Genomic DNA, 40,379 nt, shown 5'->3' on the forward strand with positions numbered 1-40,379 from the left:
CTTAATGCGCAACTCTGGATCAGCACTAACGCCTTTAGGTTTGGGAATTAAACCTTTTTCTCCATGTTTTTCATAGAGGGCAACCCACGTCCTGACCTGTGTTCGAGGCACACCAAAACGTGCAGAGATGATCCTGTAACCATCATCAGTTGTGAAGTAGTGATTCACGACTTCAAGGCGCTTTTCGAAGGGGTATTTTGGCTTTGACATATCAGGGACTATTCCATTTCATCGTCCAACAAAATGGGTGCAGTACAGTTAATTGAAAAATTACTCGGGGCTTTCTGCTTTTACCACAGTCAAACAGTGTTACCGCTGGCTGGGGCAAAAGCCTCCAGCACCAGCGTTATTATACCACCCTGCCCTGATCAGCCAAACACCCCGCCTACATAAATTACTGATTTTTCATTTATTTGACATGATTCACTTCCGGTTGTCGGCGAAAGTCATTTTATACTAAAGAAAAGGGTAACGGGCAGCTGCTGGGTCGGAACATACAGTGCAGTTCCTGCCCGTTTAATTTCCGGATGCAATGGTAGGATCAGGAGGCACTGCTTCCGTTGATTAGGGAAATCTTATGTGCCTGAATACGGCTGTATTCGAGATGGGATGCAATATTACAGATGCGCTCCAGTCGATCATGCAGCCTCGTGTAGGTCAGTCGATGAATACCGGACATTTCATCAAGTAGCCAGCGCTTGATGTAAGGGTTACAGGAAAGCCGGGCAAGATCGTCGTCATCCACTTCGTCAAAGAACCAGTACTGCTCCATCGGGACTACCTGAAATATCCACGGCCGGGGATAGTCCCCTGTGACAACCAAAAACCATGCAAGAAAGCATAGACACAGCTCAACGACCATAAGCATCGAAAATTGCGAATAACTTAGACCGGGCACATAGGGTGAACTATCCGCAACATACCCCCTGAGCAATTCCGCCACAAGGTAGCCCAATAGCGTCAAGGCCAGCATCAGGGTCAGGATTAATCCCCCATTAAACGCTACCGAAGCCTTTTGAACCCGATCAGGTGCTGTCCGGCTGCGATAGTTGGTCACTACTCTTTCTACAAGTGCCCTTATGGCAGCCTGTTCTTTACTGACATCAGCTCCGGAAAAACCGGACGGGCTTTTATTTAATTCAGTCATACCCCACTCCTGTTATGTGCTCTACTTAACAAACACGTAGATCATACAGAGCTCACGGACGCACTCCTGCCAGATAAAGGAGGGAATTTGGCTGTAAGACGGTTAGCCAACAGTTCAGGTTATGCGTGGGATCCGCCCAGTCAGAAAGGATTCCGTTAATAACAGGCAAGGTTAAAGGCAGATGGACGGTGAAATTGTGGGTGCTAAAAGGGGGTATTACTCTTTTTCCTGCATAGCGGTTTTTTCAGCCCGGGTGGCCAGACGAACATTTCCGAAAGGCTCACGGACAAGCAGTGGCTTCTCCTTCTTCCAGCCCCTGATAGCCGTTTCTCCAAACCGACGTGGTGCATTGCCGTTCCAGCGAGCAATCACATGGTTATCATGAATTTCAATAATGACAACGGGGTGGACAATGACCGTTGAAATGGTGGTATTTCCCATTTTGGTACGGGTTACAGACCAAACCTGCATCCCGGATTCCAGCTGGCTGATTTTCATATTATATCCTTAAGCCATCACGAACTGCGCCACAAACAATTAATGTGGCGCAATTTACCATAAACAATAAACATCAGATACCCGTGAAAAGATTTCCCTTTATTTTAAAATTCTTCTGGAGAAAAAATGATATTTCCAGAAGAGGTCAGCGAAATTCAGAAACGGCCATCACAATGGTGCTGCGCTGTCGCTGGCGTTCTGCCTTGCGCTGCCTGCGGCGATAGATCTGTTTTGCGCTGACGTAAGGGCAGTCCTCACGGGTATACCAGCAGCAGCCGCAAGGTTCGGGCCGGGGTTTTCCGGCAAGTCCAAATGGTTTCATCAAGTCACCTTTTTAATGTTTTTAATGGAAAGATACTTACCTAACCCATTGTTTTATAGGAAATAACGTTGTTGCATAAACAGATACAGATAACCCTCAGGAGAAAACATGCAAAGGTTATCAGTGATAACCGCGTCCAGATACCGAGTGTCAGTCTGTAAACGTTTTATCACCAGAAAATGTGCTGCCGCAGCCTTAATGCCAGAACTACCGTTTACAACATTATGTATACCCGCTTTGAATAACGAACGAGCATGAATTACCTTTTCCCGGGCCGCTTCGATCTCAGCATTAATAACGCATTGCCGCGCCTGGATGACTGCCTCTCCGGTTAAATCGCGGAAATTCATTAGAGATGTGATCATGATTGACTCTCCAGATTATGTGGAATCATTATAACAACTGGCACCACGCCACAAATAACCTGAGATAAATTCTTTGAAATATTCCTATATATAAGGAATTACAGTCGGAAAAGAAACAATGAAATAGCGCCGACCGCTTAAAATCGATAAATTAAAATGGACGGCACTGGAATGAAAAACTGAAAGTAGTAAGACCGTAATTATCCTTCACGGATGTAAGCTTTAAAAGAGGAGTACTGGCAAAGCTTTGCCAAGTACTTCGGCGGTTGTGTCTACGATTTTACGGATGTCATCGATCTGCGAAGGCTTATTCAACACCACCGTAAAAAGCTCTCCTTCGTTATCAGCCTGCTCGCAGTTTCCGTATCGGCTCCCGTCGTACAGCTGCACAATACGTGACATAGAAGACTTTGTTTGTTTCATGGCTTTGCACCTGCTTTTAGGCAGTTTGGTTACTGGTTATCAGAAGCTGGTTTCATGCGCTTCCGGCTGGGACACGAACTGGTATTTGACGCCGCCAGGCACACCTACTGCTTCGGCAATAGAGTCGCAAAGCCGCGATAAATCATTTAGTGTCATCGGATATTCAATATCTACTGAATATAAAGCACCTGCATTTTCAGCATCTTCGATGTTTTTATACTGGGCACTAAATATAGCAATGGTCTGAATTTCGTGGTTATGCATGAACCGGTCCTTATTAAATTATAAAAGCCACCCGAGAGTGGCCTGAGTGGAAACTTAAATCTGTGAAGTATATTTGAGAGATTTTTTGCGATCCAGATGCCGGGCAACAATGGTTCCGATAACAAGTAGCGTGATGACCGCACTGAAGAAGGTGCTGTCAGGGACGCCCTGGAAAAAATCACTGAAACTGTAAACAATAAAAATCAATGCGCAAAAATAGAAAACGATACGAACATAAGGGGTAAAAAACATTTTCATCGGTTGCCTTCCATTCAGGGAGAATTCTCAGTAATTACATCACACCTGAAGAGAAACTATTTTCGTATAAATGAGCATTTTCGACATATCAGAGGGGGGTTTTACTCATAAATGAGGTAGTAAGGGTCACACTTGAGATGAAAGTTACTTTCCTGGCTGCGAACGAACTATCTCAAATGTTAGAGGTGTGCGTTCGCCTTAAGAGCTTCATGCCCTGAGGAGCTCAACTTGAGCCGATAGTATAAACCTGGCTCCAGATGCCTTACTGGCTGGCATAACTCCACGAGGCCCAGCCGGAACAGGACCGGAGAGCTCCTGCACGTCACATCATCAGGATTCCCCATAAACGTACGCCGTTCTCTGGCCCGTCTGAAATTGCCAGAGATATCATAGATCGTGCCGGATGCCATCCGTCTTAACACGTAAATCTGCGCCCTTGTAAGCTTCTGGGCGGAACTGCTTAAACCTGACATACCTTCCCGGCCTTATATAAAACAATCCGCCAGCAGCTCGACTGGCGGACAATGTTTGACTGGATACAGCAAGGACATACTATTTGCTGACAAGTTTGATATTGGTTTCACTCATTCGAAGTCGAAACTCCTGAAAACCCTGCTCTACCGCTAACTCCAGCCACTCAACGGGAATGGTATAGCTACAATCAGACCCACCCAAAGCGGCATCACAAGCGTAATCCCAGTCCTCATCCAGTTTTGGATTCATCCCCTGGGCGTAAGCCACAGTATCGCGGGATGCGGGAGAGCCCTCAAGCTCAGCATTAGTGATCAGGTATACACCATGACTGTGCGCGAGAAGCACTTTTGGCACCAGATGTGTGCTGGCAATTTTTGAGGATGAGGGAAAGAAAACCCTACCAGCTTTACGCGCCTCTTCTTCAGTCTGTCCCTCAGCGTTAAGGAGGGCTCCCCCCGGATAGCATGCCGGGTCATAGATCTGATCTGGGGTGACCGAAAACGTTTTTGCGGTGCGAATTTCTTCGATCAGTTTATTGATATCTGCCATTTCAAATACGAGAGTGGTCACAGGCTTACTCTCCCTCTTCAGTGGACAACATCAGATACTTTGTTGCCAGCAGAAGCTCTCCCACATCCTTGAGGGACAATTCAGCTTTGCCTTCTACGGCAAGCTGCAAGCGCTGTCGAATTGCATGAACAGAATCTGAAGATAAAGATGCCATTTTGCGCAAAACGGCATTAGCCTTTTCTACAGCAGGATACAGAATTTCTGAGTTGGTATTATCTTCGTCATTATCAAAGATAATTTCAGAATCCATATTGATGTTATCTTCAAGCCAGCTTGAAAGCACTTCAAGTAATGACATCACCTTTTCAATTTGCATATCGCCTCCTCTGTTAACATGAAACAAATATAACAAAGTGGCTTACCCGGCTAATAACCTGAGCAGAAAGTTTTCGAACTTAGTTTGAAAACAAGTTTTCTGCTCAGGTTAATGTTAAAGTCGCTGGGTAAAAGATAAAAGGCACTGAAGATGATTTAAGCATCAAACAGACTAAATAGGATTCCGTCTTTTATAACGCTTTTAAAATAGAATGAATGAAATATAAATTTTGCGTTTAAGAATGAACGCTGTAGAGGATGATTTATCCAGTGATATGCAGTTTGTGGCCTTTAAAAAGGCTTTATTATGGACTTGAATTGCAAAGAGAGCACCGACATTTTTCTGGGGGCTCCCGCAGAGAAAAAGCTGTGAGGTTATGAAGACGTATAGGAGGTATTCGGCGAAATACTGTATGGCCACAGGAGAGCTTCAGCACCCATATCCTGCCGCCTCGCTCGCCTGTGGTGATTTCAATATGTTCTACGTCATACCACGTAGTTGTATTTCTCACTTTGTTTATGCTTCCTGACACCGCGTGAACGCAATCTTCGTCTGGATGCGTTCATAGATGGAAAACTGCCTTTCAATGGAATCGGCATTAGACAGTAATTCATGAAGCTCAGCAGAATCTGTATCAGGAACGATAGCGACAGAAACTCCATATTTACGCCCAGTTCTGATCAGGTGCGCAAGTTTTTCCTTCTCTGATTCTGTGAGCATTGCCAGATCCCTTCCGGATACCTGCTCGATAAATGGACCAAGGTTTTTCGGAAAAAAGGGTTCGGCATCAGAATTATGTACCGGGAGCGTTTGCGGCTTATCGAAGCTATTGGACATGAAAAGAACCTTTATAGTTAGAGAGGTGGAGACTGAATGCGTAGCCCATTAAAATTAGTAGTGCCACACTCGAATGCTAATCATACTTTATGATGGCTATGGTAGGAATGGCCGTCAACTTAAACCGCCAGAAGCGAGCCATTCACCGTTAAAGTAACTTTCCCGTATGATGTTCTTTTTATGGAATGAGTTGTTCACACTCCTCTTTAAGAGCCGCCCTGGAACGAGATCGACAGACTTTGCTTAATGAAGAGCGTAATTGATGTTCATCAACCCCATCAGCGACAAACTGACCAATTTTCTTTTCAAGACGCTGCATTGCCTCATAAAGCTTGGCATCAGTATTATTTTTAAGAAACCTCAGTATATAATCAGCAATAATTTGAACAGGAGTAAAGTTACACATCATGTATCCTTAATAAGTTGTGTAAAAATAAAACCATAAAAAACATAATCAGAAGTAGATTATTATACTTGAGTAAGCTTTTCAGCTAACAAGCTGGAGAAGCAGATTCCGGTAAATTACTACATATTTGATAAAAGTTACTGAATAAAAAAGCCCAGCGTACCGGGCTTTCATTCAATTTGATTCTAAGAATCTGACTCGCCGCCTGATTTTTATACCAAGAAGAGCGAACAAAACGCCAACGAATGCGACGGGACTACCTACTTTAAGACAATTAACCGACGCTTTTGAAAAGGTATGTGATTTAGACATACGTTTTTGCTCATAACGAATCGCAAGTGGTGAGACGGATTTATCTAAAGCTGTCTTTTCCAATGCATAACGAACTTTCACGGGAATATTTGACTGTAATACACCAGACATATACGCCCTAACAACATTCTGTGTTAACTTCACATCTGGCTTGCCGAGTTTTATATGTAGTTGCGCCTTTAAATAGTTTACAGATACCTCTTCGCCTGAGGGCCAATTACTATCATTTAAATATGCGACAAGTTTATCGTATTTTTCATGTTTTACATATTTCTTGATAACCTTTACAGTCGAAGCTGAAGTGGCATCAGTCTCTTCCGAACCTAAAGCAGATGTAAAAACTGACAAGCCGATAAGAAAAGCGCCAGCAATTAGAAGCATCGGGAATATCTCACCTATTTCCTCCCCCTTTAAAATTTTAAAGGCAGTTGAAGAAACTACTAATAGCCCCATAATCCCTAATAGCAACTTAGAATATGTAGTTAGGAAGCCTCCAAATGCATCGCCAAAATCCGAAACCACTAACTTATCTTCACCTTCAGATGAATTGAAGAATGACAAGGGCACATCAATATCAAAGTCCAGAACTGAAGGTGAGAGGTGTAATGACAGCAACCACAAGCAAAGACCAAAAATCATTATCAGCAGGCCCGCACCAAATATCGCGAAACCTGAATTTCTAATCTTTATAGACCGGTGAAAAAGAAATGACAGTTCACGGGAAAAATCGTCACTACTCTTAAGGTTACGCACCATGATCTACCCCTTTTTGTGTCAGTCGGGTGCGCAAATTCTCACGCATGGCAAGAACCTGTTTTTCTGTTTCCCTGAGCTTAATAGCCCCTTCTCTCTGGATTTTAACAACATCGCCAACCGTCTGGATAAGCGTATCCTGCACCTCTTTAAGGGTGCTTATATCAATAACCAGCCGTTGGTTTGCTTTCATAGTTTCTACTGCATTGCGATGCAGTAATTTTGCATTACTACGGAGTAACTCATTGTTGGCATTATCGATATCATTGGCAAGATTTACAGCGTTACGCTGTCCATTTAGAGAAATGGCTAACAGAAACTGACGCTTGAAATTAGGGACAGTAACCTCTTTGACGCTATGAAACTTGTCGATAAGACTTTGGTTATTTGCCTGTATAATCCGTACCATTGGCAATACTTGCATAGCAGACTGCTGAGAAACAACTAAATCGCCAATACGTTTTTCTAAATTAGCAATTAGCGTATCCAGATCAGATACTTCCTGGAACTTAGCAGGATTGTTACCAACATTAGCTCTGAGATTTTCTGCTTTTAATTGTAATTCTCCCAGCCTTAATTTACCGGCAGCAATATGTACACCTGTTAAGTGGTGTTCTTTAACGACTTCATCAAACATTTGCTGGAGCGAAATATTATTAGAACCGAGGCTATTCTGTGTAACTGAAACCTCTGAAACCAGAGCATCGATTTGTTCACGAGTTGATTCAAACTGTGCGGCGAAATTCTTCCCACGGGTGCGGATTTTATCCAACAAAGGGCCAATAACTGGCAGATTTGAACGACTTTCAGTTAAGTTCGAGATGTTTACATTTCTTGCAAGGTTGATAATTTCAGTTAATTTGCTCCCGGCTTCGTCTAAATCTTTATTGCGAATTTGCTCAAGCAGGCTATCCGCATAATTAGCAGTGTTTTCCCCCATTGCCCGGCCAAAACGATAAACTGTTCCTGGATCATCGGCATTAATGCATTCCGCGACGGCTTTAATCTCTTGTTCATCTTGCTCATTCAGCCCGAACTTTTCCAGTTCAGCGGAAGTCAAAGTAAAAGCAACAACCTCAGTTTTGGTGGTCAAATTATTAATCATTTTTGGAATCCCTCTAAATTTTGTCGCAGGCTTTTTAGAAGAGCCTCGTGGGCCTGATTAGCTTTTCTAACAATCGTAGGGTCAGTGTTATTTACTGATAACAGCGAAAGTGTGTGTTGCCGCCATACTGGAACCAGGACTTTTATAGTTTCGTTAAAGCGGTCAGCAATATCTATACAAGTCCCGCGAGTGATTTCCATCTGCATGGCGGCCATTTCATGAGACGCAAGCAGTGTTGCCAGGTTAGCTAAACGTCTGGCAAATCTTTCCCTCGGTTTATCGAAGACAAGGCTTAGATCGTCACTATTTTTTTCTTCGGTAGAATCCCTAAGGAACTCATGGCCTGCCTGGATAAAAATTTTAAGGCGTTTGATTTCTGACACATATGTTTCAAGCAGCTCTTCTAAAGCCAGTAGCGTCTCATTCACATGTGTCAGATATCCGTTCCCCTCATTAATAAGATTTTCCACCTTCTCACGTGCGTGTTGGTAACGAACGCGCTTTTCAAGGTGTTTGCCCGTAAAGCGGGAAAACCAGGATGGATTGCTACTGATAGAACGTGGATCTGCCTCCGCTAAGGCACTTACGATACGGTTCAAGGCTCCTGATAAAGCGGTAACTGCGTCTTTCTCCAGAAGATTTGAATACTTATCCATAGCCTTCGAAGATAAAGCCGAGTCGCCGTAATGGCTTATTGCCCCAGCATTAAGCAGAAGACCGGGTATAAATTCTTCTTTGAGTTCTGCTATCGATATGTTGCTGCTGTCAGTTGAAACGTTCATTTTTGCCTCAAAATGGTTATCCATGACAGCCTATCATTTACCGTTCTGCTGATTTTTCGGTTAAAGCGCCAAAACCTGGGTTTATCCGTTTTCGAGGCAAAAAAATAGAATCTGATCCTCACGTAACCCTTTGCCATTCTGATTAAAGGAGAAGTCCCCTACTGTCTGTGCACTGAATTCAGCACTGGATGAAGTTAGGACATGAAGTGCACATAGATCCCCTGCTTGACCTACCAATCACCGCCTTCAATGTTTAGATCTGGTGACCTTACAGCGACCATTTCTCTAACCGGATGGTCATTGTTGTCGTGGCTGCTCCCCAACAGCAGGCTTACCGTTCCGCTGGCAGAGTAATACATCGCGTCAGGAAAGTGCTCCCTGACCTCCTAAAGCAATTTGTTCATGCTGTTAGTTAAACGATAAAAGCGTCGGGCTGCGTTCGGCATAGCTTCTTCCAGGAGGTCAGAAGCATCAATCTCACGGCCGTTTATAACGCGGAGAATATCTTGCTCATCCATAGGTTACTCCCAGGCAATAAATCAAAGTGGCCAGGCAAAAGGAGACTCGCCTGGCATCAAAAAGAATAAAAGGTCGTTACGAACTGATAATGATGGCCTGGTCAGTTTGAGGAAGTCGGTTTCCTCTGATGAATGCTGGATGGCTTAAACGAGCAGATGACATGGTCATCGCCAGAAATGTCTCTTCACGCGAACGCAGCAATTCCCCCCATGAATAGGTTTCCCATACGTCGTGGGAAAGATCGGATTCCTTTATGTACCTTGACTGCATTGTTGGTTCAAAATCGACGGGAGCTAGACTGTCATAGGATGGATGTACACGGTACCCCAATTCTTCCTCCCTCTGATGGTATGCATGTGCCAAAAGGACATCATGGGAGACCAAGTCATAGTCTTTGTCCTGAACGAGCGTTTTTACGGTATGACTAATTTTTCCAAAGCCTTCAATTTCCCAGATTGTTATCATTGTGAACTCAGTTAAAGTCCGTGGGCTTTTTACCAGAAAGCCATTTAATGCACGTCGCCCCTTCAACATGACAACGTGGTAGGACTTGTTGGGATAAGGTTTCATTGCCACCAGCGAATCAGCTTTAAGCTCAAGTGACAATTCAGGTACAGAAACTGACACGAGAGTACACTTGTTTTTCATATGGTGAAGAATACGGGGCACAAGATGCAGATACATCATTTTCTCCTTTGAAGGATATACCAGGCAGCTCCTCAGCAGCATCAAAATATTTAAATCACTCTTTAATTAGTAAACCACTGCTGATTAACTTCTTTTATGTTTCACAGAAATTATTCGTTTTGTTTCTGTTCGTTATACTGCTCAAACCAGAAGACGACCGGTTTTTCTACAATATGAAGCAACCCAAAACGTTCTGCGGTACGGAAATTCACGCTATATGCGCGAGCCCGTTCAACCTGTTTGGTAATTTCTTTTCTCATTCCTTCAACACTAAAAGCTCCTTTAAAAAGGTTGCAGGGGGCGCATGATGGAAATAAGTTTTCTATAGCATGCAGTTCAGGGTGCATAACCTTACCCGTACTTCGGGCAACATGAGTTACGCCGCTGCCGACAGGGGCTCTCACCAGTTCAAAGTCGCGTCGAACAGGCTCAACATGATCGGCATGCCACCCTTTTTCAGGAAGCTTGCAACCACAATAGGCACAACGCCCCCCAAATTTCATTCGCAGCTCAGCTCGCTGTATTTTAGAGATCTTATTTTTAGGTTTTGAGAACCTACCATCAGGTGATTCAGCTTTGGATAACTTTGCTGAGGGCTCAGGTAATTCAACTAAATTCCCGTTGATATTTATCACCTTGACCATATCATTTTCCGCCTTTACTAAGCTCACGGGCACAGGAACTGGCTTAAGTAACCGCTAAAGATAACAGCCACTGACTGCATCTACCCAGACCTTCTGTTTATACTCAATAGGCCACCCCTCTTTATCTGCCCGGATGACGCAATCATTTACCGTGGTGCGTGACCGGATACGAACATCAAGCGGAAGCGAATCGTTATCCACACGAGCCTGTGCCTCATTTAAAATGCGTAAAAACATCTCTTTGGTCATTCAGATACCCCCTCAACTTTGCGAATTTTGATCAGATGAGGGCGACTCAGTTTACAAAGTTGTTCTGTCGCTTCATCAATCGAATTGAACCGATGAGCCTCTTCGATATTTAAAGTCCAGTATTTCGCTTTCCCTTCTCCCAGATCGGACTCAAAATAATTTCGCTTTACATCCATTTTTTTAGGCCTGCCATTTATCTTGACGACATTATGTCTGTCATCAAAAAGAAATTCGTCCCCCTCAAAAGTGATTAATACAAATGGCCCCTCAGGCTTGGAAGTCCGGGAACTTTCCATTTTCAAAGTCATACTTCAGCCTCTCGATAGAACTCATGAAACGTCAAATTAAAATGGACTCACACCACACTGATTCAGTATTCCTCCTGAACCCCATTAGGCTCTGTTGTGATTTCATATTTAATTCCGCCAGGTGCTCCCACAGCGTCCGCGACCGACTCACACAGCAGCGAGAGATCGTTGAGGGTCATTGGGTGTTCAATGTCCAGCGTGAAGAGTTTCCCGGCTTGCTTGGCGGCTGTCTTGTCAGCATGTTCGGCATTAAAAAGGTATACGGTGTGTTTTTCCTGAGCGGGTGTATTTTGATTTTGCATTGATGATCCTTTTGTTTAGTTCCCCGATTCCGGGGGTGAGTGAATTAATTTAAATTTATATTCGTCTGGTTTAATTAGAACGTTTCCACGCTATGCGTAAACAGGTAATGCAAGGGCTGTATCAACAGGATTAAAGTTACTTTTCTGGATGCAGCAACGCTTGGACATGATGTCCACATTACATCACGATCAAAGCTAAGTTTTTTTTGTATAACCCCTCCATTTTCGTGTGTTTCGCGTTTCAGACGCTTATACGACCTGCTTGACCATCCTCATCAGAAGGCGGTTTAACAGTCCTTTCGCTGTCGGGCGATTGCTATCGACATAGTAAAAACCTGTTTTGGTCGTACCGTGAGCACTGCTCAGCACCCTCAGTTCCCAGATAACGTCACGGATAACGCCGCCATTTTCTGGCTTAAGGCATTCAGATAAATGGCGCATGAAACGAGCTCTTACGGCACGGTAATAGCGGAACTCCTCTGGCTGGTTAGTATTTTCTTTCACCCGGAGTCGCTGGTTACACAGAGTTAGAACTGCATCCATCATTCCCGCCTTCAGCTTCGCCTGGATCGCACCTTGTTGCTGTTCCCTCTCACCTTCGAGTAACGTTAAAATTCTTTCTCCGAGTGCCGTCTTGTTGTGTACGTGCAACTGAACACAGGCAGCTACGCATGCCCAGAATCTGAACTTTTTTATCTGTCCACGCAATTTCCGGGCTACAACCTGACGGTATGCAGAATCACTGAGTATTTTAAAACGCCGACTGGCAACCAGCTCTGGAAGCGACACTCTGTCGCCTATCCCCAGGCGGGAAAAGGTTTGTCCCCGTTGTGCGAGACGATGATAGACAGCGCCCTTGCCTTTTGAAATTCGGACCGCGCCATAACGAAGAAGATACTGAGCAGCAGTCGTTGGAGTAAACTCACCGTCAGCGATGCGCTGGCGTAACCCGTCGTATTCATGCCAGATAATCCAGGACGCCGTATCTTCTTCAACAGTCAGCTCATCCTCTTCCTCGAATGCCACGACGACAGAACTGCTCTCTCCGGTCTTTAGGCTACGTGAAGCCCTGGGGTCAGCCTGCCCGTCAAAATAGGTCATCAGCGGCAACGTATCAGTCAGTCCATCATAAGCTGTACCGAACCGGCCTCCGGGCAGTTTCATCCAGAGTGGAGCTGGCATTGGTGTACGGGGCACAGGCTGCATGTCAGGCTCATCCTCAAGAAGGTCCAGATCGGCCTCTTCCCAGACCCTGCGATAGATCTCAATTGCCCGAAACGGGCGAGGGTTGAAACAGTGCAACGACCAGAGGAAATCAACGTGGATCACGTTTGCTTCCTGTACAAGCCGAAATTGTGGCTCAGCCATACGACGGTTATAAGCCGTATCGTCAACCTCGCCGGAAAGTAGCTTTCTGCGATGCTCTGCCGCACGTCTTGCTTCAACATAATCAAGGCTGCAACAGGCATGAAAAAGACGTTCAGTCAGGGACGAAGAAAAGATATTGGGTTGAAGACGCACATATCCGCCTTCGAACACTTTACGACCGATATAATCCCGCAGGCTCCAGTCGTACTGGATCTTAGAAAGAAATCGCTGAAGACGACTCAGGCCAGCCTGATAACCGTATTTCTCCGGGTCAGTTCGAAGGAGCGTTTCCATTGAATGGTCAACCCCTACTGCTGTGCAAAGCGAGCACCCATATCGAGCCCCACAAGCTGATGTTCGAGTGGGTTTCTCCGGCGACCAGATACACTCCCCGGTGGCGTCTTTATAAAGCGTTGCCAGGCTGAAGTTATCCGGCATAAAGCTTGGTAAAGGGAAGCGTGATTCGGAACCACAGGCCATCAGAAAAGACCAGATGTCCTGAGTGCGCCACTCCTTTACCGGATAGAGTTCACCACCGTGCTCAGTCAGGGTTACTTTCCTCGCCTGCCCTCCCATTTTGAGGATATTTCCGGCCCTTCGGGCACTTTCATCATCCCTGGAGCCCAGCATCAGGCATACCCTGCTTCGAACGGATGCCGGGGCGTTTTTCAGGTAACGAGCTTTGGCCTGGCGCAGGGGCGCGATTTTGTAGTCGGTTGAGCACTGTCGGGTAGAAGAATTAGTCCAGGTCGGAAGTCCGCGCCCAGTCAGAATGCGGCCGACCCAGCTCTGCGTAAGAGACGGTCGGGCGACAAGGACTGTGACCGGTAGCTGGTGTTCAGCAATGAACATTCTGAGCTGGTTGAGAACCTGTGAAGCCTGATAGTGCATCTCAGGGTTTTCGATCAGCGTATCGGACATCTGAATGAAATGATGTTCGCTGATATTTGTGCCGTTACGTACTGCCCTGATCAATGCCATCAGAAACAGGTGCAGAAGAGAATGGGAGTCTTTGCCGCCACTGTATCCCACGCACATTGTCCAGCCGTCCGTAATAGCCTGATAAATAGCAGATGTGGCTGACATGACCAGAGAAGAAAGACTCACAGTCTCCTTTTCATCGGTATAGTTCAGATCGGCATCGGTTGTCAGGGTCTCCCAAACATCCGCCCATTTATCATGTTTCAAAATGGCAGCATTAGCCGCCTCAGGAAAAATAACTTCTGAGGATAATTCAAGGAATGAGTCGCTTTTTTCAATAAACATATATTTTCCTGAACCACGGTATATGCTGCATCACTGATATTATTAGAACTTTAAAATAACTACAGCGCAACCATTTAGCGAAATTATATTAAATCAAAATCACGCGGATTTAATGTCAATATATATAAAAATAATCCATTGTAATTTAATCACCCGGCACAGCTATTAGTTATAGGTTGGCGGCGTAATAAATGCCGTATTATTTGTTTTCAACTCAGACAGCGGAATAAAAGGAGTGTTAAGAGTCATGTCATCACCACAATGGCGTGGTAGAGCTGAAAGCTGAAATGAATCTTTCATCACCCTAATAACCGGGCATTCCGTACGTGCTGATGGCATTACTTCCCGCAGCATCGCTTCCTGCTTTATGCTGTCGCTATGCTTATATTCATCCATGTCTTTTATTTCTTGAATTTCATCTTCACCACAAAATGACCAGTTAGCGTCATAGAAGTAAAACTCAGTTAAATGAAGATCGTTTTCTTTCACGTATGCCGCCAATTTGCGGATACGCTGTTCAAGCATTGTATCTATCCGTAAGGAAACACTCTGCGGAACGTCACTTGCAAATTCATTGATACAATCAACGGTAGAAACTATGAATTTATTGGTCATGGCAGGCTCCAGGCCACCGGGGAAACCGGTGGCTACGGTAATTGGCAGGCTTAAGCGCCGCAAAGGGTGTCAAGGGAAGGGAGAAGCTTGCTCAGCTTGTCGTAATCGAGCGGAGACAGTTCTGTAACGAGTTCGACCGAAAGACTAGTGTTGTCTTCTTCACACAGAATATAGATTCCGTCTTCTGGCTCTTTTCCGGCACATGCCTTCAGTCGTTTGTTAACGACCTCCTGGGCTGAATCCGCTACGTCGCAGCTCAGGACATAGCTTGCCACATAGCTGCTCTCACCGTGGTAATGCGTCACTTTACACAGAGCATACTGGATACCGGCTTTGTGAGCCTCATTCATGAGACGAGAAAACTGACAGCCATCCTGGTAATAGTGGGTATCCTTTGTGACCAGAATAGTCATACCCCCAAATTCATCTGTCCGGCTTTTACTGCATGTAAATGCAGCAGTAATTGTTACCATTTCCGAGAGGTCGAATACCGACAGCACGGCAGTTGTGAGGCAAATTGCATGGTCAAGATCAATGGTCTCTCCATGAAAAACTGCCAGCCCACTGCTGGTAACTTCTGTTGCGAACAACAGTTCATAATTGCAGTCTGGGCAGGATGGTTGCCCAAAGCTCGGCTCAGAAGGGTCATACTCAGGGTGGTTCTCGATAATACTGAGGATCAGCTTCTCAGTCAGAGAACAATCTGTCAGTGGCTTATCAAGCAAACGCTCACCTTCTGCAATTTCTGCTTCGGTAACGAATGTGATTGCTTCTTGTGCCATTTTTGCCTGCTCCTGAGTGCAGGGAATAATAAACGACGCCTGAGTATAATTATCTGCCACAGTTGACTCCTTGATTATTTAATTAATGTATTTGATGAGAAGATCATAACAAATACACTAATACCAACTAATAACCTGAAGGCGTTTTTTTAGAAAAAATATTAAGAAGAAGAATATGAACACTACCTCATCTTAAATTAATATCATTCAGGATTAATATTCATTTTTGCAAATAAAAACCGCCAGACGGCGGCTTTTATAAAGAGGGAAATATCATTGGAAGTTGAAATTACTTCACGGCAGGCCGACAAATTACGCGACTGCTGTGAGCTGAAGCGAAACTTGTAGAGGAAACTATAATCACCTTTTCTAAGTCGTCGGCACTGTCAGCAATATGATGCCGGAAAGCCTCCTCTGCATCACCAGGGGAGTCGGCTTCGACCAGGTAGGCCTGATCATCATCATCAAACATAATGCGCCCGGAAATGAGATAAAGTCGGCTCAAATCTGGCGTTGCTGCGCTCGTGCTTCGTTCGTTCAGATTCATTTTTTCTCCGTCTGTTGCTCGTAAAAAGAATGACGCCGGTTTAAAAGGCGTCGCCAGGGTTCGGGCTAAAACGCAGGGTTGCCATCGAGGAAGCTCATTGGCTGGCCAATAGCGGATGCCACCCTGAGAATTTCACCTGGTGTGGCATAACGCAGCATTTCAGAGCGTCCAAATTTCTGATACTCATCTACTGACATCTTTCTCCACTCTGGGTGAGGATCTTTTCCGCACAGTGACCAGTTGCTTTCAGAGGAATCACGACGGAGAACGTACACATCAAGCGAGGCTGTAAGCCCACTTCCATATCCCCGCTGCGCTACAATACGAACCTGAGAACCATCGTCGCGTTGCAACGTCTGGGTTAATTTCGTGATAGGATCCTGAGAATGCATGCCATTTACCTCGTTTTCAAAAGATTTACCGTAAGTAAATGATACCGAATCGAGAATTCTGGCTAATAGGTCAGAAGAAAAAATAATGAATATTTTTGAAGTGTAGGATAATGATTAGAATAAAATGGCCTGAATAAATCGCTAGCGGTTAAATCCGCTTATTTCAGAGAAGCTCTGATTTAGTAGTTAGGGAAAACGATGCGGTGAAAAGTAACTTTTACACCGCAATTCAGAAAAAAGTTTCAATTAGTCACATTACGAATAACCCGGCTTACTTTCGCATGTGCGTTCCCCTGGATGTTAAAGTAAAGCCCCTCAGGCAGACTCGTCGCCCACTTAACTCCTCGCTCAGCCATACGCTTCGGTGTTTCCAGCCAACCACGAGGAATATTGCCCGTAACGTCACCGATAACCCGTGAAATGCATGCTGCTACCCGGATGCCGCCGGGAATATCGCATTCGGATTCAACAATATGCATAACCTCAAATAAAGCACCATGCCGCTGGACATGATCGCCAATGTGCAACTCGATAGGAGAAACCATTTCTGTATCTGACTTCATATCTGTCCACCTTTAATTTAGAAACCGTCTAAATTACCAATATAGTTAATGTACCGGATGTTAATTCAACAAGTTCTGTATCACAACCATCAGTTTTTTTTGTTGGGTCTATATCGGAGAAACAAGTGAATATTGAATACACTCGTTAATACAGACAACCGGAAATGAATGGCACCCTAATTATCTCTGCGGCGTATGCTAAGCCGTTAATATTGTCATTTTATGGTAGAAACAATGCAAAATGAATAAACCGCTTGTCGCTTCAAACCACTTTATCAAAACCGTTAACTTGCATTAAGCCCGATACAGTTCGGCGAGCTCGTCCAGCATGGGGTTACTCTTATATCCCGGTGCGGCCGTAAAAAGGTTTCGGGAAATCGCCAGCCATTCCATGATTTTGTCCGTCGCCAGCCAACGTCTGCCAAGTCGCTCGGCTGCGATGGGAACTTTATGCAGGCCAGCGAAGGGATCTACAACAAGATCTCCCGGCTCTGTCAAAAACTCAATCAGAAACGCTGCAAGCCTGGTAGGAGACGTTGCACCATGCAGCGGAAAACCTAGCTCGCGGGCAATGGAATGGCAAAATCTCGTATCAGCGCAGCTATTGCCGTAAAACAAAGTATTTTTGGGGATCGTTCCTTCTGTTTTATTTCCAAAGGATCCGCTTTTAAGCTGGTACGCCCCATCACCATAAAAGGTCGTGCGATTTTCACCGCCTGCTGCCTGCAATTTAAGATGCTGCTCTGAATGCGGTTGCAGTACACGTAAGTTGTTTGAACGAACCTTACTCGCATCATTGGTAAACCACAGCACAGGCTCATACGATGAGCAGAGCTGCACTCGTTGCTTACATGCCCAGTGCGTTGGCGATGGGGGCTTACTGCGATTCACCCACTGAAGCCTGTCCATGAGCTCAAGCCCCAGCTTGTCACATAATGCCAGTGTCAGACGCTCCAGATACAGAGAACGTGAAGGCCTGCCCCTATTAAAGCTATCTTGAGTGATATTCAATGCCACACTTGCGCCGGGTACAAGCTGTTTCACGATCGGTTCGAGGATACGCAGAAGCCAGTCAATATAAACCTGCTCGCCACGCCCCCCGCCATGCCCGTAGTCTCTTGAATTTCGAAGGAGGTAAGGCGGCGAGGTCAGGCAAAGATGAATTTGCTCTGTGATATTGCTGAAGAAGGCATAGGCGTTTCCAAAAACCGATGCCCCAAGAGAAGTTGAGAAACCGACAACACAGAGCTTTTCCCATGACTCGTGTAGGTTTGTTTTCGTCTTAGAGGAGTATCTCCAGACGCCCCGTTTTTCTGGAACGCGTTCGATGACTCCGGCCTGCCGAAGAGTCTGCTGAAACCAGCGTACTTTGTGTTTGACGCCGCTGGTTCTGGTTTTATCTGACCCAAATTCTTTCAGTTCGTGCAATTCGGCATCCGACATGCCAGTTTCACGCTGCACTTCGCGATAAAGCTCGTCGTTGCTCAACGGCAATTCGGAGGCTGCGTAGATCCGTGCAATTAAATCCGTAGAAATCGTGCTCATCAGCCATCCTTAATGGAGATGCAGTTTAAATATCGGCCTGATGGTTGGAAGGGGGATTACTAAATCAAACCGATCTGTTTATTTATAGGCTTTGTCAGGTCATGCAGCACAGCTGGGCATGCGCAAAGAGACCCAGTCTTCTTTAGCGGAGACACCTTCAAAAGTTGTACTCAATCAGCCCCAAGATTTTGAAACTCAATGTGCTTTTGCTCACACTCCTCCCTGCCCCACGAGCCCTGCCATTCACAGATGTCCCGGTACTTAATTTCCAGCTTATCCATCTGTGAGAGGTTAGCTGTTGCGAAGTCTGGCCATATGTCGTGCCAGCATGCGTTGTACGTGACGCCTGCTGGTGGGCAATACATCATTGCATCAGCATGGATAATTTCAACGCGAGGATCGTTTGCAAACGAGGCCGCAACGAGGTTAATAACGTCCTGTTCTTTTTCAATTACTGTTACATGGGTTACATCTTCTTTTTGAAGAATGGCGTGAAGCACCATCCCCAGACCAAGACCATTAATGAGCACGCGCCCGGTGGCTCGCTCTAAAAAATCCTGGCAGGTTCTGATCTCCATCGGGGTATTGGACATCACCACATCCCAGCCGTTGGACAAACGCCGATATCTACCGGGCGGGATAAACTCGTCTGTATTACCTGTATACTCGGCACGAAGGGCGAGGCTCATCGCCTTATCTGCGGTAATTTCGAATGTGTCCAGTTTCCAGGTTCCGGACGTGCCGTCTTTAACGGGTAAATCAGAAAAGCAGCTCTTCATCAAGGCAACCAAAATTCCAGTAATGTTGTTACGCTGAACCTATCACAAACCTGCTCTTAATACAGTTATCAGGAGTGACAGCGATCTTTGAGGAATCGTTTAAATCACGGGCATCCTGTAGCGGACGCCCGATATTTAATCAAATGTCGCAGGTGTTAAAGGAAGCGTTGCAAAGTTGCAACGTCTTCTGGAGCAACCTCCACGCAGCTCCTGACACTGTAGTGATTTTCGCCGTTGTAGTCGTAAACCCCACCGTCTTCAAAACTCAGCTGTTCAAGCTCGCCATGGCACTCTGAAATGAGTGCCGTCTGGCAAGCATTTTTCTCACAATCGCTGACGAGTAACCGAACATAGCTATTCTCATGGTCGCCGTTTCGGTTCTGGATTTTAACGATAAAGTGTTTTTCAGACATTTGTGCCTCCAGCACAGTTTGAGGTTAATTTAGCGTTGCCCCGGCTCACCGGGGCAAGAATAAATCAACCCTTAATGAAACTGTGCCCCCAGGTGTTAGGCTTAAATGCCTGCTCTTTGATATATGTTTTCATTACCTTGCAGGTTTTTTTCAGGGCTTTGGTATTGGCATCGGTTACTGAGATAAAATGGCGAGAATAACGGTTTTCCCGGTATTGCTTATCAGCGTTTGGGTCAATTGCTTCGCTTTGCAGGAGTCCTTCGTGCCTGCCAATTACTATTACGTAGTTCATTTCACCTGAAACACGATCCGTGAGTAATTGAATGGAAATATCAGTCGCTCGCGTGGCCTGGCTAGCAGAAATTTTTGCATGTAAGAAAGCTCCCTTTCGAAAGTTGGCCGGAGTCAAACCTGTAATATCCTCGGTGCTAAAATTAAGTGAAGATAGAGTTGAAAATAAATCACAGCTAATGACTTCAGTATTATTAGACATAACCCGGCTCCGCTCATATTCATGTTAAGGTAATTATATCAGGTTGATAGCATTACCTAATAACTTGGTGGCAAAAAGTTGTGGTTTTTGATTAACTAAAATTGATGTTCTCAATACTGCTCAAGAATTCTTTCTTTACACCCGGAGTAAAAGGTATACGTTCAATGTATTTATAAAGCGTCGCAAAGGTTTTGGTTTCAATGTTTCGTGAAATAACATCATCAATCGGGTCTTCGAACATATTAATAAAAACATCAATATGCTGCTCTCCGCTTTCTGAAGCTAAAGAGAGAATACAGACCACTTCAATGTAGCGGTTATCCTGCTCTGCAATGAACAACCAGTGCCCTTCGTTAAAGGCTGGTGCAGCACTGAAGCGTTTTACAACAATTTCTGAAAGAGCATATCCTGCCTGATCCAACAGATTAATAAAGTTGAGTTGAGTTGAAACCACGTCTAACGCTTTCATAAAACCTCCTTTTCATCTGTACTTATTATACTGTTACCCATCCCCCCAGCTAATAACCTCCCAGCAAACTTTCAAAAAAAATACCACCTTTAATTAGAATTGAACACATCCTTTTTAAATAACAAAAAGGATTATGAAACCCACAATGTTTGTGATGTGCCACCAAGGAAAAGTAACTTTTATGTGCTCATAAATCTTATTTCGTATTCACTTTCCTTTGTCTTTCGGTCGTAGATTATCAGGGGAAGCATAAGAAGAATATGTGAGGTTTAAGCAAATGCGGTGATCGGGCATTATAATTTGGTGAGGCTATTATAAGTGGATAAAGATAGTCGTAGGTATAGGATCAGGTTAAATTGCATTTTCCCGGTTGCCTTCCCTGGCCTACCGGTTTCAGCTCAGATACTAAGACCAGCGGTAATACTTAAAATATTCCTCATTTGCAGCTATAAACTCCCTCAAACCGTTCATTAATCCCTTCTCAAACGCTGTCACGATAAACCGGTAACCGTCCAGTGTTTCAATGTAGTAAATACCGCCTGGTGTAATTCCAACATGCAACACCTCGGCTGTCATCATAAACTGGCCTTCCGGAAAATCATGCGAAAGGTAAATGAAACCAGTAGTGGCCGATGCGGGTGTGGCATTCACTAAGACCCCGTTAAACTGCTGCCCGTGCCTCGCCGGTACAAGCTCACTTCCCCTGGTTGACTTATCAAGCAGCCTCTTAACATCTTTTTCTTCTTTTAACGAGGTATAGACCCGCACATCACTGTCATCACCTGGGCGAGAGCCGGTGCCAACATGAGCAAGACGACGGTAAGCACTGCGCATATTAACGTGGCAGGATGCCCCTGCTCTACCCTGAAGCCTTACGCCAAAGTCTTCGCAAAGTAACAAAATCTGACGTAGCTGGTTTTCATGCACGGACGCTGAGAGTGAAAGATTGAAACAGGAAAAGGTCAGTTCTAAAACCTTTTCGCGTTTGTCATTGAAATGAGCTTCCAGCCTGATGACTGGCTTTTCCGACATTGCAAAAGCTTTGTCCGTTACTCTGTACCGGCATTCATCTCCGAAACATTCTTTAACAACGCTGGCTATGACCGTGTCGTGTTCTCCATCTTCCGGAGCTGGCACAAAGATTTCAAATTGTGCCGGTGTATCCGGCTCAAGCAGAACGGGATAGAGACGCGGAGAATTAAGCAAAGCGCATTCAGAATTAATGAGCTTAACCCAGGCGCTTTTGTCGTCCGGATCCTTAAGCTGCTGTCCAAGGTTATCGCAAAAGTCAACTATCTGACGGGTATGCTCATCCGTGACTGCACAGATCAGGTTAAGACCATGCGTGGCCATACGCAGTTCCCGGGTTCGGGACTGGGAATTGATCGACCAGGGGTTAAGTGAAAGCGAAATAGGGCTTATGGAAGGGACGACCGTCTCATTCTGCAAATCTGTAAGCTGGCAGTTCGCAGTAGGCTTCGGGGAAAGGGTACTAAATATGTAACTTGCCTGTTGTTTAGTACTGGCCTGGATATAAAACATCGCGTCCATGCTTGTATCCCGGGATGAAATTGAAAATAGCTTCATTTTTAACCTTAATGGATGAGCGATTTATAGTCATGTGCAGACAAATGAACATTATGTGCGCCATCATTCCATTCAAAGAATAATCGATACTTAGAGTTTACTCGAATGGAGGAATAACGGTTTGACGTCATTCTTAAGCGTTCATAACGCAAGCTGTTGGATAATAACTCCCGCTCACTCTGGACATTATCCAGCGTTTCAAGTCGACACAGAATTGCGTTAATAATTTCAGAAGGAATACCTGCCGTTGTTTTTCCATTACGGAAGAACTTTTCAAGCCGTCTGTCTTTAAATGAATGGATCATAGTTCCTCCGTAATAATTGACCTTAAAATTAAATTAAAAGGGCTTTGAATTAATGAATACCTAAAATGCGGGCGGCAACTGCCAGCTGCTTATCACTTAACTGACGCTGGTGGGTTAAAGAAGACTTAAGGCTTTCCAGAAAATTATTACTACTGGATTGTTGGGTGATTGCATCAACCATTTTTTGATGAGACCTGCACCATGCTGTGAACGCAGAACTGTGGGCGCTTTCAGTCCTTAAACGCTCGTCTTGCAGGGATGCTGACACTTTGCGGGCAGCTTGCGCATTAATGCGGTACAGCGCATTCAGCGTGTAAGCAGTACGGGTCGTTTCGAGGCTGTAACCCGTGGCTTTACAAGCCATACAGCGACTTCTATAAAAATGCTTACGCTCTCCCCGCCCATTGCATTTATCGCAAACAATACGAAAAGTATATTCCGCAGTACCTTTTACAGAATCAACACAGCGGATTTTTGCGCTGGAGATTTCAATTCCACTGCGATCATAATATTTGGTCATAATGTGATTCCTCCGGTTAGTTCTGGAGTAATCATGACAGAATGAATCTACTGGCTAATAACCTGAGAGTAAATATTTTAAAAAAACATTGAGAGAGGGTCTGCAAATTTATACACGAAGGATTCAAATATAATTTGTTTAAAAAATTAAGAGCATTCTGAAGTAAAATTGCATCAAAAAGCATTCATGGATAAATCATGTACTGGTGCCAGCGATTTAAACGAGGACATTGTTCCGGTGTAATTACACAGTTTAGCATCATAGATTATAACCAAAAGGAAGGAGTCCTTCCCGTCTCGGGAATATTACTTTCCCGTTTGCAGTTTAAGAGACACTTAATGAGAAAGTAATAATTAAGTCATGCTCAACTCTACATTTTACATTGAGGATGGCGTAACAGGGTACGGCATACTACCGTACCCTTGTGTAGGGTTTATGTTTGAGGGAATTCTATAGCAAATGTGGCCGTGCCAGATTGACCACTTACAGCGGGAGTAACGGGATATGTGCGCTCTTCACCATTACCAAGATCCAGTGACAGCGATTTAGTTTCACCAGGCTGGACCGTAACTCCGGCAACCGTAACGCCGAACTGGGCGTTTTTCTGAACAGTCAGGGTTCCGTTTAACTGTCCGGTAATGATAGAACCGTCCTGACGACGCAACACACTGGTTCGGATGATGGCCAGCGGCGTGTTGTCCGTTGCTTTCAGTGCTACGGCTGTGGCCAGCGTCTTGAGATTATCCAGCATAATCAGGTTAGCTGGCTGGTAGGTAAAATTAAGCGTTTTAGTGGTCCGGTTACCTGATTCGTCAATAGCCAGAGCCTCCAGATGATACATCTGTCCCGATTCGTCAGTATTGGGGAAGATTCTGGGGTATTCAGGAATAAAGACATCCTTGGATAGCGGCGTGAATGCAAGGGTGACCTTTTCAGAGTTAGGTCCACCAGCGAGCTGAAGCGATATCAGGGAAGCATCCCCAGAGGCATCAGTAACGCTTATGCGTAGGTTCTCAAGCCCTTTAACCAGTTTTCCTTCTGCGTCTGCGCCATTAAAGCTGAACGCAATAACCGGAAGCGTTGAGTCAATTTTCAGCGGTGCATTAAGCGTTTTGGTTCCTGTGTTTCCAACAAGATCCGTGGCAGACACGCTAACAACCGTATAATCCCCGTCCGGTAGACCAGCGTATGAGAAAGTGGCGTTTTTGGTTTTATAATCGCTTTCACTGACAGTCACAGGCTTCAGGGTGAAAGTTTCCCCCCGGGCATTTTTAAGGGTGGCTTCGAAAACTTTGGTATCCCAGTAGCTGATGTTCCAGGCGTTGACGCGATCATTATCGGTGGCCGTCATAGTGATTGTCTTGGAGGCCTTGTTTACCTGAGCGACATTAACCACCGGTGGGTTGTTATCCCAGATAACCGTAAAATTACCAGCAAGCGCATCGAATATGCTGTCACCATCTTTTCCCGAGTAAAGATGCAGATACTCAAATCCTTTGTCACTGGTGTAGTTGAAGTTAACCGTCATCTCGCATGAACTTTGTCCGACAGGAATAGTGCAGAACCAGGCTGCATTTTTTACCGTTCTGAACTTTTGCACGTATGGTCGGGGTTCTGCGGTTACCTTTATGCGGCTAATGGTGGCGGTTTTAACGCTGATTGAGGCCTGAGTTAACCACTCACTGGTATCACTCCGGTACATCTCTTTAGCCACTATCTTCGGGGCTATTTCCATCGCCGGGGCTGGAGTGAAGTTGAGGGAGTTATGATGAATTCGTCTTACTCCTCCCGCCAGAGTCTGAAATTCATGATAAGTATCCCCCACATTTGGATATATGTATTTGAAAGTATAGATATTATAAGTGCTATCGGACGTCTGGAAATTCGAGTCCGCCCAGCCATATTTGGAACCGTTAACAGCAGTAAAGTCACTTTTCTTCCTTAATACCCGTACGGAAATAGGGTTCTGGAAGACGGTCATGCCAGACTGATAGGAGACCCATGATCCGGTAGTGGCGTCCTGCACCTGGATGATATCGTCAGGCTTAACCCGATCAATTACGCTTCGGCGGCTTAGTTCGCTCCTGTTTCCCGCTTTGTCATAAAGGTAGATCCCCACTTTATATTCAGAGCGGTTTTCCGGTGCCAGGGCATTGCTGCTTGCGTCGGCGACTTGAACGGTTACGCTACCTTCCACTGTATTAATTTCCGCTGGCTTTTTACGCTCCACTCCAGCGGCATCGGTTATGAAATATTCAGCATTAGCAAGCCCGGAACCTTTATCACTCAGTCCATTAAAGACCAGTGCCTGGACGCTGGCGTACTGCATACCGGCTGGTACTGAAGTGAAGATCGCTTCGCTGCCAAAGTTCCACCCATTTCTCGTATAACTTATGGTACCCGTTGCCGGAGGCGTTCGGTCAATTGCAAGCGGGTAATCCTGCCGGGAGACCTCCTTCCCTTGCAAGTCGGTAATCACCTCTCTGAGGGTGAAGCTATCTTCTCCCATCGCTGGTACGGTCAGAGTCTTGCCGTAATAATCAAAGCCTGTCGAAGATGTGGTACGGTCATCAACGGTAACCAGGCTGCTTTTCGTGCTCCAGATGAGGCTCCCGTCACTTTTCAGCAGACTGAGCGTAATATAACGGTCCAGACCGGAAATAACGGCAACGTCAAAGCTCGTTACCGGATTAATCCATACGGATGCAGGCGATACGGTCTTTTTAACGTTCAGGGTATCTTTAAAGCTGAATTCTGCGATTTCAGCGGAAGCTCCTGCGCTGAAACCTGCAAATGCAATAAGCAGGGCTAGTTTGATTTTCATGGGTTGTCTCCTGATCAGGTTCCCCATGATACTTTTTCAGTGTTCGTGATCTTTTCGGGAAAATAGCTATTTTTGATGTTTTTCTTTTCTGCCCGGCGGGACTTTTTTTGTTTACGTGAATGCAACAAAACCAGAAAAGTTACTTTTTGATAGGGTAAAATTAGGTTTCCCTAATTTCCAGAAGCAAGCGAAAGCAGAACTAGCTTAATAGCCATTAAGAACGCCATACCTATTGATAAATAACGCTCCTTACATTTAATGATTTGAGCATTTAAAAATGAATTAGCGAAAGAATTTTGGTTTGCTTTTTATTGCATGAGTAAAACAGTATTAATAATCCGGAGCCATTAGAACGTACTCTAAAGACTCCGGTATACAGATATCTTGCCAGTAAAAATGGCCTTACTCCTCATCATCCCCCAGCGCTTTTTTGATGGCGCGGCGGCGGGCTGCATCACCTACACGATATCCGACTGAATATACGTCATTCAACCGGCGCAGAATAAGATTTATTTCCTCATCCTGAATGTAGGCAGGTAAACACAGAACCACGTCGCCATCTTCATCATAGACTCGAACAACTTCCTTCTGCCCATCTCGCTCGCGAATAATCTGGACATGCTGAACCCTGGTGTATTCTGGGTTTACGCTCATTTTAAGTATCTCTCTGTAATTGTTGTTACCAGTTAGCTATAAGCCGGATAATTCTGGTATTCAGTGTTCTGCACAGCAATCGCCTGCTCGTGGATCATTGACACTGCCAGGCGGGCTTTAACTCGCTTGCTGGTGAGAAAACGCTTCACTTCTTTAAGTTCGCTGCCAGCCGACAGCATATTGAAGACATGCTGTTTGAGACTGTTGTTATTTTTGGCCACTTGTTTCTCCATCATCTTTGTACATGGTTATTTCAGGCTGGCCTGCCAGATCACACACGTTATCCATATGCTTTTGGACCCAGTCTGTTAGACCCAGACCTTCGGCCTTTGCCTGATTGACGTAACGCAGTTTACGTTCAGGGGTAACCCGCATCTGTAGTTGTGCCGTCGCTGGAACCGCCTCTTTCAGGGCGTTAAGGCCCCTCTGATCACGGGCCTGAATTGATGGTTTACCGCTAGGCATCTGATGTATCGCTCTCCCGGCGAGCGGTGGACAGCTCTATTTCTTTTGCGATAGCTTTATCTATGGCATCCAGCTGCATGGCAAACTTGATTTCAAGCGAACAGCGTAATGCCTTCAGGGCGCGTTCTTTGGTGCTGTATTGTGGTATGCCGTTCTGGCTACCATTCATGCCTCGCATGCGGCGGGAGGTTGCATCGACAACCTCTCCCTCTTCCCGTGTGCCGTGAACCGTAGTTCCGCTCCATGTCGGATAAACAGTGCCAGTGGCGGTGTTGAAGCTCCAGCCGTTTTGGTATTCCCCCGAGACCTCTGGTACGGGCATATCGCGTTCAACGCCATAGTCAGACCAGCGTAAAGCGCGGTTTATTCTGGCCTGTGCCACCAGCTCATCATACGCGGCTTGTTCTTTTTTATTCATCGCCATTTAGGGCAATCTCCTTAGAGGGGAATTAGGTGTTATATCGGTACGTAAGTGCTTTTCAGGCCTAATCTCTGACAAGGCCTGATGTGCCAGACTGCCGTTGCATTCACCGTTTTATGGCGGTTGACAGAGCCTCATTAAGAGCCGCAATTAGCTCAGGCGAAGTCGGCTCCAGATTTTTGGAAGCGTTCAGCAGCTCCTGAAGTGAAGAGATTTCCTTTGGCTCCACCTGGTTTGTTTCAGGTGCCGTTTTTTGCACTTCATCCAGTGTACGCTGTGCACCGTTATCCAGCACCAGCACCCCCCCGGCACGAATTTCTGAAATGGTGCGCAACGTATACATCAATTTATCCCAGACACGGCTACCAACCTCGAACCCGGAATCAGCTACTTTTTCTTCATTATGCTTTTGAAAAATTTCTTCTAACCAAGTGGTGAAGCGCTTTCCAAAAGTATTGGCGGCTAAAGAAGTGCAGGAATAAACCTGTTCGACCTGTTTTGTTCCATTTTTATCAGTGAATGTAATGAGACCGATTCGGCCACTGTTAACAGTGTAAAAGCGAGGTTGAAAGCCAGCTTTGAGAAGGTTTTCAATAGCTGAAAAAAAATCTTTTTTGAGCATCGGTTTCAAAATGGTTTTCCTTTTATGCCCGGTGCCGCCGGGGCGGTGGCGTTAAATATACGCCATGTAAGTAAATTAATTTATACCCATTTGATTGTCAATACAAACAAAAAAACAAACCATGTTTATTATTTTATCAACGATGCTATTTTAAAGTCCGTCTAAAATAAAAAACCAAAAAGTTAAATTTGAAGCCGTCCTTCCTAAATTCATTTCTTGCGCATATTAGCACCCTGCTTTAAGTAAATAATTTTTGAAAAAGTTGTCTGGAGGTTATTAGCTCGTGCATCTGGATTGGTAATATAAAGCCAACACAGAAAAGGAAAACAAAATGTATAAATTAGTATCTCCTCGTGAACTGACTGAGATTATTACCGGTTTACTGCTTAAACCTGAACTCCTTGGTGAGCTGGACTCACCAGAAAAGCATCGGATGTTTATGGCAGATTTAGGCCGCGTGGTGGCCGAACATTGTGGAGGTCTGGTAAACAGCGTCGTCTTGCCAGGAACAGAAGTTACAGTGTCGGATGGGTTACCGCTTAATGGCCAGCCGGTACGTTATCTCGGAATCAAAGAGAACATCCCTCACCTCCTTGTAGAGCCTGATGCTTCCTTACCTTCGCTCGCTAAAAACGTCTGGATGTATGCAGATCCTGAAGGCTGGAAAGAACATTTTGGAGCTGAGGAAGACTGCCTTACTCCTGAAATGATGCAGCTGTTCCGTAAAGGTATCCAGGCTCTTCAGAAAGAGCATGACACCCCTGAAATTAGCCTCACACTTCAGGACTGGCGCCTGGAGGAGGAAACACTGCCAGAAGAGGACAGTCAGGCCTATCAGGTCAGCGTTACCGGCCAACATAACATCCACTGTGAAGTTGTTAACAAGGAAGGTAACCCCTGTTTTGGTGTCATGTTCGAAATCGATCAGGGTGTGCCTGCCTTACACATCAACACCGGCGGGGATATGTTGCTCCACATTCATTGCGCCCATAACGGACTCGTTCTGACCCCTGATGCAAGCGGTCAGCGATTTGATAAGGCTCCCGTTGACCGCTTCTCTTATAACAGCCCATCCCTGCTGTTGTCTGCCGACTAACCAAGGCCAAATCTGAATTGTCCCGTTTAAGTAACCAACCCGCTGCCGCCAGGCGGGTAAATCCTCTTAATGGAGTTTTAATGCAAATCTCAACTGAAGTTCTGAACGTCTTATCTCGCTGCCGTGCTGAAGGGAACTTTCTTTTCCTGGCCGACCAGCTCGACCGCAGCATTTATGTTAAGACAAACAAAGTGCTCGAAGCCGCCGGTGGCAAATGGAACCGAAAAGAGCAGGCACATATTTTTACGGCGGATGCAGCTGAGCGTATCGAGCAAATCATTCTGACAGGTTCGGTTGACATCCCACGAGATCTGTTCAATTTCTTCCCTACACCTGAGAATTTAGTCACAGATATGGTTCTACGCGCTGAACCAGCTGCCGGGGAGCGTGTACTGGAGCCAGAGTTTGGTGATGGCCGCATTCTGAAAGCCTTAAAACTGGCGGCTCCGGATGCATTGATTACCGGGATCGAATTGAACGATGAGCGATTCCTTGCAGTGAAGAACGATAGTGTCCTTAGCACAGGAGTCGAGCTGGTGCATACCGACTTTCTTGGGTACCAGCCCGATGAAACTTTTGATGTTATCGTTATGAATCCACCATTCCTTAAACGCTCTGACGTTAAACAAGTCATGCATGCCATCGCAATGCTCGCTAAGCGAGGTCGCTTACAGGCCATTCTGTCAGCTGGGGTATTGTTCCGGGAAGACACACTGACAAAAGCGCTCAGGGAGCGAGTCAAACAACTTGGCGGACAAATTTCGCCTCTTCCGGATGATACATTTAGGGAGTCCGGAACAAAGGTCAAAACAGCCCGCCTTGAAATTGATCTTCGCCGCTAACTGACAAGCAACCGGAAAGAAATCTTAATACGAGTAGCCGGTTAAAGTTACCTGACCGGCTTAACTGACTAAATCAATAAAGAGTGAACAGAAATGACGCATACTGCCGTTTCTCAGGCTAATAGTGCTTTGCAGCTACCCACGGTGGAGCATGTCTACGCTCTTCTGAAAGCAAATTGTAAACCTGACCGCTTTGACGGGCGTGACGGACCCGTGTGGGGCCAGGAATACTCGTGGAATCTGGCAAAAGATCGCTTACAGGATCTGGAGAAATACGGTAAGGCATATGTCTCCCGTCATGAAGACCGTATGGGGGAAGGATTTAGTTTTGGTCCTGACCTGTTAATTATTCGCTAACGCTCCTAATGCCTGATGATATGGTAAGCACAACTGGAAAAATATGTTTTCAAAGCCTATGACCACTTTCACACCAGAACGTATTGAACAAATTTTGGAATTTGCCGAGGGTAGTAACCCAAGCGAAGCAATGAGTCTCAGAGCTGACGAAGTTGCTGTACTGGCACGTATTGGAAAGGCAGTTATGTCGATTGCGCCTGTTTATCAGTGCGAGTTTTGCCACCATGACGCAACCGGGCAACTTCAGTGGCACTGGGAAGATGTGAACAAAGCTTTTTATGATAAATACGATCCAGACAGACGCGGAAGACGTCGAATCCTCTATACCGCCCCGCCGATGCCTTTAGTTTCGGCTGACCTGCTTAACATGGCTTCATCTGCTATTGAAGACTTGCTCACTAACAAAGACAGAAGTGGTGCGGGAATGTGGAATGACATTCCAGAACAGCTACGACGCGCAGCAGAACTGGTAATGGATAATAGCCGGGCCGCTGAAACAGAAGCGATGCTGATGCGTCTTTATGTAGAATGTGACACAGGTGAGCGCAGGGGCAACGGCACTCAATCTGGCGTAGCAATGCCTTCTTGGCAAACCGTTGAAGAGGCACGTGTGTTGCTAGGGGTGAAATGATGCAGTTCTCGCCAGGGCAGTTTGTAATTCACAACAAGAAGCGCCTTGCGGAACGAAGGTAGACGTACTGACTGAGGTTCACTCCCCTCTCGACTGGTGGCGTAATGCCGCCAGGTTTTGATTCATATATGCCGTCCGTTAACGCATTTATATCTGACATACCTAATTTATCCTGATTCTTTTTTACACAAAGTAAAAGCATCACTTAATGCGATATGTGGATGCCGATAGTTTCAGGCTAATGTTATAAGTTTTGCAATCGTTGCCAGTTTGGACACCACAGAAATGTCAGATGTAATTCCAAAAAGAAAGATTTCCGTCCTGAACGCACAATAAGGTTTGTCGAAAGGCAAATTATAGATTTGTAATTTCGAGCACCATATGGAGAAGTTTTTTATACTTTTACGAACATAGTGACCTTTAGGAAAAGCTTAAAATAACACCAAACCTAAAGGGGAATAAGAATGAAACATCTCGCTTTTATTACTGCTGTAGCCGGACTCGGTATGTCTGTTCAGGCCCCAGCTCAGATATATGAATCGGCCTTTAAAGACACGAACGGTATTGAGATCCACGCCCCGTCTTCTCGTCTTATGCTTAATCCGGCATCACCGGTAACTTTGACACTTATTTCAGGTCTTGATCGTTTCGTTAATGTCAAAGTCACGAAAGACACTGGAACTGTCATTCTTAATACTACGACTACACGGACGGGTGTATCAGACCGACTAACAGCTGCTGACGGTAGTGAGTTCTACGGCAAAAAAGTAACTTTGCCTGCTTTGGGTGAAGGCAAATTTGTCGTTCAGATAAACGTGTTAGATCTCAATCAGAAGCCTGTAGCGACCTATAACTATAACTGGCTAATTGATGTCACCCCTCCAGCGGCAAATGCTCTTACCGCTAATACTGGTTCTGGCTCTACCGCTGGTGACGTGTGGAAGCTTGGATTAGAGGCAACGGGGCAGTATGACTTCACCTCTTCGGGCGTAAGTGATGCAAATGGTATTGATAAGGGCCTAATATATATTTACAGGCAGGACGGTAGCCTCTACAGCACTACACAGATGCAGTATGACGTATCCGGCCAAAAGATGTACCACACTTACTCTAAGAATTCAGTTAAGGGAACCGGAATACCAGACAGCAACCTGGATGAAGACTTTACTGCAAAAGTTGTTATCTTCGATAACGCAGGTAATAGCCGAACGCTGCCAACTCAAAAATTTCGCTACGACAACACGCTGGGTGAGATGACACTGTGGGCCGTTCATGATCCAAATACGTCTTCCAGCGTCGTACCCGGGGTTTCTAATTATCCGGCTTACAAAGCCGGTATGGTCGTTAACGAAAACCCTATTCGATTAGTCTACCGGATCCCAAAATCTAACTACCGTGCTTATTCAGAAGGTGGGCTTCAGTTCATCAATCAATATTCCGCCCCCAAAGAGATAGCTGTAGACAGCACTTATGCTTATGTTGAAATGACTCTTCCCTATGGCTCAATTAATGGGGATATGGCTCGTATGGCGAACTTTGGCCAGTGGGGAGGGTATTATCCGTCATACAGCCTCGTTCTAAACCCATCTGCAAACCAAACGCCTGCATTTGCGGGTACCTGGGTAGATTTCCTCGATGATAAGGGGAACTGGGTTAAGTGGAAGGATTTTGAGAGTGTGGCTTCATCACGACTGCCAATTAAAATTTCCCGACTTCGTTTTAACGTTGAAGCCCGGCCCTTTGCACAAGAGATCGGCGGTAAGGCGACCTGCACCATTCCGGCAGGAAAAACCTCGTGTGAAGCGCCTGAGACGTTTGATATGGCCTTGGGTACCCAGGGCTACAATAGGATCCTTTACTTCGTTCGCAGCATCAGCAATCCCATTTTGCGGTCTGAGCAATGGATTATGACACGCTGGAACAATAAACAACTGCCGGTAATAAACTCGATATCATATGACGAGACTAACAAGCAGCTGGATGTACTGGCGTCACTTGAAGGCGATGGTAACTGGTTCGACTCGGTCTCATTGAGGGAATTTTATCTTTCCGATAAGAACACCGGTACCCGGATGTCACCCACAGGCGTAATCAAATCTCGTATCTCAGGTAACTACACGATTGCTTATGATTTATCCCGTCAGTCTGAAGGAAAATACAACGTTGAGGTCAACATCAGGGACTTCTTCCAGAACCAGACCAATAAAACTTTCGGAGAAATTGCTCTGGATAACACTCCTCCGACAGTGGCCATAACATTCGACGGAAAGCCGGTAAAAGACGATACGGTAGTGTACGGCCTGGAGAACCTCAGGATCGCTCTGGCAGATAATCTGACAACCCCGAGGATAACCCGTCTTCAGCTCGTAGGTGGCCCCACAGCTGATAACGTTGAGCTTACGTGGTCACCGGCAGGCAAAGATACATACATGCCTGAGTATCCGAGGCTGTTCCCAAATTTCGAACCATCTGAAAATTATTCAATTAGCGTAACAGTTGCCGATAGTCAGTCGAATACCAAAACCTATACTCAGAAGTTCAGTTATCTACCGAATAACCTTGTGCAGTTACATAATCTACGCACATTATCGGTCAGTTCGCCTCTCAAAACGACAGATGGCGTACCCCTTGCGTACCTGTCCACTAACGTTCTGCGTAAGACAAATGGAGAAATTGCTAAAGGGGTCCAGAACGCAACGCTGACTGTGCGGAAGGATGCAGCCTTCGGTATTAAATTTAACGGGGCACAGGCGGCTCCAGGTGAGTCAGTTGAGGTGCAAATAGATATGGGCCAGGGGGATAATCTTCTGTTACCCGTTTATCCTTCCGAAAATGGGAAAGTTGGCACCTCAGAATTCATGATTCAGATCGACGAGTTGAAGTAACTACCCGGAGCCGACAGTAAAACTGACGGCTTCAATTTTACTGCCCTCCTTGACTCCGATCAGCCAGTACGTCTTCAGAGATTCGCAAGGAAGAACCGAAAGAAAAGTTACTTTAATCGTACGTTTCCAGCGATGCTTTTAAAAGACAATGCACACTCGTTGATTACGACAATGGGAGTGAGTGTCGAAACCCTTGAGTAAGGATACCCGGTAAATATACAGCCCCGGGGATCCTCTTCCTTCAACCGGGGATGACAACGGTAGTGAGTCCGGCAACTCACTCCCGTTGTCACTTCTCTGACATATCGTCATACGAGCTTACTCAAGTGCATCCACAAAGATGGGATCGTTTTGAATCTAAACTGGTACTGGTTAGCCAGTCACTTGCATCTATTCCCCCGTCGATACTTAAGTGACAATTGTAGTGATCTGCAATACTGGTGTCTCAGAAACACTGACGACGGTAGAGACTCAATACCCTAACCCCTGACAACAGGAGTGAGCTTAGAGGTGTTACGCTGCTGTCACTTAATGCTTGGGAATTGCCTGACTCACAACCATTGTCATCCGGAGCTACTGATTAACGTTGAACCGCTGGACTTTAATGACAGTGGTAGTGATGGATAGGCTCATTTCCATTGTCGTCATTTTATCGGACAAGCCTCTTCGTCCTACAGGTTTAAGCTGACAATGGTAGTGATTGGATGATCTCACTACTGTTGTCACTCAGTTCTTTGAGCGGACCCTTCCCTCGGTTGGTCGGCATTAACAACGGTAGTGACTCGATTGGCTCACTGCCATTGTCATCGTGTAAATGACGTACCTTATCAGCTCAGCTGAAAGCAATGACAACGGAAGTGACTCTAATTGCTCACTGCCATTGTCGTCGTGTCTATTGAGAGCCTTATCAGTGCACCTGAAAAGCAATGACAACGGTAGTGATTCTAATGGCTCACTACCGTTGTCACCGTGTGTATTGAGAGGATGGTCCACTTAACTGGACGTCTATGACAATGGTAGTGACTTTAATAGCTCACTACCATTGTCGGCGTGTGAATTGAGAGGATGATCAGCTCAGCTGTACGGCCATGACAATAGTAATGACTTAATGAGCTCACTACCGTTGTCACCCTGTTAATTAAGAGGCTCATCTGCTCTTCTGGAAGGCTATGACAACGGAAGTGACTTGCTGGGCTCAGTGCCATTGTCGCCGTATGAATTGAGAGGATCATCCGCTCTTCTGGATGGCAATGACAACGGTAATGACTTAATAGGCTCACTACCGTTGTCATCCTGTAAGTTAAGAGGTTGATCTGCTCAACGGGACGACTATGACAACGGTAGTGACTTGCTGGGCTCACTACCATTGTCACCCTGTGAATTGAGAGGTAGATCCGCTTAACCAGACGTCCATGACAACGGTAGTGACTTTCTGGGCTCAATACCGTTGTCACCCTGTGATTTAAGAGGTTGACCCGCTCTACTGGACGGCCATGACAACGGTAGTCACTTTCTGGGCTCACTACCGTTGTCGCCACATAGAATGAGAGGAGCATCAGCTCAGCTGAACGGCAATGACTACAGTAATGAGCTGGATGAAGCATAACCATTGACATCTGGCCCAACCGGAAGCCGTATTCGCCAATCCAATCGAGATTCACAATGGCCGTGACTCGCCGCATTAAGTTCCGGTGTCCTCCCAAAGCTGAACGCACACTCGGAGGACAATGACAATGCCAGTAAGGTACACATCATTACCATTGTCACTATAGCTACCAGAGAAGCCGGGATTTGAATGTCGATGGTAGTGAGTGGGTCAACTCACTGCCATTGTCACCCCGTTACGATATTTTCCGTTGGATGTACTGGCCAATGAAGTAAAGCGTAGAAACCGGGTGTTAACAGGTGACTCAGGAGAAAGCGTTGAATTCGCAATCTCGATCTACATAGGGTGGTAGAGAACAATGACAACGGTAATGACTTTTGACTCATTACCGTTGACGTGAAAGAGCGGGCTGGGACTAACGAAAATCGAAGAAGTAATTTAGCACCCGGAGCCTGAACCGCCGGGTTAACTTTAGCTGGCGTTGCTGTTCTTTTTCTGGCTTCGAAGACTACGAATATAGCGCAGTTCTTCAGCGGTTAAATCATGGACGGTAAGAACATCATCGCCGTCTATCGGGTCAGCTGGTGGGCATAACTCACCTTCTAAAACAGAAGACCCTGAGTTCTCTTCTTCATCTTCAACCACTTCTAAAGGAGGCTGAGTATTGTTCAAATTCAGATCGGGATCCCGCTTATGAATCTGGAAGTATACTTTTCCGTCTTTCTTAATTTCGGTGTACTGGAGGTATCCTATCGATGCCAACTCTTCAAGAGCCTTTCTCACGGTAGCATTCTGACTATTTGCTCGTGTTTTGAGGTTCAGACGATTTTTCAGCCGAGTAAGGGATATCGGTATAGGATTTGGCGGTAATGACTCTATGAACGTATAGAGAGCCTGGGCGCTTTCCTTCTTGGCCAACTCCTTAATTGCCTTCAGCTGCATCAAAACCTTATGATCGTATTGATAGAGCTCGAAAATCTTAGGATCAACCTGAAGGACAACCTGATCTGATTCCGGGTCTAACAGGGCAGACTGTACCAGATGCGTTGTATAGACTTTGGACGAGTTATTACTGGTGAACGACAAGGTAACGGATGCTAACCTGCGTAAGGAGGCGTCTATACGTTTTCTGGACGCTGTAGATGAGCGATAATTTTCAGGCGTACATAGCTTGAGGAATTCAGTGAATTTTAAGCTTATCGTGTCATTGTTAATCGGATGATTGGCATAGGTTCGAATGATGCCCATCCACGTCTTAAAATCTACTGACATATCAAGACGCTCACCGACAATTGAAATATTGGTGAACCCCTCGCTCTCCATTAAAGAGAGCGTCTGTAACTCTTTCGTTGCGTCAAAGCCAACCGTTTTATATTCCCGATTTTGACGCCCCACACTCTTTGGTGATGGGACGAACAGCCCGAGCCGCATCAAAGCAATAGACTGCACCGTACGGTTGCTGTTAGGACGCAAAATGATGTCTTTACCTGATTCTTTCTCTCTAACAGAGAAAGCCCTGGTGACCAGGTCCTGCTGCTCAGTATCTTTCTCTTTAGTCATAATAAGTTATCACTGAATGTGTAAACAGATTGGTGAATAGTAAGCCCCAGCGAACTCTATGTCACTGGATGGATCATTGTGATGATCCATATCTGTGCATAAGTTCTACCTAAAAAAACGACTCCACTCATTAAAACTTGGCAAAAACTCTTTGCATACAATGACCTGCAACTCTTATCAACAACGGATCAGATCAAGTTAAAAAGATCTAATGAAAAGTCACTACTATTGTCGCTCTGATCACTACTGATGTCAAAAAACTCATTACCAACGTTATAATAATCACTACCAATGTCAAAATAATCACTACTGTTGTCACTGATCACGTCTCAGGCCTTGTGCCGTCTGGCCTGGAGGCAGCGGGGATCTCTTTTGATCTATCAGGAACACTAAGGTACTAATTATTGGAACTACCTTGTGGAAAATGGGGATAAATAAATGCTTAGTTCTTATACAGGTCTCAACTTGCCTCCCTGATAAAAACTGTCGTCAAAGCTAAATCACAGCCACAGGCATTTTCGGTGGATAAATTTTTGAGAAATAGAAGCATACATGCAGACTCGTGTCGCAAGTAATTGAAAGTAATAATTTATTTAAATAATGCGAGTCACCTTACCTTACAGTGGAAGTTTAAGTCTAACCTCACTACCATTGTCACTTAAAATCATTACCAACGTCGAAATAGTCTCTACCATTGTCTTTTAAGTCACTCCCGTTGTCACTTATGTCGCTACTGTTGTCAGTGACAATGCTCCAGCCCAGTAACCATGCGGCCTACAGCGTACCGGGATCTTCTTTGTACTCTCTGGCACCTTTGGGATCATTTATTGGATCTACATGAGGGATAAAATCTTTTGACGATTTCGTAGTGCAGTTATACCAGCGACTTAGCAAGACAAAAGCTGCAATTTAGTGACGAGTTACTAGTCTGCCCAACAAGAGCAATGCAGAGAAGATATGTGGTGAAATGACCATGGTAGTGAGTCTAATCACTACCATGGTCCGCAGTAAGCGTTACTTACGCAATGAACGTCGGACTGATTTGCAACAACATGGGCTACGGCGCATCAGAAGACGGCCGTTGTGCTTCAGCAAAACAGCCCTGCTTTATTTTAATTCTTCAATGTTAATCATGAACTCAGATCTGCCTGTAAGGCCGGATACAGCAGGGAAAATAGGAAAGCTACGGCTGTCCCCGAGCCCCAAATCCAGTTGAAGCTCTTTGCTTTCACCTGGCATCGCAGAAACACCATTTACAGTCACGCCGAATGCAGCGTCCTTACGGACAGTAAGCACTGCGTCCTGAAGCCCTGTAGCGATTGAACCATCCTTTTTACGCAGCTGGCTGGCATACAGAACAGCCAGAGGAGTATTGTCAGATGTTTTGAGAGAAGCATTGACAGCTAAGGTTTTCAGATTCTCTAGCCTGACGAGATTGTTTGGAAGGTAGTTAAATTCGACTGAGCTTTCTTTAACGTTGTTCATCTCATCTTTGGCCTGAACTGTGAGAGTGTATGTTTCGCCTTCATTAAGAGACGGAAAGATCTTGGGATAATTAGGTGCATACAGGTTGTTTCCCAGATTCACCCAAGACAATTCCACCGCATCAGAAACAGGGCCACCGCGAAGAGTCATACGGCTTAAGGATGGTTTAGTTAGAGCATCGGTGAGCTGTATACGGACGTTCTCCAGCCCATATACTGTTACGTTTTTGCTGATCGGTTTTCCTTCGTAGCTAATACTTACAGATGGTGCTGTATTATCAACGACAACAGTTTGATAAGGGAGGTTACCGGTATTGTTGAATGTATCTTGGGCATTAATTACCACGTTATAACTGCCTTCTGGTACCTCTTTCATGTTGAACTCATACGTGTAGTTCCCAGACGCCATATTTCTACCTGTTTGTTTGCCGGTTACGCTTATTTCTGCGTTGTTACGGTTTTTATCTGACAACCAAACTCGATTTACATAAACATGGTCGAAATATGAACCATCTCCAGGTTGATTCACGTAAACCTGGAGAATGTTGGTGGTTTCAATGTAATCAAATCCAGTGACGGAGGGACCCAGTGTATGCCAGGCTATATTCTCCCATATAGGGGCAAAGAAGGTTGCTTCGGTGGTTGACCTTACTTCATAGCCACTATGAAGATAGCCGGTAGTGCCATTTATAATATCCTGGGGCAAAGAGACGGTACAGGTTGTTGAGCCAGCTGGAATACTGCATGTTGCTCCGCCAGTGATTTTTTGATCATATGGCCTAGCCTGTACATTGAACCGGATATTAGTAAGTTTTATAGGCATATCAGATGCCTTGAACAGGTTCCAGTTTACGCTGTTGAACCATGTTCCATCAGCCTTTTGTCGTTCTATGGGTGAACTTCCCCAAGCCGGACTCTTTACAGAGGCAGGATCCCAGTTGAGCCAGCTGGCATACTGACCAAGATCTCCTCCAGACCATTGATATGTATTCACAGGTCTATAGTAGTTTCCATCTAAGGCACCCTGTGGCAGCTTAACTTCCACGTAGACATAGGTGGCATCTTCGGAAAGGACCTGTACTCCGCCATAGTTATTGGTAATGCTCATGCCACCATTTCGATATGGCTTCCAGTTAGTTCTTGGGATACGTATAACCAACTTGTAGGGGTTTTCCAGCACTGTAAGGCCTCGTTTAAACGGGACGTATCCCGAAGAAATGCCGGGTACAACACTGGTGCTTACACGTGAGTCATGAACTGCAAATGGCGTAAATTCTCCCATTTGATCGTCATATAAAAACCGCTGGGGAGGAATGTTAAGCGTATTTCCTGCCAGGTCCGTAACGATGAAATTGAAGGTGAATTCTTCATCAAGATCACTTGAGGGCATGCCAGCCTGGGTGTTCATATCTTTAATCCACGGATAGAACGCACGTTTATTGGCTGTGTCATAACTCAGGTTATTGTCGGAGACCACAGAACCATTACTTCGTTTAATGACAAGACGGATCTTGGCAATTCCACTAGCATCCTCAATACCGTCTGCAAATATAGAAAACTGGCCACTACCGCCTCGGCCCAACTCCCAAAGTGGCCCAGAAAGTACCATGTCGTAACCTGCGTTTTGACTCGGATAAATACTCTTATAGTGGATTGGCCCCTATATTTCCATACACTTTTTATCACTTAACCCATGACTGGTTCGTCGCCGCAGATATTCCCGTGGCGAACGATACCCCAGTGCACT

General features: G+C 45.4%; 47 protein-coding genes. 5 read left to right on the plus strand and 42 right to left on the minus strand.

The window, feature by feature from the left end:
• The 40 genes from ACMWKA_RS23045 to ACMWKA_RS23240 form a co-directional block, all read right to left on the minus strand.
• Positions 1–210, minus strand: a 210-nt coding sequence (locus ACMWKA_RS23045) for a helix-turn-helix domain-containing protein (RefSeq protein WP_134392722.1), incomplete at its 3' end; no start/stop codon positions are given.
• Between the two features lie 331 nt (positions 211–541).
• On the minus strand, positions 542–1,147 hold the full coding sequence (locus ACMWKA_RS23050; RefSeq protein WP_000137794.1) for a hypothetical protein: 606 nt from the start codon (positions 1,145–1,147) through the stop codon (positions 542–544).
• Between the two features lie 216 nt (positions 1,148–1,363).
• Positions 1,364–1,645, minus strand: a complete 282-nt coding sequence (locus ACMWKA_RS23055; protein ID WP_000703842.1) for a hypothetical protein — start codon at positions 1,643–1,645, stop codon at positions 1,364–1,366.
• A gap of 145 nt (positions 1,646–1,790) precedes the next feature.
• Positions 1,791–1,967 (minus strand): hypothetical protein, encoded by a 177-nt coding sequence (locus ACMWKA_RS23060; RefSeq protein WP_000802040.1) that lies wholly within the window; start codon positions 1,965–1,967, stop codon positions 1,791–1,793.
• Positions 1,968–2,020: 53 nt separating this feature from the next.
• Positions 2,021–2,332 (minus strand): hypothetical protein, encoded by a 312-nt coding sequence (locus ACMWKA_RS23065; protein WP_000633161.1) that lies wholly within the window; start codon positions 2,330–2,332, stop codon positions 2,021–2,023.
• A gap of 222 nt (positions 2,333–2,554) precedes the next feature.
• On the minus strand, positions 2,555–2,755 hold the full coding sequence (locus ACMWKA_RS23070; RefSeq protein WP_000814953.1) for a hypothetical protein: 201 nt from the start codon (positions 2,753–2,755) through the stop codon (positions 2,555–2,557).
• 39 nt (positions 2,756–2,794) lie between these two features.
• Complete coding sequence (locus tag ACMWKA_RS23075) at positions 2,795–3,019, minus strand: hypothetical protein (protein WP_000551490.1); 225 nt, start codon at positions 3,017–3,019, stop codon at positions 2,795–2,797.
• A 54-nt stretch (positions 3,020–3,073) separates the two neighbouring features.
• Positions 3,074–3,277 carry a hypothetical protein gene (locus ACMWKA_RS23080; protein ID WP_000781547.1) on the minus strand — a complete coding sequence of 68 codons (204 nt, stop codon included), beginning with the start codon at positions 3,275–3,277 and terminating at the stop codon, positions 3,074–3,076.
• Between the two features lie 552 nt (positions 3,278–3,829).
• Positions 3,830–4,321 (minus strand): DUF3085 domain-containing protein, encoded by a 492-nt coding sequence (locus ACMWKA_RS23085; RefSeq protein ID WP_001371932.1) that lies wholly within the window; start codon positions 4,319–4,321, stop codon positions 3,830–3,832.
• A gap of 4 nt (positions 4,322–4,325) precedes the next feature.
• Positions 4,326–4,637, minus strand: a complete 312-nt coding sequence (locus tag ACMWKA_RS23090) for a DUF957 domain-containing protein (RefSeq protein WP_001165367.1) — start codon at positions 4,635–4,637, stop codon at positions 4,326–4,328.
• 516 nt (positions 4,638–5,153) lie between these two features.
• A complete protein-coding gene (locus ACMWKA_RS23095) occupies positions 5,154–5,474 on the minus strand; it encodes a hypothetical protein (RefSeq protein ID WP_000071366.1) in 321 nt (106 codons plus the stop codon).
• A 178-nt stretch (positions 5,475–5,652) separates the two neighbouring features.
• Positions 5,653–5,880: a hypothetical protein gene (locus ACMWKA_RS23100; RefSeq protein WP_000336109.1), complete on the minus strand. Its 228-nt coding sequence runs from the start codon at positions 5,878–5,880 to the stop codon at positions 5,653–5,655.
• 174 nt (positions 5,881–6,054) lie between these two features.
• Complete coding sequence (locus tag ACMWKA_RS23105; RefSeq protein WP_000252081.1) at positions 6,055–6,948, minus strand: hypothetical protein; 894 nt, start codon at positions 6,946–6,948, stop codon at positions 6,055–6,057.
• A complete protein-coding gene (locus ACMWKA_RS23110) occupies positions 6,938–8,050 on the minus strand; it encodes a toxic anion resistance protein (protein WP_000609386.1) in 1,113 nt (370 codons plus the stop codon). The genes ACMWKA_RS23105 and ACMWKA_RS23110 overlap by 11 nt, the downstream gene beginning before the upstream one ends.
• Positions 8,047–8,856 carry a toxic anion resistance protein gene (locus ACMWKA_RS23115; RefSeq protein ID WP_000368643.1) on the minus strand — a complete coding sequence of 270 codons (810 nt, stop codon included), beginning with the start codon at positions 8,854–8,856 and terminating at the stop codon, positions 8,047–8,049. Before ACMWKA_RS23115 ends, ACMWKA_RS23110 begins: the two co-directional genes overlap by 4 nt.
• Before the next feature lie 362 nt (positions 8,857–9,218).
• Positions 9,219–9,350 carry a hypothetical protein gene (locus tag ACMWKA_RS23120; RefSeq protein ID WP_001371936.1) on the minus strand — a complete coding sequence of 44 codons (132 nt, stop codon included), beginning with the start codon at positions 9,348–9,350 and terminating at the stop codon, positions 9,219–9,221.
• Between the two features lie 76 nt (positions 9,351–9,426).
• Complete coding sequence (locus tag ACMWKA_RS23125) at positions 9,427–10,038, minus strand: DUF6012 family protein (RefSeq protein WP_001371923.1); 612 nt, start codon at positions 10,036–10,038, stop codon at positions 9,427–9,429.
• A 110-nt stretch (positions 10,039–10,148) separates the two neighbouring features.
• The gene (locus ACMWKA_RS23130) at positions 10,149–10,682 is read right to left on the minus strand and encodes an HNH endonuclease (RefSeq protein WP_000241452.1); all 534 of its coding nucleotides are present in this window, start codon (positions 10,680–10,682) and stop codon (positions 10,149–10,151) included.
• 54 nt (positions 10,683–10,736) lie between these two features.
• A complete protein-coding gene (locus tag ACMWKA_RS23135) occupies positions 10,737–10,931 on the minus strand; it encodes a hypothetical protein (RefSeq protein WP_000159617.1) in 195 nt (64 codons plus the stop codon).
• A complete protein-coding gene (locus ACMWKA_RS23140; protein WP_000172888.1) occupies positions 10,928–11,239 on the minus strand; it encodes a hypothetical protein in 312 nt (103 codons plus the stop codon). Before ACMWKA_RS23140 ends, ACMWKA_RS23135 begins: the two co-directional genes overlap by 4 nt.
• A gap of 62 nt (positions 11,240–11,301) precedes the next feature.
• The gene (locus ACMWKA_RS23145) at positions 11,302–11,541 is read right to left on the minus strand and encodes a hypothetical protein (protein WP_001180999.1); all 240 of its coding nucleotides are present in this window, start codon (positions 11,539–11,541) and stop codon (positions 11,302–11,304) included.
• A gap of 249 nt (positions 11,542–11,790) precedes the next feature.
• Positions 11,791–14,175, minus strand: a complete 2,385-nt coding sequence (locus ACMWKA_RS23150; protein ID WP_000469469.1) for a phosphoadenosine phosphosulfate reductase family protein — start codon at positions 14,173–14,175, stop codon at positions 11,791–11,793.
• Between the two features lie 165 nt (positions 14,176–14,340).
• Complete coding sequence (locus ACMWKA_RS23155) at positions 14,341–14,790, minus strand: hypothetical protein (RefSeq protein WP_000182312.1); 450 nt, start codon at positions 14,788–14,790, stop codon at positions 14,341–14,343.
• A 50-nt stretch (positions 14,791–14,840) separates the two neighbouring features.
• On the minus strand, positions 14,841–15,632 hold the full coding sequence (locus ACMWKA_RS23160) for a hypothetical protein (RefSeq protein ID WP_000774871.1): 792 nt from the start codon (positions 15,630–15,632) through the stop codon (positions 14,841–14,843).
• A gap of 229 nt (positions 15,633–15,861) precedes the next feature.
• The gene (locus tag ACMWKA_RS23165; protein ID WP_001052325.1) at positions 15,862–16,119 is read right to left on the minus strand and encodes a hypothetical protein; all 258 of its coding nucleotides are present in this window, start codon (positions 16,117–16,119) and stop codon (positions 15,862–15,864) included.
• 65 nt (positions 16,120–16,184) lie between these two features.
• Positions 16,185–16,511, minus strand: a complete 327-nt coding sequence (locus tag ACMWKA_RS23170; RefSeq protein ID WP_000556022.1) for a hypothetical protein — start codon at positions 16,509–16,511, stop codon at positions 16,185–16,187.
• Positions 16,512–16,753: 242 nt separating this feature from the next.
• Positions 16,754–17,074, minus strand: a complete 321-nt coding sequence (locus ACMWKA_RS23175) for a hypothetical protein (RefSeq protein ID WP_000834113.1) — start codon at positions 17,072–17,074, stop codon at positions 16,754–16,756.
• 294 nt (positions 17,075–17,368) lie between these two features.
• Positions 17,369–18,619, minus strand: a complete 1,251-nt coding sequence (locus tag ACMWKA_RS23180; protein WP_000104393.1) for a site-specific DNA-methyltransferase — start codon at positions 18,617–18,619, stop codon at positions 17,369–17,371.
• A gap of 170 nt (positions 18,620–18,789) precedes the next feature.
• Complete coding sequence (locus tag ACMWKA_RS23185) at positions 18,790–19,398, minus strand: hypothetical protein (protein WP_000833775.1); 609 nt, start codon at positions 19,396–19,398, stop codon at positions 18,790–18,792.
• A 155-nt stretch (positions 19,399–19,553) separates the two neighbouring features.
• Positions 19,554–19,811, minus strand: a complete 258-nt coding sequence (locus tag ACMWKA_RS23190; protein WP_001290639.1) for a hypothetical protein — start codon at positions 19,809–19,811, stop codon at positions 19,554–19,556.
• A 64-nt stretch (positions 19,812–19,875) separates the two neighbouring features.
• Positions 19,876–20,304, minus strand: a complete 429-nt coding sequence (locus ACMWKA_RS23195; protein WP_000069824.1) for a hypothetical protein — start codon at positions 20,302–20,304, stop codon at positions 19,876–19,878.
• A 91-nt stretch (positions 20,305–20,395) separates the two neighbouring features.
• Positions 20,396–20,773 (minus strand): hypothetical protein, encoded by a 378-nt coding sequence (locus tag ACMWKA_RS23200; protein WP_000645320.1) that lies wholly within the window; start codon positions 20,771–20,773, stop codon positions 20,396–20,398.
• 405 nt (positions 20,774–21,178) lie between these two features.
• Positions 21,179–22,324: a hypothetical protein gene (locus tag ACMWKA_RS23205; protein ID WP_000339750.1), complete on the minus strand. Its 1,146-nt coding sequence runs from the start codon at positions 22,322–22,324 to the stop codon at positions 21,179–21,181.
• 44 nt (positions 22,325–22,368) lie between these two features.
• A complete protein-coding gene (locus ACMWKA_RS23210; protein WP_000581857.1) occupies positions 22,369–22,665 on the minus strand; it encodes a type II toxin-antitoxin system RelE/ParE family toxin in 297 nt (98 codons plus the stop codon).
• Positions 22,666–22,714: 49 nt separating this feature from the next.
• Positions 22,715–23,185 (minus strand): hypothetical protein, encoded by a 471-nt coding sequence (locus ACMWKA_RS23215; protein WP_000170639.1) that lies wholly within the window; start codon positions 23,183–23,185, stop codon positions 22,715–22,717.
• A 433-nt stretch (positions 23,186–23,618) separates the two neighbouring features.
• Positions 23,619–26,009, minus strand: a complete 2,391-nt coding sequence (locus ACMWKA_RS23220) for an Ig-like domain-containing protein (protein ID WP_000694551.1) — start codon at positions 26,007–26,009, stop codon at positions 23,619–23,621.
• 402 nt (positions 26,010–26,411) lie between these two features.
• Positions 26,412–26,663, minus strand: a complete 252-nt coding sequence (locus tag ACMWKA_RS23225) for a hypothetical protein (protein ID WP_000115760.1) — start codon at positions 26,661–26,663, stop codon at positions 26,412–26,414.
• 32 nt (positions 26,664–26,695) lie between these two features.
• Positions 26,696–26,884 carry a hypothetical protein gene (locus tag ACMWKA_RS23230; RefSeq protein ID WP_001107529.1) on the minus strand — a complete coding sequence of 63 codons (189 nt, stop codon included), beginning with the start codon at positions 26,882–26,884 and terminating at the stop codon, positions 26,696–26,698.
• A 236-nt stretch (positions 26,885–27,120) separates the two neighbouring features.
• Complete coding sequence (locus tag ACMWKA_RS23235) at positions 27,121–27,552, minus strand: hypothetical protein (RefSeq protein WP_001251242.1); 432 nt, start codon at positions 27,550–27,552, stop codon at positions 27,121–27,123.
• A 103-nt stretch (positions 27,553–27,655) separates the two neighbouring features.
• The gene (locus ACMWKA_RS23240) at positions 27,656–28,171 is read right to left on the minus strand and encodes a hypothetical protein (RefSeq protein WP_012695482.1); all 516 of its coding nucleotides are present in this window, start codon (positions 28,169–28,171) and stop codon (positions 27,656–27,658) included.
• A gap of 331 nt (positions 28,172–28,502) precedes the next feature.
• Between ACMWKA_RS23240 and ACMWKA_RS23245 the strand changes: the two genes are divergently transcribed.
• The 5 genes from ACMWKA_RS23245 to ACMWKA_RS23265 all read left to right on the plus strand — a co-directional run bounded on the left by ACMWKA_RS23245 (position 28,503) and on the right by ACMWKA_RS23265 (position 33,982).
• Positions 28,503–29,267 (plus strand): hypothetical protein, encoded by a 765-nt coding sequence (locus ACMWKA_RS23245; RefSeq protein WP_000277498.1) that lies wholly within the window; start codon positions 28,503–28,505, stop codon positions 29,265–29,267.
• An 80-nt stretch (positions 29,268–29,347) separates the two neighbouring features.
• Positions 29,348–30,109 carry a methyltransferase gene (locus tag ACMWKA_RS23250; RefSeq protein WP_001167418.1) on the plus strand — a complete coding sequence of 254 codons (762 nt, stop codon included), beginning with the start codon at positions 29,348–29,350 and terminating at the stop codon, positions 30,107–30,109.
• 93 nt (positions 30,110–30,202) lie between these two features.
• Positions 30,203–30,466, plus strand: coding sequence for a hypothetical protein (locus ACMWKA_RS23255; protein WP_000149862.1), 264 nt, complete (start codon positions 30,203–30,205; stop codon positions 30,464–30,466).
• A gap of 43 nt (positions 30,467–30,509) precedes the next feature.
• Positions 30,510–31,097, plus strand: a complete 588-nt coding sequence (locus ACMWKA_RS23260; protein ID WP_000491820.1) for a hypothetical protein — start codon at positions 30,510–30,512, stop codon at positions 31,095–31,097.
• Positions 31,098–31,561: 464 nt separating this feature from the next.
• Positions 31,562–33,982 carry an Ig-like domain-containing protein gene (locus tag ACMWKA_RS23265; RefSeq protein WP_000681217.1) on the plus strand — a complete coding sequence of 807 codons (2,421 nt, stop codon included), beginning with the start codon at positions 31,562–31,564 and terminating at the stop codon, positions 33,980–33,982.
• A gap of 2,077 nt (positions 33,983–36,059) precedes the next feature.
• Here ACMWKA_RS23265 and repHI2 read toward each other — a convergent pair.
• Positions 36,060–37,148: an IncHI-type plasmid replication initiator protein RepHI2 gene (gene repHI2, locus ACMWKA_RS23270; RefSeq protein ID WP_000159528.1), complete on the minus strand. Its 1,089-nt coding sequence runs from the start codon at positions 37,146–37,148 to the stop codon at positions 36,060–36,062.
• A 1,107-nt stretch (positions 37,149–38,255) separates the two neighbouring features.
• Positions 38,256–40,241: an Ig-like domain-containing protein gene (locus ACMWKA_RS23275; RefSeq protein ID WP_244583777.1), complete on the minus strand. Its 1,986-nt coding sequence runs from the start codon at positions 40,239–40,241 to the stop codon at positions 38,256–38,258.
• Positions 40,242–40,379 lie beyond the last annotated feature (138 nt).

Source organism: Enterobacter sp. 03-F-07-AD-ECC (genome assembly GCF_047530935.1).
GTDB lineage: Bacteria > Pseudomonadota > Gammaproteobacteria > Enterobacterales > Enterobacteriaceae > Enterobacter > Enterobacter cloacae.

Excerpts from the sequence above, each read along its gene's own strand:
- ACMWKA_RS23050 (WP_000137794.1), bottom strand. The coding sequence starts at position 1,147 with ATGACTGAATTAAATAAAAGCCCGTCCGGTTTTTCCGGAGCTGATGTC.
- ACMWKA_RS23055 (WP_000703842.1), bottom strand. The coding sequence starts at position 1,645 with ATGAAAATCAGCCAGCTGGAATCCGGGATGCAGGTTTGGTCTGTAACC.
- ACMWKA_RS23060 (WP_000802040.1), bottom strand. The coding sequence starts at position 1,967 with ATGAAACCATTTGGACTTGCCGGAAAACCCCGGCCCGAACCTTGCGGC.
- ACMWKA_RS23065 (WP_000633161.1), bottom strand. The coding sequence starts at position 2,332 with ATGATCACATCTCTAATGAATTTCCGCGATTTAACCGGAGAGGCAGTC.
- ACMWKA_RS23070 (WP_000814953.1), bottom strand. The coding sequence starts at position 2,755 with ATGAAACAAACAAAGTCTTCTATGTCACGTATTGTGCAGCTGTACGAC.
- ACMWKA_RS23075 (WP_000551490.1), bottom strand. The coding sequence starts at position 3,019 with ATGCATAACCACGAAATTCAGACCATTGCTATATTTAGTGCCCAGTAT.
- ACMWKA_RS23080 (WP_000781547.1), bottom strand. The coding sequence starts at position 3,277 with ATGAAAATGTTTTTTACCCCTTATGTTCGTATCGTTTTCTATTTTTGC.
- ACMWKA_RS23090 (WP_001165367.1), bottom strand. The coding sequence starts at position 4,637 with ATGCAAATTGAAAAGGTGATGTCATTACTTGAAGTGCTTTCAAGCTGG.
- ACMWKA_RS23095 (WP_000071366.1), bottom strand. The coding sequence starts at position 5,474 with ATGTCCAATAGCTTCGATAAGCCGCAAACGCTCCCGGTACATAATTCT.
- ACMWKA_RS23100 (WP_000336109.1), bottom strand. The coding sequence starts at position 5,880 with ATGTGTAACTTTACTCCTGTTCAAATTATTGCTGATTATATACTGAGG.
- ACMWKA_RS23105 (WP_000252081.1), bottom strand. The coding sequence starts at position 6,948 with ATGGTGCGTAACCTTAAGAGTAGTGACGATTTTTCCCGTGAACTGTCA.
- ACMWKA_RS23110 (WP_000609386.1), bottom strand. The coding sequence starts at position 8,050 with ATGATTAATAATTTGACCACCAAAACTGAGGTTGTTGCTTTTACTTTG.
- ACMWKA_RS23115 (WP_000368643.1), bottom strand. The coding sequence starts at position 8,856 with ATGGATAACCATTTTGAGGCAAAAATGAACGTTTCAACTGACAGCAGC.
- ACMWKA_RS23120 (WP_001371936.1), bottom strand. The coding sequence starts at position 9,350 with ATGGATGAGCAAGATATTCTCCGCGTTATAAACGGCCGTGAGATTGAT.
- ACMWKA_RS23125 (WP_001371923.1), bottom strand. The coding sequence starts at position 10,038 with ATGATGTATCTGCATCTTGTGCCCCGTATTCTTCACCATATGAAAAAC.
- ACMWKA_RS23130 (WP_000241452.1), bottom strand. The coding sequence starts at position 10,682 with ATGGTCAAGGTGATAAATATCAACGGGAATTTAGTTGAATTACCTGAG.
- ACMWKA_RS23135 (WP_000159617.1), bottom strand. The coding sequence starts at position 10,931 with ATGACCAAAGAGATGTTTTTACGCATTTTAAATGAGGCACAGGCTCGT.
- ACMWKA_RS23140 (WP_000172888.1), bottom strand. The coding sequence starts at position 11,239 with ATGACTTTGAAAATGGAAAGTTCCCGGACTTCCAAGCCTGAGGGGCCA.
- ACMWKA_RS23145 (WP_001180999.1), bottom strand. The coding sequence starts at position 11,541 with ATGCAAAATCAAAATACACCCGCTCAGGAAAAACACACCGTATACCTT.
- ACMWKA_RS23150 (WP_000469469.1), bottom strand. The coding sequence starts at position 14,175 with ATGTTTATTGAAAAAAGCGACTCATTCCTTGAATTATCCTCAGAAGTT.
- ACMWKA_RS23155 (WP_000182312.1), bottom strand. The coding sequence starts at position 14,790 with ATGACCAATAAATTCATAGTTTCTACCGTTGATTGTATCAATGAATTT.
- ACMWKA_RS23165 (WP_001052325.1), bottom strand. The coding sequence starts at position 16,119 with ATGAATCTGAACGAACGAAGCACGAGCGCAGCAACGCCAGATTTGAGC.
- ACMWKA_RS23170 (WP_000556022.1), bottom strand. The coding sequence starts at position 16,511 with ATGCATTCTCAGGATCCTATCACGAAATTAACCCAGACGTTGCAACGC.
- ACMWKA_RS23175 (WP_000834113.1), bottom strand. The coding sequence starts at position 17,074 with ATGAAGTCAGATACAGAAATGGTTTCTCCTATCGAGTTGCACATTGGC.
- ACMWKA_RS23180 (WP_000104393.1), bottom strand. The coding sequence starts at position 18,619 with ATGAGCACGATTTCTACGGATTTAATTGCACGGATCTACGCAGCCTCC.
- ACMWKA_RS23185 (WP_000833775.1), bottom strand. The coding sequence starts at position 19,398 with ATGAAGAGCTGCTTTTCTGATTTACCCGTTAAAGACGGCACGTCCGGA.
- ACMWKA_RS23190 (WP_001290639.1), bottom strand. The coding sequence starts at position 19,811 with ATGTCTGAAAAACACTTTATCGTTAAAATCCAGAACCGAAACGGCGAC.
- ACMWKA_RS23195 (WP_000069824.1), bottom strand. The coding sequence starts at position 20,304 with ATGTCTAATAATACTGAAGTCATTAGCTGTGATTTATTTTCAACTCTA.
- ACMWKA_RS23200 (WP_000645320.1), bottom strand. The coding sequence starts at position 20,773 with ATGAAAGCGTTAGACGTGGTTTCAACTCAACTCAACTTTATTAATCTG.
- ACMWKA_RS23205 (WP_000339750.1), bottom strand. The coding sequence starts at position 22,324 with ATGGACGCGATGTTTTATATCCAGGCCAGTACTAAACAACAGGCAAGT.
- ACMWKA_RS23210 (WP_000581857.1), bottom strand. The coding sequence starts at position 22,665 with ATGATCCATTCATTTAAAGACAGACGGCTTGAAAAGTTCTTCCGTAAT.
- ACMWKA_RS23215 (WP_000170639.1), bottom strand. The coding sequence starts at position 23,185 with ATGACCAAATATTATGATCGCAGTGGAATTGAAATCTCCAGCGCAAAA.
- ACMWKA_RS23220 (WP_000694551.1), bottom strand. The coding sequence starts at position 26,009 with ATGAAAATCAAACTAGCCCTGCTTATTGCATTTGCAGGTTTCAGCGCA.
- ACMWKA_RS23225 (WP_000115760.1), bottom strand. The coding sequence starts at position 26,663 with ATGAGCGTAAACCCAGAATACACCAGGGTTCAGCATGTCCAGATTATT.
- ACMWKA_RS23235 (WP_001251242.1), bottom strand. The coding sequence starts at position 27,552 with ATGGCGATGAATAAAAAAGAACAAGCCGCGTATGATGAGCTGGTGGCA.
- ACMWKA_RS23240 (WP_012695482.1), bottom strand. The coding sequence starts at position 28,171 with ATGCTCAAAAAAGATTTTTTTTCAGCTATTGAAAACCTTCTCAAAGCT.
- ACMWKA_RS23245 (WP_000277498.1), top strand. The coding sequence starts at position 28,503 with ATGTATAAATTAGTATCTCCTCGTGAACTGACTGAGATTATTACCGGT.
- ACMWKA_RS23250 (WP_001167418.1), top strand. The coding sequence starts at position 29,348 with ATGCAAATCTCAACTGAAGTTCTGAACGTCTTATCTCGCTGCCGTGCT.
- ACMWKA_RS23255 (WP_000149862.1), top strand. The coding sequence starts at position 30,203 with ATGACGCATACTGCCGTTTCTCAGGCTAATAGTGCTTTGCAGCTACCC.
- ACMWKA_RS23260 (WP_000491820.1), top strand. The coding sequence starts at position 30,510 with ATGTTTTCAAAGCCTATGACCACTTTCACACCAGAACGTATTGAACAA.
- ACMWKA_RS23265 (WP_000681217.1), top strand. The coding sequence starts at position 31,562 with ATGAAACATCTCGCTTTTATTACTGCTGTAGCCGGACTCGGTATGTCT.
- repHI2 (WP_000159528.1), bottom strand. The coding sequence starts at position 37,148 with ATGACTAAAGAGAAAGATACTGAGCAGCAGGACCTGGTCACCAGGGCT.
- ACMWKA_RS23275 (WP_244583777.1), bottom strand. The coding sequence starts at position 40,241 with ATGGTACTTTCTGGGCCACTTTGGGAGTTGGGCCGAGGCGGTAGTGGC.